The organism is Butyrivibrio sp. AC2005 (assembly GCF_000424145.1).
GTDB lineage: Bacteria > Bacillota > Clostridia > Lachnospirales > Lachnospiraceae > Butyrivibrio.
Map to the genome: position 1 here is coordinate 1 of NZ_AUJI01000034.1, position 57671 is coordinate 57671.

Consider the following 57671-nt stretch of genomic DNA (forward strand, 5'->3'; position numbering starts at 1 on the left):
TTTAATAGGAAATTTCGCCTTGGCGGCGAACCCTTGAATTAAAAGGCCCGGCAAGACCGGGCCACGCAAAGCGGAGGTATGTTGGTTTTGAATTACCAATCTACCTCATCAAAGAATTCATCATCTTCATGCATAAAGTAATCCATGTCGAGAAGGTCTTCATCATCCATCTCGCGGATTTCATTCGCCGACATGCCTTCCGGCGGGTTTTGGATGTATTTCTCTCTAAGCTTTGCTATTAGTTCTTTACTGGCCATGGCTGTTCCTCCTAGCATGATTTTATCATGCGCAGGAATACGAGGGAACACTACTGATTTTTGAGGATGGAGCTCTGCTTTTGGGACGGCATTTTCCCATTGCCTTTTCATATAAGTCTTCGAGAGAAACACGTTTGTGGTTAAAGCGCAATTCGAGAAATTTCATTGTGCTGCTGCACTTTGGACAACTCAATGGGTCATATCCGAATGCTGTCAGGATGCCTGAACGCCATTGAAGGAATGATTTAAAGAATGGTTTTTTGGAAGGGTGAATCAGCCGGTAAAGTTTTTTGTCTGATTCTCTATGGCGACCATATACACCATAGTAACGTATCATCTTAAAGTCTTTTTCAGGTATGTGCTGGATAAGACGCTTGATGAATTCCATTGAAGGTATGGTCTCAGTGACAAGGAGTTCGTCTTCATGCCTGTTGTAGTGGAAAGTAACAGTATCATGCTCTTTATCATAGGAGTCAATTCTTGAGAGACCGATTACAGGACGACCAAGGTAGCGACCTATATATTTTGATACTGTGCGTTTGTCAGCGAGAGTGGGTTTACCATAGACATAGAAGCCTTCTTTCTGATTTTTGTAGGAGAGAGCTTTTTCTTTTTTAAACAATGCTTTCTTATTGGGATCAGTAATACGATCTTCCATTAGATTCAGAAGAGCAGTCTGAAAAGCATGGCGCATATAGGGGTAACTGAAGAACTTTACTTTGCGCCAGAAGCCGGTGTCTCCAACACCACCTTCAGATATGAGGCAGTGGATATGAGGATTCCATTCCAAAGGACGACCAAATGTGTGAAGAACAAGGATGTAACCAGGTGTAAAGTTCTGACTCTTGTTGATTTTGTAGAACATCCGGTTAATAACACTGCTGGTAGCTTCAAAAAGACAGTTAAGAAGGTCGCGATCTTCGAGAAAGTAATGGCGTAATTCTTTTGATATGGTGAATACGCAGTGACGGTGCTGACAGTTTATGAGCTTAAATGACATAGCCTGAGCACGTTTTTGTGAATACATGGCACCACATGTAGGGCAGAATCTTGAATGACAACGAAAGGGAACAAATTTGAGAGTACCACAATCAGGGCAGCCGTACATAGCGCCGCCATAAGCAGGATCCCCGCAATTGATCATCTTATCGATGTTTTCCATTTCGGTCTTGCGGGGATGAAGAGTATATTGAATTTCTTCATAATGATCGCGGAACAGATCTTGTAGAGTATTTCGTTTCATAAAATCATTATGAATGAGTTGAGGCAAAAAACAACCCCACCCCTCATGATTGAGGGGCAGGGGAGTTGAGGTGCCGTAGGCACTTTTTTATGATATAGGAAATTTCTCCGAAATTCCTATATCATAAAAAGCGCTCCGCTATGGATGCGCACTCGCGCGATAGGAATATGTTGCCTTCAGCAACCGCGCTCGGCGCGAGAATGTCGCAAGCGACATTCTTTCTTGTATGGAACAATTATGACTTCAAATTATGAAAATAGATGAGGTTAAATATGAAGAATTATGACTTCGATGAAATAATAGACAGAAAAAACACATCATCGCTTAAGTACGATTTTGGACCGGAGAGAAAAAAGCGCGATGATCTCCTGCCACTCTGGGTGGCGGATATGGATTTCAGGCTTCCGCCTGAGATTATTGAAGATATAGAAAAACGAGTAAGGCATGGAATTTTCGGATATACAGATCCTAAGGATGACTACAGAACTGCTTTAAGAAACTGGTTTTTGCAAAGACATGGAGTTGTGATTAAAGACAATTGGAATGTAATTACTCCGGGGGTGGTATATGCGATTGCAACAGCAATAAGGGCATTAACCTACGAGGGAGATGCGGTTATAATTCAGCAGCCTGTCTATTATCCATTTGCTGAGACGATAAAGCTTAATGGAAGAAAACTTGTTAATAACCAGCTTATTTATAAGGATGGACGTTACGAGATCGATTTTGAGGATTTTGAAAATAAGATTGTATCGGAAAATGCAAAGCTATTTCTTCTATGCAGTCCTCATAATCCGGTAGGAAGAGTATGGACGAAGGAAGAACTGAAAAGGCTTGCGGATATCTGCAAGAAGCATGATGTGTATGTTTTTGCAGATGAAATTCATTCAGATTTTATCTATAGAGGAGTTAAACATACTTCTTATCTTGAACTCGGTGAGGAGTATACAGAAAAACTGATTATCGGAACTTCACCAAGCAAGACATTTAATATTGCAGGACTTCAGATTGCAAATATTATCATTCCGAATGAAGAAACAAGAAAGTCATTTCTGATTCATAATGAGGCAGCAGGCTATACTCAATGCAATGCAATTGGACTGGCTGCCACCATATCGGCATACACTAAGGGGGCAGAGTGGCTAGATGAGTTGATCGAATATCTTGAAGATAATGTTACTTTTTTAAGGGAGTTTCTGGCAGAAAAACTTCCTAAAGTACGTCTTATAGAACCCGAAGGAACATATCTCGTATGGCTGGATTTTTCGGATGTTACTGATAGTCATAAGGAGCTTGAAAAGTTGATTGTTGATAAAGCACATCTATGGCTTGATTCGGGAATTATTTTTGGAAAAGAGACTGCTCTTTTCGAAAGGATAAACATTGCGTGTCCAAGAAAAGTGATTGCACAGGCCATGGATCAGTTGTATGAAGCAATCAACAATTAAAGTGAAGCAGGCATGGTAATAGCTTGTAAGGGAGGAGATTATTATGGCAAAAGTTGGCGAGGAAAAGGAAGTTTCAAAAGAAGTATGGGACAAAATAAAAAAACAGGTTGAGAGCCTGAAATTCGGAACGGTAACAATTACTGTCCATGATGGCAGAATAACTCAGGTTGAGACTAGTTCAAAAGTAAGATTTTAATGACTAAAAAGAGGAGTGTTGAAATATGGATTGTAGTGGTTGCAATAAATGTACGGATGTAAATTGCAGTATAGAGACTAAATGTCAGCAGCTTGATAGAAACTTGCTGGATAAATGGGGAGCCATCAGTTTCCCTATTTATCAGACGGCGACCTTTGCCCACCCTGGACTTGGGGACAGCACCGGATTCGATTATACGAGAATGCAGAATCCAACGAGGCAGCAGCTTGAGTCTATAGTTGCCTACCTTGAGAACGGAAAAGATGCTATAGCTTTCTCGAGCGGTATGGCTGCGATTGCCACTATTATGGAGTTGTTTAAACCCGGAGATCATTTCATCATAGATGAAGATCTGTATGGCGGAAGTATACGTCTTTTCAACGAGATAAGCATAAAGAACGGCCTGGAGTATACAGCAGTAAGTCTTAGCAGTGAGGATATAAGGCCATATATAAAGGAAAACACAAAGGCAGTTTATCTTGAGACTCCAACAAATCCCATGATGAATGTGACAGATATTGCGAGGCTTACAGAGGTGACAAAGGAAAGAGGAATATTACTGATAGTGGATAATACTTTTTTGTCACCCTACTTTCAGAATCCTCTCAACCTTGGAGCAGATATAGTAATTCATTCCGGAACAAAATTCCTTGGTGGACACCACGATACCATAGGAGGCTTTGTTGTAGTTAAGGATGAGAAATTGGATGAGAGATTGAGATTTATCTACAAGACAACCGGTGCAGGGCTGTCGCCCTTCGACAGCTGGCTCATACTTCGAGGTATCAGGACATTGGCGGTTAGATTGGACAGAGCTCAGGATAATGCACTGGCACTTGCCAAATTTCTGAAGACTAACAAGCATGTGACAAAGGTTATATATCCGGGACTCCACGAACATCCCGGATATGAGATTATGAAAAAGCAGGCGAGAGGCTTTGGAGCAATGCTTACGTTTGAAGTAGACAGTGCAGAGTTTGCGCACTCAATTTTGAATAATGTTCAGCTTATCTATTTTGCTGAGAGTCTTGGAGGAACAGAGACTTTGATTACCTATCCGATTACTCAGACTCATGCGGATGTGCCAAAGGATCTCCTTGAAAAGAATGGAATTAATGACAGAGTGCTTAGGCTCTCTGTAGGTATCGAAGGGATAGCTGACCTTATCTGTGAGTTTAACCGCGTTTTTGCAATAGCAGAAAAAGAGGCATAAGGTAGAAGATTTTATTATACCCAGCCATAAGTAATAATTGATTTTCCGGAGTCGGTCTCTGTGCTAGAATTCATCTAACCTTAAAGATAACCGACCGGTCAACCGGAGGTTTACAAACACTTCATCTCATATGTGGAGTGCGTTGTAAGCCTCCGGTTTTCTTTTTCGAAAAAGGTAATTGTAGAGGGACATTGTTTTATAAAAAAGTGAGAACTATAGAAAATGATTATCAAGGCAGATTTTTTCAAGGGTTATGAAAACACAAAAGATCCGGAGATGGATTTTCGCAGAAGGGAAAGAGAAAAGGTCAGATTTTATAAATCAGGAAAGATAAGAACAGTTTATCTGAACGAGCAGACAACGTTCGAGACCATGTACGGTGAAATACCGGCGGAACTGATAACCTTCTACGAGGATGGGAATATAAAAAGAATCTTTCCCAGGTATGGAAAAATCGGAGCCTATTGGACCGAAAGAAACGAAGCTGAGATTACAGAGTTCATGAATTTGAAGGTGGGACAAAACACATACAGATGCAGGCCGCAATGTTTACATTTTTATCCTGACGGAAAGCTGAAAAGTATAACAATTTATAACAATGACAATCTGGTAATAAGGACGAAATATGGAGAGGTCAAAACTAATATAGGAGTTTCCTTCTATAGATCAGGGAAAGTTAGAAGTATAGAACCTGCTTTCAAAACTGAAATCGAATATAAGGGAAAGAAAATAAGACCCTTCAATTTTTTTGCAGATGGGATGCATGCGGATAACAACTCACTTGTCTTTGATGAGGAGGGCTACATCCTAAGTTACATATAAGGAATAAATGTACGACCAAACTTATATATATAAGTATGGAATGGCACATAAAAAGGGAGCAATGGAAATGGACAACAATACAAACACATTACAGGAATTAAACGATCCTCTGGAGCATATCTCGAATCAGCATCCCTGCTTTGGTAAAGGACCAAATCTTAATAAAGGAAGAATTCATCTTCCGGTAAGTCCTTCCTGCAATATACAGTGTGCTTTTTGTAACAGGACAAGGAATAAGGAAGAAAAAAGGCCGGGTGTAACTTCGGAAATACTTACTCCAAATGAGGCAGCAAAAATACTTGATAAGGCTTTGGAACTTTGTCCGCAGATAACTGTAGCCGGAATTGCAGGTCCGGGAGATACGCTGGCATCGGATTATGCGATTGAGACTTTTAGACTCATAAAAGAAAAACATCCGGAGCTTATAAATTGCCTGAGTACAAACGGACTATTGCTGGAGGAAAGAGCAGAGGAGCTTATAGAGGCAGGTGTAAAGACTGTAACGGTTACAGTTAATGCCGTTGATCCTGAGGTGTTAAAGCATATATGTCTCTGGATAGTGAAGGATGGAATAACTTACACAGGTGTGGAAGGGGCAAGAATTCTTATTGAGGCGCAGCTACGAGGCATTAAAAAGATAAAAGAACTCGGAGCAATGGTAAAGGTTAACACAGTTCTTTGCCCTGGAATAAATGATGACCATGTTGAAGAGGTTGCCAAAACCGTGTCTGAGCTTGGAGCAGATTTCATGAACATTATCCCGCTAATACCTACACATAAGCTGTCACATTTGCAGGAACCGGATTGTATGATGCTCCATGAGGCCAGAACCAAGGCAGAAAAATATATAAGGGTTTTCAGACATTGCCAGAGATGTAGAGCAGATGCGGCAGGCATTCCCGGCAAGGTTGAGATATCAGATCAGCTATATGACATAAAGAAGCTTAACGTTAACAATACATTTTCACATGGATAAGGGGACATAGATGAAATACAGGATAGCGCTGGCAACATACAGCGGGGAGACAATAGATCTCCATTTTGGGAGATGTACAAGGTTCCAGGTGGCAGAAGTTACAGACAATATCTCTTGGGATTACATAGATGAAATAGATACAGGTATTGCCTGCATAGGAGAGTGTGATCATGAGAATATCTCAAGGGTAGCTGAACAATTAAGTTCCTGCAAATATGTTCTGGCATCGAGAATTGGCCCCGGAGCAGCAAGAATCCTCTTGAATAACGGAGTTAAGGCTCTCGAAATAGAGAATGAGATTGAGAATGCAATAGAAAAGCTCATGGCGTATGACAAAGTGCGTAGTGCCTGATACGAAAGGATAGCAGATGAGTTATAAGGTGGCAGTAACAAGTAGTGATGGAAAGCAGGTTGATCTGCATTTTGGAGAAGCTGACAAATTTCTGATTTATACGGTATCGGATGACGAGAGTATTACCTTTTCAGAAACAAGAATATATGACGAGAGTAAGAAATCAGACGGAGAATTACATGAGGTAACGGCAGGTAATTGTGCAGGATCCGGCACAGGATGCAGAGGTGGTAATGATAAAAAAATCGAGCTGATAAAGGACTGCAGGGTAGTTCTTTCCGGGAAGATAGGTTTTGGTATTGCCAAGAGACTGGAGCTTAACAGGATCAGGCATTTTGAAATAGATGGTGACATTGAAAAGAATCTTAGGGCTATTACTGATTATCTGGGTAAGCAGGACAGGCATGAGAGCCTTAGGAGAAGTAAGGAAGGTAGCACGCTTTAATAGCATAAAAAATACGGAGGAGAGATGAAAAAATGGCAGAAGTAAGGCAAATTGCAATCTATGGAAAGGGTGGAATCGGAAAGTCTACAACAACACAGAATCTTACAGCAGGTCTTGTTGAAAAGGGGCAAAAAGTAATGGTTGTTGGATGTGATCCAAAAGCAGACTCGACAAGATTACTGTTGGGTGGCCTGGCACAGAGAACAGTTCTGGATACCCTGAGAGAAGAGGGAGATGATGTGGATCTTGACAGCATCCTGAAAGAAGGATTTGGAGGAACAAGATGTGTTGAGTCCGGAGGACCGGAACCGGGAGTTGGCTGTGCAGGACGTGGAATTATTACTTCCATAGGGCTTCTTGAACAGCTTGGAGCTTACACGGAAGACTTAGACTATGTATTTTATGACGTACTCGGCGATGTAGTTTGTGGTGGTTTTGCGATGCCTATCCGTGAAGGAAAGGCACAGGAAATTTATATTGTAGCAAGTGGAGAGATGATGGCGCTGTATGCAGCAAACAATATTTCAAAAGGTATTGCAAGATATGCAAAGACCGGTGGAGTGAGACTTGGAGGCATTATCTGTAACAGCAGAAATGTAGACAGAGAGCTTGATCTGTTAAGAGCCTTTTCAAAAGAGCTTGGAACAAAACTCATATATTTTGTTCCTCGTGACAATGTAGTTCAGCATGCAGAAATCAATAAGAAGACTGTAATTGAATATAAACCTGAATCTAATCAGGCGCAGGAGTACAGAAATCTTGCAGAAGCAGTTATGAACAATACAGATTTGGTAATACCAACTCCCATGACACAGGAGAAGCTTGAGGAAATCCTTTCGGAATTCGGACTTATGGCTGACGACTATCAGATCTAAGAAAGACCTATGGAGATTGACTATGCTGAAAATAGATGGGCTTAAGAAAAGCTTTGGAGATAATCGGGTTTTAAAAGGGGTATCTCTCGAAGTTGATAAGGGGGATGTAATCGTTATTTTGGGGCCTTCAGGTTCCGGTAAGACAACGCTTCTCCGCTGCCTTGATTTTCTGGAGTATGCAGATGAGGGGAAAATGGAATTCGATGATATAAACGTAAACCTTAATCACATATCCAGAAAAGATATAAAGAAAATAAGAAATAAGCTTACCTTTGTTTTCCAAAATTATAATCTGTTTGCCAATAAGACTGCACTCGAGAATGTCACTGAGGGACTTATTTATGGAAGAAAAGTACCAAAGCAGGAGGCTATAGAGATTGGGAAGCAGATGCTGGATAAGGTAGGACTTAGTGAGAGATATAACTACTATCCCAGTCAGCTCTCAGGGGGGCAGCAGCAGAGAATCGGGATAGCGAGAGCAATGGCTCTAAAACCGGATGTAATTCTTTTTGATGAACCTACTTCTGCTCTTGATCCTGAACTGATAGGTGAAGTGTTAAGCGTAATGAAAAAGCTGGCAAAAGAAGGAACAACGATGGTTGTTGTAACGCATGAGATGAACTTTGCGCAGGATGTTGCTAATAAGATTATTTTCATGGATGGCGGAGTTGTTCTGGAAGAGGGAACACCAAAGGAGATATTTACCTGTCCTAAGGAGGAGAGAACCAAGCAGTTCCTTAAGAGGATACTGCCTGAAGATGATTATGTAATTTGACTTTGGCTGATTATAGCCAATTGAGCGGAGGAGCAATGAGTATAAATTTAAACATATCAGCAGTAGAGATGAGAGATAAAAGACTAGGCGCTATTACTTCTTATCATGGTGATGCGCAGACTCTTCTTGAATTGTCTGAGGATAAAAAAGTACCTGTCACAACAAGATCCTATAGTCAGTGTAGTGCCTGTTCTGAAGGATGCGCAGCTACTCTTACATACTATGTGAGAGGAGCAGCAATAGTAGCACATGCACCTATCGGGTGTGATGCACAGATTGCAAGTCAGAACTATGCCGCAAAAGCAGCATCAATTAACAGACACATTGAAGAAATCCATGCAATCAAATTTTTGAGTACGAATATCAAGGAAAAAGACACGATTTATGGTGGCCTGGAGAAGCTTAGGAATGCTATTCAGGAAGCTTATGACAGATTTAATCCGGAGGTTATTTTCGTAACATCATCCTGTGCATCCGGAATTGTAGGAGACGATATAGAAAGTGTTGCAGATGAGAAGGAAAGTGAACTGGGAATACCGATTGTACCAATATTTTGTGAAGGCTTTAAGTCAAGAGTATGGACTACAGGCTTTGATGCTGCATATCACGGAATCTTAAGAAAAATCGTAAAGGATCCCAAGAAGAAACAGGAGAATCTTGTGAATATTTTCAATTTCCAGGGGATTCCGAGCTTTAACGATCTTCTTGGAAAACTGGGACTTATCCCGAATTATCTCATCCCTATGGCTACGGTAAAACAGCTCGAGGAGATGTCGGAAGCAGCGATATCGGTTCATATGTGTGAAACGCTTGGAACATATGTATCCGCAGTATTAGAAGAAAAGTACGGCGTACCAGAGGTAAAGGCACCTGCACCTTTTGGTATTAAGTGGACAGATGAATGGTTAAGGGCTGTGGCAAAAGCTACAGGTAAGAGTGATCTGGTAGAGAATCTGATTGAGAGTGAGCATAAGAAGATTGAGAAGGAACTTGCGGAAGTAAGGGAAAAACTTAAAGGAAAGAAAGTATATGTATATGCAGGTGATTCTTTTGCACATAGTATAGGTAATCTTGTGCAGGATCTTGGAATGACACTGGTTGGAATGACGACTCTGCACCATGATCAGAAGGTTGATAATGAAAATAAGGAAAGATTAAATACACTGAAAAATCTTATTGATGAGAGAGGTAATATTCCTGAGTTTTCTGTATGTAATCAGCAACCTTATGAAGTTATAAAGATTTTAAGGAGGCTAAAACCTGACTTTATGATTGCAAGACATCAGGGACTAACACCTCTTGGAACTAAACTTGGAATACCAACAATAAACGAGGGAGATGTAAATGCAAGTGTTGGCTATGAAGGCCTGGTGAATTTGGGAAAGAGAATTATTGAGGCAGGAAGAACATCTAAATTTGAGCAGAACATAGCAAAGCATGCAAAGTTTCCATACAGCAAATGGTGGCTGGATGAGGAACCGGATCCATTCTATTTTGAAAGGGAGAATAAAGCGAAATGAGTGTATTTATAGAACAACCAAGATTTTCCTGTGCTCTTGCAGCACAGCAGACAGTGCTTGCAATACCGGGTGCTGTTCCTGTAATACATGCGGGACCGGGATGCTCTGCCAAAGCACATAGATCTATAGCAACAGAGGCAGGCTACCAGGGAGAAGGCTTTTGCGGAGGTAATGCTGTTTCATCAAGCAACACTGGTGAAAAAGAAGTTGTTTTCGGTGGTGAAGGAAGACTTAGAGAAACAATAGACGGAGCACTTAAGGTCCTGGATGCAGATTTATACGTAGTTCTTTCAGGGTGCACTGCAGGAATTGTAGGAGATGACAGTGTACATGTGGCAGAAGAATTCAGACGAAAAGGATATCCGGTGATTGGAACGGAGACAGCCGGTTTCAAGGGGAATAACTACGCAGGACATGAAATTATTGTAAAGGGGATAATAAATAAATTTCTGGAGGAGGAAATAGAACCTCAGGTCAGGAAAGGTCTTGTGAATGTCTTTTCCGTAGTGCCATATCAGGATCCCTACTGGAGGGGAGATCTTCATGAGATAAAGGCACTTTTGGAAAAGTTGGGACTTGAAGTGAACATTCTTTTTGGCTACGAATCCAAGGGAGTTGCAGAGTGGAAGGATATTCCAAATGCGGAGTTTAACCTCATTATTTCTCCTTGGGTAGGAAAAAGTGTAGGCGAATTATTACAAAGAAAGTTCGGAACCCCTTTTCTTCACTATCCTGTTTTCCCTGTTGGCGCAATAGAAACAAGTAAGTTTATCAGAGAGGTTGGTGAGTTTGCCAAAATACCAAAAGAAGTATATGAGGGAGTGATTGAAAAGGAGGAAGATGTTTTTTATCAGTATCTTATTTCCTTAGCTGACTTTATAGCAGAGTTTAGAAATAGTCTGCCCCATGAGTTTTTTGCGGTAGGAGACAGCCTGTATACTCTTGGTGCCGCAAGGTTTCTTACAGAGGAGCTCGGTTTTATTCCTAAGGGAATTTATGCAATAGATGATGTCCAGAATAAAAAAGCAAAGCAGCTTGATGAACTTGTAGCTTCTCTTGGAGATGAATATAAGGATGTATTTGTACAGGAGTCTGACGGTGGTCTTATTGTAGCTGACATTAAGGATAAGCTTGATAAAGACAAGAAGACTCTGTTACTTGGAAGTATTTGGGAGAGGGATATTGCAGATGAATATAAGTTCCCTCATGTATACCTGAGTTACCCTGTTTATGCGCATGTTGTAGTAAACAAATCCTATTTTGGATATAAGGGGGGACTTAATCTATTGGAGGATGTATATGATTCCGTTTTCAAGAAGGGAATTGTTACAAGAACAACAATAAGTGTTTGAGAAAAAGGAGGAGAAAAATTATGAAGAACAGAATTGTTGCAGGAATTATCACAGGAACACTTACATTATCTACGGTGCTTGCCGGTTGCGGAGCACAGAGTGCAGGAGCTGCTAATAATGAAGCAGTAAGTGCTGATTCTGATAGCGCAGAGGATTCTAGTGTAGAGGATGCAGGAGCAGAGGAGGAAGTAACAGAAGCTGATGATAAGGCAGAGACAGAGGGCCAGGGTGATGTAAGAAAGATACAGATCGCCTTTGCACAGGCCGGAGTTCCATTCAGCTATGTTGACGAGGATGGAAACTATACAGGTTATGATATCGAAGTTTTAAGAAAGGCCGACGAGCTTATTCCGGAATATGAATTCGAGTTTGTTCCAAGTGAGAGTGGTGAGGCCAGAACCGGAGCGCTGGAAGGCAAGTATCAGATAGCAATAACAAACAGCTTTTGGACACAGGAAAGAGCAGATAACTATATTCTTCCGGAGCAGTTTCTGGGAGCATCGATTACAGCTCTTATTGTAAGAAAGGAAGACGCGGATGTTACTACATTCGAGCAGGTATCTGATAAGGGATATAAGCTGGCACCTATCCAGGCAGGAGATGGAATGCTCTATGTTGTTCAGGAATACAATGATAATCATCCGGATCAGCAGGTAGAGATAACCATAGTTGATAAGATAGATTCTGCAACAAATTACAGCTATCTTGCAGAGGGTAGATATGATGCCCATATAGGTGTTTATTCAAGTTATGAGAAGACCATCGCTAATGAGGATGGTGAGCTTCACGAAGCATATGGCGATATTCTTACAGCATCACCTTATATCGCAGTTAAGACATATACACTGATCAACAAGCAGGAAACAGACCTTGCGGAGAAGCTTGAAGCTGCATTAAAGACTCTTTATGAAGATGGAACTTATGCTGAAATTTCAACTCAGTTCTATGGAGAGGATGTATTTGCATATCTTCCTGAGAATGAGGATGCGGACAGAGTATATGTAAATGAGAAAAAAGACTAATAGATGGTAAGGGATAAAAAATGATTGGCTTCAACATAACAAGGTTTTTTGATACGTTTCAAAAATTAATAAAGTATATTCCACCAACACTGATGATACTTTTATTTTCTCTTTTGTTTGCATTTATACTTACACCATTGTTGGTGTGGATGAAGCTTGGAAAAAACAGGATATTACGGAAATTTTCCAACGGCTTTACGACAGTTATGCGATGCACTCCGGTTTTGGTTATGCTGTTTCTGGTCTATTACGGACTTCCAAAGCTCTTTAGTGTGTTTGGCATTGACCTTAATAAATTAAGCAGATTTGTATTTGTGGTGATTACTTTTTCAATCCTATATGCAGGTTTGTTTTCTGAAATTGCAAGGAGTGCATATGAAGCTATTCCTCATGGACAGGAAGAGGCTGCTCTTTCTGTAGGTCTTTCAAAATTCTGTACCATTAGGAGAATCATTTTCCCGCAGGCGCTGGTAATTGCAATTCCCAATTTGGGTAATGCAATTATCGCGCTACTTAAGAATTCATCGTTGGCATTTACTATAGGCTTTATGGAACTTATGGGGGGAACAGAACAGATATTAGCACTGAGATTCGGAACTTTTCCTCTCGAAGCATATACGGCACTTGCACTTATTTATTGGGGCATATGCATTTTGCTGGAGAGAGTTTTTAAGTGGTGTGAAGAAATTACTGAAAGAAAGATGAAAAGGAGCTATATGTCATGAACCTGCAGTTTATGTCTAGAACGTTTATTGCTTGCCTTAAAGGTATACCGACAACTTTGATTATTGTTTCATTGACAATCCTTATTTCAACTCCTTTGGCAATACTGGTCGGAATAGCAAGATATAAAAAGATAAAGGTGCTTCATCAGATTCTTAGTGTTTACACTTCTTTTATAAGAGGTACACCGAGCATTCTTCAGATATATCTTGTATATAATACGGTTCCGAGTATGCTTGCTATTTTCTTAAAAAACATAGGGAGTGAAGTAAACGTATTTGACCTTAATCCAATTATTTATGCTCTTATTGTTTTTGTTCTAAACATCACTGCGACTTTTTCAGAAATAGTAAGATCGGCTCTTATGACGGTTGATAAGGGACAATATGAGGCGGCACAGACAGTAGGGCTTTCCAGACTCAGAACATATCAGAGGATTATATTTCCACAAGCTATAGTTTCAGCCATTCCTAACATATGCACGCTTATAGTGGGACTTATAAAAATGACATCTCTTGCTTTTGCCATGACCGTTCAGGACATTATGGCTATAGCAAAGATTGAGGCCGGAAACAGCTATAACTATATTGAAGCTTATATTGATGTATTCATTATTTATTTTGTTCTTTGTATTTTAATTGAGGCAATTTTCAAGCGAATTGAAGTAAGAACAAAAAGATTTAAATTCCAGACAGCTACTTGATTTAGGAGGAAGACATGTCAAATGAAAACAGTCCCTGTACAGTCAGGGAAAACACGCTTATAGCGAGGGGAAGTGGTGCTTTTGATGAGACAGGCAGTATAAGTGTTCCTATATACAGAAGTGCAACTTATACACATAACACCCTGGAACACAGAAAGGATGCTTTCTACTATTCAAGATGTAATACTCCTACCAGAAGAGCGTTGGAAAAACAGGTGGCAGCTCTTGAACATGGTAAGGATGCTCTTGCAGTGACCATTGGTCTTGCGGCTATGGATATAGTAATAAGACTCTTTGAACCCGGAGATCGTGTGATTGTATCAAGTGACCTTTACGGTGGAAGCTACAGATTGTTCAGCGAAGTATATAAAAAGTATGGTATTGATTTTGATTACGTGGATACCTGGGATATAGATAGTGTGAAGAGGGCTGTTACAGAAAAGACGAAGGGCTTTTTTGTTGAGACTCCGTCAAATCCGATGCTAAGAATAAGCGACATCAGGGCAATTTCCAAAATAGCAAAAGAGAACAATGCACTTCTTATTGTGGATAATACATTTCTTTCGCCTCTTTTTCAAAAGCCGATAGATTTAGGAGCAGACATTGTAATACATAGTGCGACAAAATTCCTCGCAGGACATAACGATGTTCTTGCGGGGATTATTGTAACTGCTACTGAAGAACTTAGGGAAAAGCTTTATTTCTATGTGATGTCAGTAGGAAATGCTCTGTCACCGGATGATTCCTGGCTTACGCTAAGGGGAATAGAAACATTATCGGTAAGATTGGAGAGACAACAGAAAAATGCATGTTCATTGGTGGTTTTTTTAAAAACGATTCCTTCGGTTAAAAAAGTATATTATCCGGGTGATAAAAATCATCCGGATCATGAACTTGCGAAGACACAGCAAAGCGGTTTTGGAAGTATGATTTCTTTTGAAATAAAGGATGCAGATAAGGCATCTGAATATTTTGAAAAATTCAAGATTATATACCAGGCCGGAAGTCTGGGAGGGGTTCAGTCACTAATAAATATTCCAAATGCATCTCTGCAATGTCCCATTCCGGAAGAACAAAGGGCACATACCGGTGTCTCGGATGCTATTTTCAGATTATCGGTTGGAATTGAAGATATTGATGACTTGAAAGAGGATTTGGCACAGGCTCTTAAATAATTACCTGAGAATTACTATTGGAGGAGAGATATATGGCGAAAATTTTTTATCCCGATTTTTTTAATGATGTGTTTGGACCAATAATGCAACCGGGATCTTCAGGAGGCTTTGCGGGGCCTACAAGGATTGGAAATGTCGCATCACATCTTATTGATGAGAAAATAAATAGAGTAACCTTTTCTTTTCAGAAAAGTGATATTGGAAAGTTTCAGTCCTTGGGGAATTTTATGACAGATAGAGGGTATCTGGGTGGAACCCTTGGATTTGCCACAGATGACCCAAGGCTCTTTGATGCGCATAAGCTAGCCAGAGAAGAGGGGCTTTCCTATGAATTCAGACTTGAAGATCACGATTATGGCTACGAGAGAGGGGTGAAAATAAACGTAGAGGGAAAAGACAGAAGAGGAGAGCTTATCGGTGCTTCCGTCGGAGGCGGAATGATAAGGATATATGAGGCTGGCGGATACTATCTCAACTGGCAGGCGGATACCTATGGGGTATTGATAAAGGATGCAACCGATTCGGAGCGTGCAGAGTTTTCAGAGCTTCTTAAGAAAAATTATGGTGAAAGTGTTGTAGATATAAGAACGGTCAGTGTGAAAAATGAGAGAGTAGGCCTTTTTGCAGAGATCGACAGGGATATATCAGAGGATAAAAGCATTTTTGAGGATAAGCAGGAGGATGTACTTTTCCTTCCTGCAGTACTTCCGGTTGTTACTAAAAAGACAAAGAAAGCGCAGCTTTTTTCGACTGTAGAGGAGTGGAGAAATTATGCTGCCTACAAAAATATCTCCTTCCTTCAGGCTGCAATCGATTATGAGAAGAGTTCATCAGGTTGGACAGAGGAGGAGATTTGGGACTATTTCAGAAAAATAAGAGACATTTTTGATAAGCAGATACATAGTCTTGAGGACAGGAATTATGATGCTGAGGATACGCCAACACTGCCAATTTATGGAAAAAAATGGAAGGAATATCTGGATAAGGGAAATGTGATTTCGGATGGACTTACAAGACATATTCTGACACATGCTTATGCGACGAATGCTAAGATTCCCGGAGTTATAATAGTTCCCGGCCCCATGGGGACAGGAGGAGGATATTTGTATTCAGCTCTTGATGCGGTGAGAGAGGACAGGGGGTATAGCAGGGAAAAGGAACTGGAAGCACTTGTTATAGCTGCAGCCCTGGGGGCTCTTGCTTATACTCATACGAATGCGTCGGGTGACAGAGGATGTATTGGCGAATCAGGAGTGTGCAATGCCATGGCAGCGGGTGCAATAGCATATATGGTTACACCGGAGAATCCTATAGTAGAGGTTGGAGTTGCAGTGGAAAGAGCAGCCTCTATGGCACTGCAGGCAAGCATGGGGCTTGTATGTGATCCTATTCCCGGAGGGCTTGAATTTCCCTGCATAACCCGTACTCTTCGTGCGGCAGTAACAGCACCGATGTATGCGGAGATGGCAATAATAGGAATTGATCCCTTGATTCCTTACCATGAATGCCTTCAGGCCATGGAGCGCCATTACAATTTGGTTCCCCATAAGCTGTTGTGTGGAAGCGATTGCGGAACCTGCACGACACCTGCTGCTTTGAAGTGCAAGAGATTTCTGACGGATCTTATGGCAGAAAATTTAGCCGGTTGATCCTCAGACTTGTATGAAATCTTACAATAAATGATATGCAGCAATGGGATAATTTAGCCATATGGCCGATTAACAGTATGATTAGTACTGTTAATCAGCCATTTTTTTGCTATAATGAAGAAACAATTAAGCTCTCAGGAAGAATTTCTGAGAGCTAATATTGGAAATCAATGTATATATACATAGTAGGTGAATGGCAATAATGAAAGAAATAACGTATGAAGAACTTTTAAAGATGCCAAAAGATTCCTTTGAGCTGGTTGATATCAGGGATGAAGGTCTTGTTCTCTATGGAATGATACCGGGGGCTGTGAATATCAGTCTTGAAGAGCTTGAATTTGTTGAGGCAAATATATTTAAGAGCGTCGAAAATGTAAATCTTTCAACTATAGTGGCATATAAAAAGGATGGAGTAAGACATAGCTTTTTGGATGAGTATTAAGGATTATCGAATTTTAGCATTATAAATTATGTAGATTTCAACTATCGGGTATAGTACAATTTTACATAAAATATTGATATACCTCGGTTTATGAAGTGAAAACAGGATGGAGCCCGGGGAGGGTGGTGCTTATGGAAAGAAAATCTATTCTGATCAAAGATACAACAAGGCAAGAGCGTGAACAAATAGTTAAGAACTCCCTTGATTGTGGAGGCGGATGTGAGAACTGCTCATCATGCTGGCTTGGTGGTGGAAGTCCGTGGGATATATATCAGGACTACATTGACGGCAAGAAAGAAATCCGCGAAATAAACATGGAGTACATGGAAAAATATCGCCAGGACAGACAGATTCATTGAGAGGATTTATGGCTTATGGGAAGTGCACCTGAGATAAATAATTCTACAATTGAAGAGCGAAGAGCATATATAAAAGAGCGTTTTCCATGCATTGCTGACTGCGATATGTGTGGACTTTGCAAGGTGTTTCGTGGAAAAGATGCTGAGACGGCTTATGCTGATTACATTGATGGAAACAGAGATTTTACGGAAGTGTCAGCTGACTATAAGTAAAAGAAGGGGAAAGAACGCTGCTTATCTGGCAGAGAACCACGATTTTTCAAATATATTTGGAGACAGCTCTCCAATTGGAAAGCTCTATGAACTTGACGGGAAAGTTCTGCTGATAGGTGTGGATTATGACAAGAATACCTCCATTCATCTGGCAGATGTTCGTGCTGACTATCCGGGAAAGCATAACTGCATAGAACATAGTGCGGTTATGGAAAATGGAGAGCGTGTTTGGAAGGCATATGAAACGCTTTATGTTGATGGAGAGGATTTCGTAGATATAGGAGCTGCCTTTGAGGCGGCACATAATGTAAACAAATGCACGCTCGGAGAGGCTGGACTAAAGCTTATGAAACAGCGTGAATTAGTAGACTTTGCCGTTGAATGGATTGAGAAAAACAGAAAGTAGTTTTTAAGCACTAAGGTATTTGCACCTCAAAGAAGTTTAAAATGACTCTTTCTATATTCTATAAGTCCTTCATCTTTCATGTGTGAGAGTTCTTTAGACATGTTGGTTCTTTCAAGGTTAAGGTAATCAGCCAATTGTTGTCTGTTGAAGGGAATATCAAATTCTTTTGAGCCTGTCTGGAGTGCAATGGAATTGAGATATGACAAAAGACGCCCACGGCAGCTCTTCGGAGAAGTGTGAAAACTACGTCCGGAGAGGATAAGGTTTTTCTGCGATGAAATAATGAGTATGTTTTTTAAGAGCTTTTCCTTCCAAGAAGAGCTCTTTTTGCTGTCATTAAGGAGATTTCTGATATTGCAAAAGAGAATGCTGCAGTCTTCATTTGCCCTGACATCAACCAGAAGAACCTCGCCAAGAAGAGCATAGGTTTCGGCGAAGTACTGGTTTTTTCCTACATGACTTAAGACAGTGCAGTTGCCCCATACGTCGTTACTTTCTATAGTAACGCTGCCTGAGAGCACCATTCCTATATTGGAAGTTTGATCCCCGGCATGGAGAATTACATCATCTTTTCTATATTTCTTTTCCCTGGCATCAAGTGATTCAAGGCATGAGGACAGCTCTCTCGATGTCATTCCCAGGAACAGTCTGCTTTTTTCTAATACACTAATTTCCATAATTTTCAAAATGTGGTTTAAACAACATACTTGTTATAGACAGTATATTATACTGACATCATCAGAACAAGAACAAAGGCAAAAAAGAGAGGTCTAAAGATGGTCAGAAAAATAATAAAGATTGATGAAGAAAAGTGCAATGGATGTGGCATATGTGCAAATGCATGCCATGAAGGGGCCATTGATATTGTAAATGGAAAGGCAAAACTGGTAAGAGAAAATTTTTGTGATGGATTTGGAGATTGTCTGCCGGGATGTCCTATGGGAGCAATATCTTTTGAAGAGAGAGAAGCGCCTGCTTATGATGAAGCTGCAGTAAAGGCAGCTCAAGAGAAGAAAGGAATGGTAAACGATATGCATCAGTGCGAGAACAGGATGATGAAAGAAATGGAGCAGCATGTCGCAGGACATGGATGTCCGGGTTCAAGATTTATGACACTTAAGAGTAACGGTCAGGAGGACAATAATCCCGGACAGGATATGATTGGGGGAATGAGTTCACACCCTTCAAGACTGATGCAATGGCCTTGCCAGATAAAGCTTTTGCCAACACAGGCAGATTTTTATAACGGCGCCAAGCTCCTTATTGCAGCTGACTGTACAGCATACGCCTACGCGAACATGCATGAGGAATTCATGAAGGGTAAAGTCACAATGATTGGATGTCCCAAGCTTGACGAAGGCGATTATACCGAGAAGCTTACGGAGATTATTTCAAACAATGATATTGCCAGTGTGACAATTGTAAGGATGGAGGTTCCCTGCTGCGGAGGCCTACAGAGGGCAGCTGAGAATGCAATAAAAAACAGTGGAAAATTCTTACCCTGGCAGGTTGTAACCATCTCCCGCAACGGAGAGGTAATTGATTAAATTTCCCAGTAAGCGGATATTTCATAGCTTTTACGAGAAGTAAGTTTATACTGAATGTAGTGAGAAAAGATAAGGAGGCATATCATGGCAGCACTTAATGAAAGAAAAGTAGCAGTAGTAGGTTGTGGATTTGTTGGTTCGGCATCGGCATTTGCGCTTATGGAGAGCGGGCTTTTTTCCGAGATGGTGCTGATAGATGTGAATAAAGAGAAGGCTGAAGGTGAAGCTCTTGATATCAGTCACGGACTTCCTTTTGCTAAACCGATGCAGATATATGCAGGTAATTATAAGGATGCCGGGGATGCGGCAGTTGTGGTTGTTACTGCAGGGGCAGGGCAGAAGCCCGGAGAGACAAGACTCGATCTTGTAAAAAAGAACGTAGGCATCTTTAAATCTATTATCCCTGAGATTGCAAAATATAACAAAAAAGGAATTCTGCTTATCGTGGCTAATCCTGTTGATATACTTACATATACTGCAGCTAAGCTCAGCGGCTTTTCGGAGAATAGAGTGTTTGGCTCCGGAACAGTGCTCGATACGGCAAGGTTTAAGTATCTTTTGGGCGAGCACCTTAGTGTGGACAGCCGCTCTGTACATGCTTTTATTATTGGTGAGCATGGAGACAGTGAGATTGCAGCATGGAGCAGTGCTAATGTTTCTGGCATTCCTATCCATGATTTCTGCGAGATGAGAGGACATTTTGAACATGAAAAGGCAATGAAAGAAATTGCTGAAAATGTTAAGAATAGTGCATATGAGATCATTGAGAAAAAGGGCGCTACATATTACGGTATAGCTATGAGTGTAAGGCGTATCTGTGAGGCCATCATTCGTGATGAAAAGTCAATCCTTCCGATTTCCAGTATCCAGCATGGTGAGAATGGTATTGACGGAGTAGCTCTTAGCATGCCGGCTATTGTCGGAAGAGACGGAGTTGAGGGTGCTGTGCCTATCAGGCTAAGTGAACAGGAAAAGGCTGCTCTCATGAAGTCTGCAGAAACATTGAAGGCTGTACTGGATGAATCTCTTTGAGTAGTAGAGAAATTTTACACATTTAGAAATTTTCAAAGACTACAAATAATGGTATTGTTTAACTATTATTTGTAGTCTTTTAATTTTGTTTGAGAGGATTTTTATGTGCTGCAGGTACTACTATGCTGACAAAACTGCATATGCTGTGGAAAAAGAATTGGAACTGCCGGAGAGAATGCTGACACTTCCTGCTGGTGATGTTGTGCCGGGGATGTCAGCAGGGGCACTTGTTTTTGGAAAAGAGAAGGCAGATATAACAGTCAGCGACCTTTATTGGGGACTTAGAACCAGGGACAAAAAGCTGGTGATAAATGCCAGGGCGGAATCTGTTCTGGAAAAGCCGATGTTTTCTGAAAGTATAAGGTCAAGGCGATGCATTCTTCCGGCATTGGGATTCTATGAGTGGGATAGTGACAAGACTAAATACACATTTACAAGAAAAGATGGTAGTCCATTATACCTTGCAGGCTTATATGACATGAGCGATAACAGGGACAGCTTCGTGATACTTACTACAGAAGCTAACAGCTCAATGAGTCCTGTTCATGACAGGATGCCTGTGATCATAGATGGAAATAATGTCAGGGAGTATCTGCGTGAGAGTAATGCAGCACTTGACATGATCAGGGAAAAAATGCCTGAGCTTGAAAGAAAATGTGATTATGAACAGCTAAGTCTGTTCTGACAGAGAACCACAATTTCCCAACAAGCATTCGGGATATTACCTTTGGGAGGACATGAAAAATGGCACGGGAACAAAAAGGATTTGTATATAAAGAGTTTGAAAAATGGATTGACGAACACAGAAATGAGATATTGGATAAGCTTCGCGGACTTGTTGCAATAAAGAGTGTATCGGCTCCGGATGATTCAACATATCCATTTGGAAAAGGAGTGAACGACGTCCTTGAGAAGATGCTTGAACTGGGGAAGGAAAATCTTCTGGAGACAGAAAACTATGAGAGCTATTTGGGAAGTATAGAATGGCATGTAGGCGGAGATGAGACGAACACGATAGGAATTTGGGCTCATCTGGATGTGGTTCCGGAGGGAAGTTCTGATGAATGGAAATATCCGCCCTATGAGATGACAGAGGATAATGGCTGGCTTTATGGAAGAGGTGTCGCTGATAATAAAAATGCAGCTGTAGGTGCGCTGTATATTCTGAAAGGACTTCGTGAATCAGGCTATGTTCCGAAACACAACCTGAAACTGTATTTGGGAACTAATGAAGAAGTCGGAATGAAAGATATTTCTTTTTACAGAGAAAAATATAGTACACCTTTTGTTTCCATTGTTCCCGATTCGGGTTTCCCGGGAAGCAGCGGTGAGTTTGGAAGGCTGGAGTTTGACCTGATTTCACAAAATAAACTGAGTAACAGATTTTTGGAATTACAGGGCGGCACAGTTTCTAACGTAGTTCCCGGTGAGAGCAGTGCTGACATAAGGATTCTTAATGAGGATGAAAAAGCAGCTGTAAAGGGAGTTCTTGAAAAAACAGATAATATAAGCATTTCATGGACTAATGATGTTGCGCATATTGTGGCCACAGGAAAACAGAGTCATGCAGCGATTCCGCAGATGGGAGTAAATGCAAACAAGATCCTTACAGATGCTATCTTACAGCTGCCATTCTTAGATCAGAATGACAGAAATATTTTTGAATTTATATCAAATGTAAATAAGGATGTTTTCGGAACCTTCCTTGGAATAGACGGTGAGGATGAGATATCAGGGCAAACTGTCTCCGGTGGAAATGTTCTGTCTCTGTCAGATGGATATATTCATCTCGTTAATGATTGTCGTTTTAACGTATCAGACACATCAGCCAGGTTAACTGAGAATATCAGAAAGATAGCTTCTGAGAATGGTTTTAATGCAGAATTTAATTCTGTAAAGGAGCCGTCTTTTGTGAATCAAGACAGTCCTATACTTGGTATTTTGAAGAATGCATATCAGGACTATACAGGTGAAGAGGCGACGTTCCCTATCGGTAAGGGCGGAACCTATGCTGGTAAATTACCAAACGCTATAGCAACAGGAATCTGTAAGAGGAAATACACGGATTTCCCGGAGGGTATAAAGCCGGGGCATGGCAGTGTACATCAGCCTGATGAGTGCATGCCGGTTGAGGGGTATTTCGAAGGAATAAAGCTACTTGCTTTTCTTCTGACAGAGCTGGATAAAGCATTATAAAAGGCATCATAAAAAGGCGCGCTACTAATATAGCACTGACCGGGCAGTATACATTCATTTGTGAATAGTATGCTGCCTGTTTTATTTCTATAACTTTTGTAGAAACTACTAAAAGGTGATTGCTGCAGCGCAGATTTTGCAAAGAGTAATTGAGAAGATGGTATTGTAATAGTGCATTCCATCATATTATTGGTGGGGATTATCTGCTGTATAATTAGAAAAATTAAATAGCGGCAGTTTATTTTAAATAAAGAAGGCTGCTGCAAATACGAATATTCAAAATTGCGGTAGGAATTATTAAGATGAAAAATCTGCTGCAAACACAATCATTCATATTTGCAGCAGGAGCTTTTGAGATAAATCATCTGCTGCAAAAGAGAAAGATCCAAAAAGCGATAGAAAATTGATGTGAAAAGTGACTGTCGTAATTTGAGAAAATGAAAATTGAGGAAGAAGATGATGGTCAAAATGGTCTGCCGCAAAATGTATTACATGAAATAACAGCAAAAATCCCACTGGATTTACAAAGAACAGCAGAAATCTCACTAAATCTACAAAGAATATAGCATAATTGCACTTATAAAGTCTTGATCAATTTTAATCCATAAAAAGTAAATTGATAAATAGAGTTTGAATAAAATTTCCACTTGTTTTCTTCTCTCATGAATAATAAAATCTTTAGAAAGAAATTTTAAGGAATGGGAGAGGAACATGGCACAGAGAACAGATATTCACAAGGTACTAATAATCGGCTCAGGCCCCATTGTTATTGGACAGGCTTGCGAATTTGACTATTCGGGAACACAGGCTTGTAAGGCCCTTAGGAGTCTTGGCTATGAAATCGTCCTGGTTAATTCCAATCCGGCTACTATCATGACAGATCCGGAGATGGCTGACAGGACTTATATTGAACCCTTAAATGTGGACCGCGTAGCGGCTGTAATTGAAAAAGAAAGACCGGATGCCCTTTTGCCCAATTTGGGAGGACAATCTGGTCTTAATTTGTGTTCAGAGCTTTATAAGGCAGGCGTTCTTGATAAGTATAATGTCAAGGTTATAGGTGTCCAGGTTGATGCCATAGAGCGCGGTGAGGACAGAACAGAGTTCAAGAAGACCATGGATATGCTGGGCATAGAGATGGCAAGATCAAAGGCCTGCTACAGCATTGAAGAGGCCCTGGCAGAAGCTGATGAGCTTGGATATCCTGTTGTATTGCGCCCTGCATATACTATGGGCGGCGCAGGTGGCGGCCTTGTTTACAACAAAGAAGAACTGCAGACAGTTTGTGCAAGAGGTCTAGCTGCATCAATTATCCATCAGGTTCTTGTTGAGGAGTCAATCCTTGGCTGGGAGGAGCTCGAGCTTGAGGTTGTAAGGGATAAGGACAACAATATGATCACGGTCTGCTTCATAGAGAATGTTGATCCTGTCGGAGTCCACACAGGTGATTCCTTCTGTACTGCACCTATGCTCACAATAGATGAGGAACTTCAGAAGGAGCTTCAGCGTCAGGCATATAAGATTGTAGAGCATATCGGAGTTATCGGTGGCACAAACGTGCAGTTTGCACATGACCCTAAGACAGGCAGAATAGTTGTAATTGAGATCAATCCCAGAACCTCAAGATCATCTGCACTTGCAAGTAAGGCAACAGGTTTCCCGATTGCCCTTGTATCAGCAAAGCTTGCAACCGGTTTGACTCTGGCTGAGCTTCCTGACTCCAAGTTCGGAACTCTGGATAAGTATGTTCCAAACGGAGACTATGTGGTCGTGAAGTTTGCGCGCTGGGCGTTCGAGAAATTCCGCGGTGTTGAGGATAAGCTTGGAACACAGATGAGAGCTGTTGGTGAAGTTATGTCCATCGGTAAGAATTTCAAGGAAGCTTTCCAGAAGGCTATCAGGTCTCTTGAGAAGGGCAGATACGGACTTGGAAATGTACAAAAATATGAGGAGATGGACAAAGAGGAAATTCTTCATCTTTTAAAGGATGCTTCTTCAGAGAGATATTTCCTTATTTATGAGGCCTTCAAAAAGGGAGTTACTGTTGACGAGATTTTTGATATCACAAAGGTTAAGCACTATTTCCTTAATGAAATAAAGGAGCTTGTTGAGGAAGAGGCAGCAATTGTGAAGGAGTTTTCAGGAAAGGTTCCTTCAAAGGAAGTACTCGTAAAGGCAAAGGAGGACGGCTTTGCAGACCGTTATCTTTCAGGACTTCTTAATGTATCTGAGGATGATATCAGAAATACAAGAGAAGAATACGGTCTCCTTGAGAGCTGGGACGGCGTTCATGTATATGGAACAGAAGGAGCAGCATATTACTACTCTACTTACAAGACTGATGTACAGCTTGAGAACCCCAAGGATATGTCTTCTACTAACAAAAAGATAATGATCCTCGGAGGCGGTCCCAACAGAATCGGACAGGGTATTGAGTTTGACTACTGCTGCGTACATGCAGCACTTGCTCTGAAAAAGCTGGGCTTTGAGACAATAATCGTAAACTGCAATCCAGAGACAGTATCAACTGACTACGACACCTCAGATACACTTTACTTCGAACCACTTACTCTTGAGGATGTTCTTCAGATTTATAAAAAGGAAAAGCCCGTAGGCGTTATCGCTCAGTTCGGTGGACAGACACCTCTTAACCTTGCGGCAAAGCTTAAGGAAGAGGGTGTAAATATTCTTGGAACAACACCTGAGGTGATTGATCTTGCAGAGGACAGAGACCAGTTCCGTATGATGATGGAAAAACTGGATATTCCCATGGCTGAGTCAGGAATGGCTTCAGATGTCGAGGAAGCAAAGGCTATCGCAGCAAGAATCGGATATCCTGTAATGGTTCGTCCTTCCTTCGTACTTGGCGGAAGAGGAATGGAGATTGTCCGCGATGAAGAGAGCATGGAGGGATACATGAGGGCAGCAGTCGGTGTTACACCTGACAGACCTATCCTTATAGACAGATTCCTTCACAACGCTCTTGAGTGTGAGGCAGATGCGATCAGTGACGGTGAGAGAGCTTTTGTTCCTGCGGTGATGGAGCATATCGAGCTCGCAGGTATTCACTCAGGTGACTCGGCCTGCATTATTCCTTCAAAGCATATCTCTGAAAAGCACTTAAAGACAATCGAGGAGTACACCAGAAAAATTGCGGTGGAAATGAATGTTGTGGGACTTATGAATATGCAGTATGCAATCGAGGATGATACGGTTTATGTACTTGAGGCAAATCCCAGAGCTTCACGTACAGTGCCGCTTGTATCCAAGGTTTGCGGTATCAGTATGGTTCCTGTTGCAACAGATATTATCACAGCACAGCTTACAGGAAGACCGTCACCTGTGCAGGCACTTATAGATGCTAAGAAGAATACTGAGCCTGAATACTATGGCGTAAAGGAAGCTGTATTCCCCTTCAATATGTTCCCGGAGGTTGATCCTGTACTTGGACCTGAAATGCGTTCAACAGGTGAGGTACTTGGACTTGCAAAGACTCCCGGTGAAGCCTTCTTCAAGGCAGAGGAGGCAGCAAATGCAGCACTTCCGTTAGAGGGTGCGGTTCTCATTTCTCTTAACGATGAGGACAAGCCGCACGCAGCAGAGCTGGCAGAGGCTTTCTCAAAAGAGGGATTCAAAATCTATGCTACTGGTAAGACCTGTGAGAAGATAAACGGAGCCGGAATCGAGGCATCCAGAATCCTAAAGATCTTTGAGGGTGGAAGACCTAATGTTGAGGATTATATTAAAAACGGAGATATTCAGCTCGTTATAAACACACCCATCGGAAAGGGAGCAAAGTACGACGATGCATACCTTCGCCGTGCAGCTATTAAAGCCCGCATCCCCTACATAACCACTGTTGCTGCGGCTAAGGCAGCAGCCCAGGGAATTAGTGAAGTGAAGAAGGACGGCTGCGGAAACATCAAGTCGCTGCAGGAGTACCATAGTTAAGGACTTCAAATGTTGAATGCCCCTACTAAAGCCTTCCCCCTCAGGGGGAAGCTGACGGATGAGGGTGATAGCATATATTTATATGCAACTACAAGTTTTGCATATTTTACACTAATAAGGCGTTAGCGGATAATGGTATCGTAAGATACAAAATCTGTTAACGCTTTTTCTTTATGAGGTACGATTTATGGCAAACATTCTTGCATTTGGGGATTCAAACACATGGGGACTTATTCCGGGAACAAAGGAACGCTATCCCTGGGGTATAAGATGGACAAGTCTTGTTCAGGAAAAACTGCATGATGGAAGGATTATCGAGGATGGCCTTTGCGGAAGGACGACAGTTTTTGATGACCAGCTTCGCCCCTTCAGAAAGGGTGCGGAGATTCTGCCTCTGAGTATTGAGAGTAATTATCCGCTGGATGCGGCGATCATTATGCTTGGTACAAACGACTGCAAAACGGTTTTCAATGCCAGCTCCCATATCATAGGAAAAGGGTTGGAGCTGTGCCTTGATGAACTGGAAAAATACATTGCTCCGGACAAAATTTTGGTAGTTTCACCCATTAAACTTGGTGATGAAGTTTATCTGCCTGAAAAGGATCCGGAATTTGATACGGCTTCTGTAAATACCAGCAAGAGATTAAAGTCAGAGTACGAGCAGATAGCAAGACGCCGCGGTAATCAGTTTCTTGCTGCCTCAGATTTTGCAGATCCCAGTTCCGTTGACGATGAGCATTTGGATGAGAGGGGACATAAGAACCTCTCTGAGGCAATAGTAAATAAGCTTGAAGAAATGAAGATAGCATAAAGTTAACTTTAGCGATTGCGTTAGGAAAAGAATGTCGTGAGTGGCATTCTTTTTTGATTTTATAAGATGTTTTTCGTCATGGATGGGTGGTATGATATAAGCATGAAAATAGATATACAGAAGATTACGGATGGCGAAGAGAGTCTTGTGATACGCTACAAGGAACCGAATCCCACCGTGAAAAAAATAATAGAAATAATAGACGGAGCCGATAATAAACTGTGGGGGAGAACTGATTCCGGAAGTATGAGCGTGGAGCTTTCGCAGGTTCTATATTTAGAGACGGTTGATGATAAGGTTTTTGCTTACACTCCGGATAAGGTACTTAAAATTGATGGTTCCCTGCATTCATTCTTGAACAGTGTGGATGATGATAACTTCTTTAGGTGCAGCAAATCCATGGTTATAAATATTGGAAAGGTGAGGGGCTTGAAAAGCCTTTCCTCCAATCGAATAGATGCAACCATGGAGAGCGGCGAACATATCATGATTTCAAGGCGCTATGCTGTGGAATTCAGAAGACTGCTAAGGGGGGATAAGTAAATGAAGGATAAAAACAGAGTAACCTTGTGGGAGCTATATCTTACAAAAGAAATCGGAATCGAATTCAAGTCCTGCCTGTATTTTTTCTCAATACTGTTTTTTTATTGTGTTTATCGAATGATCGGTGGAAGCTTTGTTGCAGATATCCTGCATATGACAGAGATGATCCTGACCTGTTACGTAATAGGTTATCTCCAGGTATATGTTTTCTGGAATTTCGATGAAGCCGAAGCACTAGGCTTAAAAGAGTGCGCGGGTATGCTGATATGCACGTTGATATATATAGTAACTTCATACCTGTTTTTCTGGTTTGAGAAAAATATATTGGCAACTGTTTTGTTTGCGGCATACATTCTTCTTGTATATGTCTGTGTATTTTTAATCTACAAATCAAAGCGAAGAATTGATGACAAACGACTAAACGAGGATCTTCGACTTTTCCAGTCAGAGCATAAAAAGTGAATCATAGAGGTAAATAAGTGCACCTTGCGGGAACAGATATTGTTCCCGCTTTTTTGTTTTGTTATTTATAAGGTAGAAGATAGCAAAGCCTTCCCCCTGGGGGCGCTAATCGTCCGGGGACGATTGCTTAGCGCGGACCGAAGCGGAGCGTAGACAGGTGGCACGTAGTGCCGGATGAGGGGACATACAGAAGGAGAGAGACTATGAAAAATGTAGTGGAAATCAGAAATTTAACAAAGACCTATGGAAAAAACAGAGGAGTCACAAACGTATCCCTAAGTATCGGGCAGGGTGATATTTTTGGGTTCCTCGGACCGAACGGAGCAGGCAAATCTACGACTATACGATCCATGCTTGGCTTTTTGAAAATAAACAGTGGAAGCATAAAAATATTGGGAATGGACAGCGTAAAGGACCATGCGAAAATTCTTGAGAATGTGGGATACATGCCCTCCGAGAGCTGGTTTTATTCCTCAATGAAGGTAAAGGATGTAATCAAATACGCTGCCGATGTGAGAGGAATTGACTGCACAGGCGAAGCAGAAAAACTATGCGAGAGACTAAAGGTTGACAGGGATAAGAGAATAAAGGAACTATCTTACGGCAATAGAAAAAAGGTCAGCATAGTATGTGCCATGCAGCATAAACCCAGGCTTTTCATTTTTGATGAGCCTACGGGCGGGCTTGATCCTCTTATGCAGAGAACCTTCTTTGATCTGATTGAAGAATATGTAAATGAGGGAGCAACCTGCCTGTTATCAACACATGTGTTGTCGGAGGTTAACAAATATTGCAGGCACGGAGCAATAATGCGGGAGGGTGAGCTCACAATGCTTGATTCGGTTTTGATAGATGATGACACGTTCCTCAGATTTTACGAAGAATAAATATGCCTTCCCCTTGGGGGATTAACAAAATCGAGAAAGGAAACATTATGAAAACAATTCTAGTAAGAGAGATAAAACTAAACTTCAAAAACTTTTTAATCTGGTCCATATCAGTAGGTCTCATGGGGCTATCCTGCATACTCCTTTACCAAAGCATGGAGGGTGACATGAAGGACATGGCAGACATGTTCTCCAATATGGGAGCATTCTCAGATGCCTTCGGAATGAGCACGCTAAGCATCGCCACCTTAACAGGATATTTTGCAACTGAGGTAGGGACGGTTCACAGCCTTGGAAGTGCCATGTTTGCCGCTATTCTCTCGATTGATATTCTGTCAAAGGAAGAGGATAAGCACACAGGAGAATTCTTATTTTCGCTGCCTGTTTCCAGAAGCAGGATTGTGGCAGCCAAAGGAATATGTATAACAATTTTACTTGTCCTGTTTACATTGATCTGCGCACTTTTTTACATAGCAGGATTCATATACTTAAAAGAAGAATTACCTGCCACGGAGTTTACCCTGTTTATGACAAGACAGCTCTTGATGAATCTTGAAATTGCAGCAATGTGCTTTGGAATCTCTGCTATCTCAGGGAAAAGCAGAATGGGAATGGGACTTGGAATTGCGCTTATGTTTTATGTATATGACCTTATTGGACGAGTGGTACCTGATCTGAAGGATTACCTTTTCATAGGCCCCTATTCATACGCAAATGCTTCTGAAATTTTCTCGGGAATTGAAGCCGGCATAAGTGCCTTTATAATGGCTGCTGTAGTTATGATTATTGCCGTACTGTTCGCATTTGCTTTTTATGAAAAAAGAGATTTGGCCAGCTAAAGCGGATATTCAGATATTATTAAATTTTAAGATTCTTCTCACGTGAGTTTTATTTTTGTTTTTTATAATCATCTATATACTGTTTATTCTTTCTTTTAAGTGAGGGGAGATTATATCTATGAAAAATCACGTGATTAAATATTTATGCGTACAGATGGTTGTATTAAGCATGGTTACAGGGCTCTGCGGATTCAAGGCTTCTGCATATGCCTCGACAAAGGAAGCAACCAAAAAAGAAATCGATCTTGACAACACGACAGCCTATGCATTTGATGAAGAGGGCATAACGCTATATCTTCCGCCTGAGTATCTCGATACGAAGGGCATTATCGAATACTCTGCTACGGATCTGACCTCCGGTGATGGACTTTACCTGATAGAGGCCACTTATCGCGGAATGACCCCGGAGAATGTTGAGAAACTGATGGAAAATCCAACAGAGGAAGGGACTGCCAAATATAGAAACAGCACGGCGATGCTTTTCGGAATTATTGGAATTGATAAAAACAGAAACGCTTCAGATATTGTCAGCATCGTAAATGCGCAGTTACTCGAGTATGGTGCGGATGAAGATAGTCTTCTAAAGGAAAGTGACATAACAGAGGTTACTACCTATGAGGACTGTACCTACTATAAAGCAAAATTACCTGAAGAAAATAATTACGATAATCTTGAACCTGAATTCCAGGAGGAATTTGATCTGCTACTTTCATATGCAGATTCTATAATTGAAAATGCAGATTACCATGAAGCTTTGGGAATGTTCCCGGGAGTAGTCGGATCCAAGGTTTCGTTTGAGACAACAGATATTGACGGTAATCCGATAACCAGTGATGAGATTTTTGCTAAGAACGATATTACAATGGTCAATGTATGGGCTACCTGGTGCGGCTGGTGTGTTAAGGAGCTTCCTGAACTTGAGGAGATTAACAACAAACTTGCAAAGAAAAACTGTGCAATTGTAGGTCTATTGGGCGATGGAATGAATGATGGTGCAATAGAAGATGCTAAAGCCTTACTCGATGATGCAGGATGCACATATACATGCATTATGCCTTTTGATGGATGGCAGGATCAATTCAATATGGACAATGGATGGCCGACATCATTCCTTGTTGATTCTACAGGTACTATCGTTGCAGCTCCGATAGTAGGAGCACAGGTTAAAAAATATGAGGAGGCAATAGAAAAAGCTTTAGCAGGAAAAACTGATGAATCCTATAACGATCCCGGCTACAACTCAGTAAAGAACAATGAAGGTGCGTATAGGATTTTCGTAGTTGATAATGACTCTAAACCGGTTGAAGGTACAATGATTCAGTTCTGCTCTGACGATACCTGCAACATGGGTGCAACTGATAAGGATGGTATTGCAACTTTTGAAAAGCCTGAGGGCGTATATGAGGTTCATGTGTTGAAGGCACCTAAGGGGTATAAGGCTAATGATGATGTTTATCTTACGATCAATGAATATTCTGATCTGACTATAGTCCTTGAAAAAGAGTAATAGCTGCTCTTTTAGGCATTGAATTTGTTCCTTTTTTGTAGCTGATTTGATATAATTAGTGTAAGAAAATAGAGACGAAAAAAAGATTATCTATAAGAAGAGATGTAGTAATAAATCTAATTTTTAGGAGGTAACTGACATGGCTATTATAGATAAGATTTTCGGGGAACACAAAGGCGTGTATAATTCCCCTTCAGAGGATGAACTCCAGATGGAGCAGACCGGCACTAAGGAAAAAAAGCCGAAGGCTGAGATATCCGAACAGGATACGGTTAAGTTCACGGAGCATGACAGATTTTGGGAGGGAATGAAGTAGACCATTACAATCGTTAGATATTTTATGATTATGTAAAATCATTGGTTTAGTTAGCTTGCTTTTATTACGTTGACACTGCACTGCGATAGTGTTATGATTTTACAAAATTTATATTAAAGATAGAGGTTGCGTATTCTATCAGTACGAATTCTGATGCGACAGGCGCATGAGATGGATTCGGAAAGGACAATACGCCGAAGGATGAGTTTTCCTGACGAACTCAGACCTGGGCATACAGTGAATAATTGTATGACTGTCATCGCAAGATGGGGAGCTATCAGTTTTTATTGATCAATGATGATTCTGCGAAGCTAACTCTCCGGGCGATGAGTTAGCTTTCGTTATGTATGAATAGTTAAAGGAGACATTTTATGGCAGTTTTTAAGGGAGCGGGAGTTGCGATTGCAACACCATTTTATGAAGATGGATCAGTCAATTATGACGAGTTTAAGAGACTGATTGATTTCCAAATCGACAATGGAACAGATGCCATTATCGTATGCGGAACCACAGGTGAGAGTGCTACTATGACAGAAGAGGAGCACATGGAGGTTTCCAGGTTCTGTATCGAATATGTAAATAAGCGTGTTCCTGTAATTGCGGGAGCAGGTTCTAACTGCACAAAGACAGCAGTTGATCTCTCCATAGACGCAGCTAAGGCAGGTGCTGACGGAATTCTTTCAGTTACTCCTTATTACAACAAGGCAACTCAGGATGGTCTTTTACAGCATTTCACAGCTGTTGCCAAGTCAGTGGATATTCCGATTATTCTTTACAATGTTCCCAGCCGCACAGGCTGCAACATTCAGGCTGCAACTGCAGCTAAGCTTTGCAAGGAAGTTGATAACATTGTAGGTATCAAGGATGCTACAGGTAATCTTGCCCAGACTACCAAGATGATGCAACTCGCTGAGGGTGCTGTGGATCTTTATTCAGGAGAGGATGGACTTGTTGTTCCGATTATGTCACTTGGCGGACTTGGTGTTATTTCGGTTCTTTCAAACGTAGCACCTAAGGAGACTCACGAGATGTGCCAGAAGGCACTAGATGGTGATTTTGCCGGAGCTACCGAGATACAGCTTAGAGCGCTTCCTCTTATTGATGCACTTTTCTCAGAGGTTAATCCTATTCCTGTTAAGGCAGCACTTGAGATGATCGGCTTCAAGGCAGGCCCGCTTCGTCTTCCTCTTACAACAATGACTGATGCGAACAAAGAAGTACTTGAGAGAGAACTTAAGAAGTTTTTAGGTAAATAAGGGCACAAGGAGGATACGTATGATTAAAGCTATTATGCACGGCTGCAATGGCCGTATGGGACACGTTATTGTTGACCTTGCTTCCAAAGATGAGAATATTGAGATTGTTGCAGGTGTTGATGCATTTGGCGAGAACACCTATAAGTTCCCGGTTTTTGATTCTATAGAAAAATGCGATGTTGATGCAGATGTTGTAATAGATTTTTCAAATGCATCAGCAGTAGATAAGCTTCTTGATGTTTGTACAGATAAGAATTTACCGGTGGTTTTATGTACTACAGGTCTTTCTGATGAACAGCTCTCCAAGGTAAAGAGTACTTCTGAGAAGGTAGCAGTTCTTAAATCTGCAAACATGTCAGTTGGAATTAATATGCTCATGAAGGTTCTTAAGGAGATTTCTCCTACACTTGATGCAGCAGGTTTTGATATCGAGATAGTTGAAAAGCATCATAATCAGAAGCTTGATGCTCCCAGTGGAACAGCACTTGCACTTGCTGACAGCGTTAACGAATCACTTTCTGAGAAGTGTGAGTATGTTTATGACAGAAGCGCAAGGCGAGAGAAGAGACCTAGAAAGGAAATCGGTATTTCTGCAGTTCGCGGTGGAACAATAGTTGGAGATCACGACGTGATTTTTGCAGGAACTGATGAAGTTATCACTCTTTCACACAGAGCATATTCAAGATCTGTTTTTGCAAAGGGTGCTATAGAAGCAGCTAAATTCCTCGCCGGTAAGGGTGCAGGAATGTACGATATGAGTGATGTAATCTAAAGAAATATGTATTTAAAAGCGGTTATGTAATAATGCAGAACCGCTTTTTCAATACATCTTAACGGATGTGAAGAGGGATATATGAGATTCAGACCTTGCATAGATATTCATAACGGACAGGTAAAACAGATAGTTGGCAGCAGTCTTAAGGATATGGGAGATCAGGCTACGGAGAACTTTGTGTCTGATCAGGATGCTGCCTTTTTTGCACACATGTATAAGGAAAAGGGGCTTCACGGCGGACATATTATTGTGCTTAATTCGGCTGACAGCGCATACTATGAAGCATCGGTTAATCAGGCCTTGTCTGCTCTGCGCAAGACTCCCGGATACTTACAGGTAGGCGGCGGAATAACAGCTGAGAATGCCTGGCAGTATCTTGAAGCAGGTGCATCCCATGTTATAGTTACAAGCTATGTTTTCAAGGATGGGAAGGTGAACTATGACAATCTTCATAAGCTTGTGAATGAGGTTGGTAAAGAGCATCTGGTGCTTGATTTGTCCTGTCGGAAGGGGAGTAAGTTGAATATTGGTACCGTATCGGATGATACCTTGGCATGTGGAGATGGTGCTGATGAAAAGTACTATATAGTTACCGACAGATGGCAGAAGATGACTTCTGTGGAGGTTAATTCTGATTCACTTGATGAGCTTTCAGCCTACTGCGATGAATTCCTTATCCACGCGGTTGATGTCGAAGGAAAGCAGTCTGGAATCGAATCAGATCTTGCAACGCTGCTTGGCAGTTGGGGCAAGATTCCAATAACTTATGCGGGTGGAGTTCATTCCTTTGATGATCTCGACTTACTTCGCAGCTGTGCTGATGGTAAGCTTGACGTGACTATTGGAAGCGCCTTGGATATATTCGGTGGGAATATGTCATTTGAAAAACTATTGGAATATTTAAAGAGTCAAGATTGATATAGTCTATTAAAACAGATTCCCCGGGATTGTATGTGTTCAGATCCAATCGATTATACGCGAAGCGTAACGAGATTGGAGATGAATACATACAATCCTGGGGAATCGTACGTATTAGAAAAATTTTACGGGCTTTTATAATGTGAACTTTGCTACGAAATCCTGAAGCTCCTGAGCATTCTGTGCGAGTCTGTCGGATGCTTCTGCAACCTCATGGGTTGATGCAGTCTGTTGCTCTGATGCAGCAGATACGTTCTGGGTCTCATCAGCAACGCTGACACTCATCTGTTCAATCTTCTGAATGTTGTCAGCAATAGTAGTGGTTCCACCGGAGAGCTGATCTACGATTTCACTCATGCGGGCACTCTGTTCAGATACTGAATGAACCTTATTAACGATTTCGTTGAAGGTATTACCTGCCTCATTAACAACCTGTGAACCTTCAATAACGCTCTGAGCACCTTCACGCATGGATTCAACTGCTTCTTCGGAACTCTTTGAAATATCTTCGATAAGTACTGTAATGTTGTTTGCAGCTTCATTTGACTGATCTGCTAGTTTGCTGATTTCACTTGCAACAACTGCGAAGCCTTTACCCATTTCACCGGCTCTTGCAGCCTCGATACTTGCATTAAGTGACAGGAGGTTGGTCTGGCTGGCGATTTCTGCGATAGTATCAACGAAGGAATCGATGTTCTTAAGCTTGTCACCAAGACCTTCTACCATTGTAGCTGTGTTTTCAACAGAATCTTTTATGGTTTCCATCATTGTGGTTGCGCGTGTCATGTCTGCTGCACCCTTGGTGGCTGCTTCATTTGTTGCGTTAATCATATCGGTGGAAGCAACGATTGCATGCTGGAATTCTGCCATGTTGCTTACAAATGCCTGAGTCTCATCACTTGCTCCTGAAACTGCTGTGATCTGACCGCTGCAGGAATTAGCAACGTTTGTACAGGAGTTAGCTACCATTTCACTGGCTTGAGCGGACTGTGAAGCACTTGCTGAAAGCTCTTCTGATGCAGATGCCACATAAGCGGTTGTATCTGAAATCTTGCCCATTAGTTCTCGTATATTATGGTGGAGAGTATTGAGGGCTTCGGATATAAGTCCAATCTCATTTTTGCTCTTTGCAAGAGGACGAATCTTACGCATGGATTCGTTGTCGCTGAAATCGCTGTTGGACATCTTTTCCATTTCGTCTGCGATGAGAATAATGGGGCCTGTGATTCTCTTACCAATGTAGAATGCTACGATAAGACCGATAATACACATTACAACAAGCACGATAATAGATTTAAGAATGCTATTGGTAAGTGCTGTGTTAGCATGCTCAGCATACTCAGCTTCAAGAGCATCAATGTGGTCTACCCATACACCGGTACCCATAACCCAGTCAAAAGGCTTGTAGTAAGCTGTATAGTTGATCTTGGGAAGGGGCTCAGTTTCATTTGGCTTTGCGAACATAAGCTCTGTGTATCCACCACCATCCTGCATACCGTTTTTGATCATTTCCTGAATGAACTTGGTACCATTGGGGTCTACAGAATCCCATCGGGACTGTCCTTCGGTATCACGACCTAGCAGAACAACGTTTATACCTGAAGAAGTATCTACCCAGAAATAGCCGGAGCCATCGTTATATTTCAATTCTCTTATGATGTCAGCAGCTTCCTTCATGGCTTCTTCTTTTGACATAAGACCTGCTTCGTACCTGGAATTCATGATTTCACATACACTCATGGCTTCCTGAGTCTCATTTTTTAGCTCAGTCTTTATATCCTCAAGGAGTCTTCCTCTATACTGTGCGGTCTGTTCTTTTGTTGTTGCGATTGTGCTATTAATTGTGAAAAGTTCTACGATTAAGCCTGTAAGAACAACAGCGCCTCCTATTGCGATTAGTAATGAATACAATAGAGACATATTTCTGGTAGGTCTGCCCATTTGTTATCCCTCCTCTATGACGGGTATGGCTTTTTGATTGTACACATCCTAAATATAGCATTGGGGGTATGGAATAACAATTAATAGAGTATTAAAATTTAGTAAAGAGTTAGTGGTAAAGCGGAGAATAATAGTATTACAGAGTCATATTCGGAATCCTGCGGATTCCTCATTGTGGCGTATCCGCCACATAATCAAGAAAGCAAAGGTATCCCAATGTGTGAACACAGGGATATCTTTGCTTTCTTGATTGCATGACTCTGTACGTACTCAAAAAACCCATCCGTTACCGGATGGGTTCTTGATTAATCATTTGTACATTTGCTGATTCTATATATTAAGAATAAGGCACATTGTAGTCTTGATTAAATGTTGCCGCTAATTAAAGCTTGTTTACGTTAACGGCCTGGGGTCCCTTTTCGCCCTGGATTACGTCATAATCAACTGCAGCGCCTTCGTCGAGAGACTTGAAGCCCTCCATGTTGAGTCCTGAATAATGTACGAATACATCATTGCCTGCCTCATCAGAAATGAAGCCGTAACCCTTCTGGTTGTTGAACCACTTAACTGTACCCTTGTTCATAGCTTACCTCCACTAAAAAATAAAAAATAGTTCTTATCGTCAAACGAGTACATCTATTGACGATATGTTGTATTAAAACAACATAATTAGGATATCACAGAGAGTGCTAAAAGTAAAGGAATTATTAAAATATTCGCGAAAAAAATCACAATTTATCTGTGCTTATGTCGAATCTCTTTACTTTAACTGTTTAGTGTGTTAAAATATGCAAGCAGTGAAGTAAATTAACGAAATTATGTAAACATTAATAATATTACGTTTTGACAAAACTGCTTTTTGCTTTTATTATTAGGGAACTGCAAAAGACGTTTTAGTTTACGGAGGGTAACATGAATAAAAAAATTCGTACAGAAGCGGTGGATCATTTATTCGAGGCCATTCTGTCACTTGAGGATAAGGAAGAATGTTATAGTTTTTTTGAAGATCTTTGCACAGTTAATGAGCTTATGTCACTTTCTCAGAGGTTTGAAGTGGCAGCAATGCTGAGAAAACATAAGACTTATCTTGAGATTGCAGAGAAGACAGGAGCTTCAACAGCCACAATCAGCAGAGTTAATCGTTCTTTGAACTATGGTGATGATGGTTACGCACTGGTATTTTCAAAGATGAAGGAAACCTCAAACTCATAATAATCTTTACACGGGAAACGCGGACCTGGTTCCGCGTTTTTTGTTGCAATAAAGGAAAAATACATATAAACTGTTCTAAATTTGTTCATTATTTTAACGAGGGGATGAAAAAGTGAGGGGACAAAAAAAGGCGGGCATAATTCTACTTGCTCTGGAATTTATAATTATTTTTCTTATTTGTGGTGCGAGGATAAAGCATAACAGCGACGATAGCATTACATTTTCTTCAGATCAGTTAAACTACGCAGCAGACACTAATGAAAATACAGGCGATGGCAGGGCTTCCACAGGTGCACAAATACTTGGAGGTCTGGACCAGGGTATGAACAGAAGGCTGGTAACACCTGAGTGCCACCTTTATCCCGGAGTCTATCAGGCGGATATTTCATATAATACGAATATTCCCGCAGGCTCTACTGTGGGGGCAGTTTTGGCGGCATATGATAAGGAAGATGCCAAAAGAATCAGATCAGAATCTGTTCTGCTTACGGGGAAGGGTACAGCTGCTCATTTTTATATCTATGTCAGTGATGAGTGCGATGCGGTACTAAGACTTGTCATGGATGATGGAGTAACTTCGGACATCACTGCCGACAGGATTATTGTCACAAGACAGGCTGCTAAATCAGTGCTCCCGGCCTTACTTGGACTGATGTGCCTGTTTCTTATAGTAGATTTTTCATTATTTTTTATAGTAAATAGAAAAAAGGATACTGATAAAAATAAAAAGCATATTCTTGCAGTGATATTTATGGCAGTGGCGCTGGTATCTTCAATTCCGTTATTTTCCGGTAGCCTTTTAAAGGGCTATGATATGCGATTCCACTTTTACAGGGTATATGCTCTGGCAGAAGGCTTAAGGAGCGGGCAGTTTCCTGTCTATGTGTATCCTGAGTATTCAAATAATTACGGCTACGCTGTGGGGATTTTTTATCCGGATCTGTTTTTATATATTCCTGCAATGCTTTATCTTATCGGAGTCAGGCTTGAGACTGCCTACATGCTGCTGATGGGGGCAATTAATATTGCAACGGTGCTTGTATCGTATTATTCATTTAATAGGATTACTAAGGAAAAAAACAGTGCAATAGTGGGAACCGTAATTTACAGCATGGCATTGCCAAGGCTGGTTGCGCTTTATACAAGAGGCGCTCTTGGGGCAGCAATTGCTTATGTTTTCGCTCCTCTTTTGGCGCTGGGACTGATGGAAATGATAAGCGGCGATGATGATGAAGAACGTTACTCATGGGTACATGTTGCGATAGGAATGAGCGGTATACTTGCTTCTCATCTGCTTGGAAGTATTATGGCGTTTGGATTTGCGGTTCTTTTTGCTGTTCTTAATATAAAGAAGGTAATCAGGAAAAACGTTCTTTTTAATATTGCAAAGTCAGTTGTGGCAACGGCGCTTTTTTCAGCGTATTTTCTTGTGCCGTTCATATCGGGAATGCTGGGGATCGATATCAATTCCAAAGCAAATGCCACAAATATTGCCGATTATGCGGCGTTCCCGGCACAGCTTTTTTCGGGAAGATTCAATATGACAGGGGATGTCAACGCGGATATTGCGGGAATGCTTGGCGATATGCCTATGACTCTTGGCCTGGCAGGGCTGGGAGCAGGGATGCTCATCATAGTATTTATTATGAATGGAAATATTTCCATAAAAAACAGGATGACCGGCTCTATATCATTGGTTTTTGCAGTTTCCTTATGGATGTCATCCACAATTTTCCCTTACAGGTGGATGAGCTTTCATATGAAGAAGGCATATGATTTTGTATCAAGGTTTCAGTTTGCGTACAGATTCCTGGCGGTGGCAGTGCTTGCAGGCGCAATTATTGTGAGCTTTGCCTGCAAAAACATGACAGTAAAGAAGGATATGAAAAAGATACTGATGTTTATTACCGTGTTTGCCTTCATGTATCAGGGAATTGACGCGTTAAATGCTTACTCGAATGAGATGACTCCCTTTGAGTTTTCGGATTCATATAGGAATCTTGATGTCAGTGCTTTATACACAAAGGAATATCTGCCGAAAGGCTTTGATACGGATGATTTATCAGGTGATATAGCCTGTGAGGATCTGATTGAAAGCGGTGGATACTTTAATGTCACAGGAATCCGCGGAATATCTATGCAGGCAGATGTATACAATCCTTCCGATGAGGACATAAACGTTACTCTGCCAAGGGCATATTATAAGGGATATGCTGTGAAAACAGAAGAGGGTAGCCTGAAGGTAAAGGCTTCGAAGAAAGGAAAAGTGGTTGTGACTATTCCGGCAGGCTTTGACGGAACAGTAAGCTTAAGCTACAAGCCGTTTATATCATGGATGGTTGCTAATGTAATATCGTTACTTGCGGTTATTATACTGACGGCCTTGTATATAAACAAAAAGCTTGTGAGATTGGATATTCGCGACAGGATAGAAGAGAAACAAGCTGCATGATATTGATTTAAATAAAGAAGCCCGCTATACATGTATTTGAGATTTTAAAGCGATTATAGCTTTGCTAACGAGCGCGAAATATCAAATGCATGTATGGCGGGCGTTCTAGTTTTTAGGGATTAGGATTAATTTGCTGCAGCACGTTCCTTTGCAGTCTCAGCAGAAGTCTTCTCAGCTGTCATCTGACATTGACCCTGGAATACAGCATTTTCATCGATGACGAGTGTCTTTGCGGACAAATCTCCGATGAGCTTACCGGTGTCGCTGATCTCTACCTTACCCGTGCTTGCGTTTACATTACCGTTGATTTCGCCTGCAAGAAAGAGGTTTGTTACAGATACGGCTCCGTTTATTTTCCCTTCCTGACCAACTATGAGCGAACCGTTTACGGATACATTTCCATTGATGGTTCCATCCACACGAGTGCTCTCCTTGGCAGTGAAGGGGCCGTCCAGTATAGCTCCTGCTGCGATGAAAGAAGTGATCGGTTCAGCAGCTATGTCCACACCGTTCTCTGACTTGTTGTTAAAAAGTGCCATTGTTTGTTGCCTCCTTTATCCGTTTATCTCAATAAGATCCTCTGGATTTATAAATGCTCCCTCTTTCTTTAGCTGGAATCCCAACTTGGTGTTGTCACTACCGACAACGAAGAGCGTTGCTCCCTTCAAAACGGTGTCGCCTTCATGAACAAGGCTTTCACCTGCGTTTCTGTATATGGAAATATAACCATTACCATGGTCAATTGTTACTGAATTGCCGTATTTTACATCACCTGCCACGGTGGTTACCGTACCGGATCCGGCAGCTGTAATGGTTGAACCCTCTTCTGTAGTGAGGATAAGGATTGGATCAAATGCTGAGGTATCAACTGCTGTAGCTTCAGCATTTTCCTCACCGCCATTATCACCATCCGCTTCAGCTGTAACAGCATTGCCATCGCCATCGATGAGACCTTCTATTGCAATTTCGCTGGAAGCAGGATCGTCAAAGCTTGCAATCATGGCAGCTGTGCCGGTTATGGGCAGCTGTGTGGGAATGCTCTGCTGCTCAGCCTCGGCAGCTGTCTGAGCTTCAGCCTCTACCTTCTGATTCAAGGCCTGACTCAGCTGTGTTACTTCATTTTGGAGTTCTGAATTTGCCTGTGTAAGAGCCTTGTTCTCATCGTCAAGTTCGGCAATCTTCAAATCCTGTTGAATAGAGTACTTTTTTAATGATGAAACTGTGATTCCCGAATGGACAAGAAAGCATACCAATGCAAGAAAAATCCCGAATATAGTAAATGCAAGAACCTGAGTAGCCACATGCCCGAGATGAAAGCCCCCGCTGCTACCGTCCGAATCACCGGATATAATCATGAATGTGTAGTGGCGTTTATGCCTGTGTTTTTTTGGTTTATTTAAATCTGCCATAAAAAACCCCCATTAAAATTCAACTAATATTACCATAAATTATGTAAAAATCCAATATCTAGTTGTTGATTAATTACAAACCGCAAAATCTGCTATTTTGATAAAGGAATCCACAAAATATGCCAAACGTTTACAATGAATCTAAAAGATAATATAATATGAAAGATTATGACATGTAGTGCATGTCCATATAGAAATACAAATTTTTAAAAGTGAGGTTACATTATGGCATTATTAGAACAGTGGCGCGGTATGGCTTATTCAGAAAAGGCTGATAAGGCACAGCTGCAGAAACTTTGGACTGATTATTTTCAGAAGGAAAAGGACATCTATGCAGAACTTCTTAAGAATCCCGATGAAGTTGTAAAGGGAACAGTTAAGGAGCTTGCTGACAAATATAACATTGATATCATGACAATGACAGGCTTCCTTGATGGAATCAATGATTCACTTAAGGAGCAGAATCCTATCGAGGAGATGGAAGAGGATACTGAGGTTCAGCTTGGATTTGACAAGGAACTTCTTTACAAGAACATGGTAGCAGCAGGTGCTGACTGGCTCTATGGTCTTACTGAGTGGAATGATATCTTCTCAGAGGAGAAGCAGAAAGAGCTTTACAAGGAGCAGAAGGCTTCTCAGACAGTACGTAAGGAGAACAAGGTATATCCTAACGATCCCTGTCCGTGTGGAAGTGGCAAGAAGTATAAGAAGTGCCACGGTAAAGGAAAGTTCTAAGTGAACTAACCCTCATCCGTCCGCTGATGCGGACACCTTCCCCCTGAGGGGGAAGGCATTTTTTATTTTTTTGGCCTTCCCCCTTTGGGGGAAGGTGCCCGAAGGGCGGATGAGGGTAAAAATATAATAACTGTGCCCGGTTGGCACGGAAAAGGAGAAAAATCATGACAAAAGAAGAATTCAAAGAAGTGTACCGCCATTCATTGGCACACATCCTTGCAAAAGCCGTAATCGAGATTTATGGTAAGGAGACACAGTACGCAATTGGTCCGCAGGTGGCAGACGGTTGCTACTATGATTTCGTTTTGCCAAAGGCTGTGACAGAGGATGATTTCAAGGCCATCGAGGATAAGATGCGTGAGATCATCAAGAGAAGAGAGGACTGGACAAGAAAAGAGGTTTCAAAGGAAGAAGCCCTCGAGATCTTTAAAGATCAGAAGTTTAAGACAGAGCTTATAAATGATCTTCCTGACGGAGAAACTATCACTACTTATAACACAGGTGATGATTTCATCGATCTCTGCCGTGGACCTCACGTTGAGAACTCTCAGGAGCTGATGAATGTTTCATATAAAATCAAGGCAGTATCAGGTGCTTACTGGAGAGGCGATGAGAAGAGAGATTCCATGACAAGAATCTATCTCTATGCTTTCCCGAGCAAGGATGAGCTTAAGGCTCACCTCAAGATGATCCAGGAAGCTTTGGAGCGTGATCACAAGAAGATCGGTGCTCAGCTTGATCTTTTCATGTTTGACGAGACAGCTCCCGGAATGCCTTACTGGCTTCCCAGAGGCTGGAGAATGTACCAGAAGCTCCTCAAGTTCTCAAGAGATATTCAGGAGAGACATGGTTATACAGAGATCGCAGCTCCTCTGATTGATAACAAGAAGCTGTGGCTTATCAGTGGACACTGGGCTCATTACATCAACAACATGTTCATCGTACCAGGAATCGCAGGTCATGTTCAGGCTGACACAACTATTCCTGATGTAGCAGAGAGCATGGATGAGGATGCAGCTAAGACTCCTGTTAAGATCGAGAGAGGCTCTGTTATCTACAACAGAGAGGCCCTTGATACAATGGGTGCTAAGCCTATGAACTGCCCTAATGCTATGATGACCTATAAGAGAACTGTTCATTCCTACAAAGAGCTTCCTATCCGCTACAGCGAGTATGATGTTCTTCACAGAAAAGAGAAATCCGGTCAGATGAACGGACTTTTCCGTGTTCAGGAGTTCAGACAGGACGATGACCATACATTCGTTATGGAGTCACAGATCCAGGATGAGATTGCAGATATCATCTCAATCGCAGACGAGATCTACAAGACATTCGGTGTTACATACAGAGCAGAGTTCTCAACCCGTCCCGATGATTTCATGGGTGATATCGAGGTTTGGAACAGAGCAGAGGCCGCTATTAAGAGCATTCTTGATAAGAAATATGGCGAAGGTGGCTATGAGATCAACGAGGGCGACGGCGCTTTCTATGGTCCTAAGATCGACCTTCAGATCAAGGACGCACTTGGAAGAGAGTGGCAGTGCGGTACAGTACAGCTTGACTACCAGCTTCCTCACAACTTCGGCCTTACATATCAGGCTCAGGACGGAAGCCTTGAGATGCCTGTTGTTATCCACAGAGCTATCTATGGCTCACTTGAGAGATTCATCGGTATCATCATCGAGAACTTCAAGGGTGCGTTCCCGTTCTGGCTCAGCCCTTATCAGGTAGGTATCGTTCCTATCCGTGTTGAGCACAACGAGTATGCTAAGAAGGTTGCTGACCTTCTCTTCGAGAACGGCATCGATGTTGAGGCTGATTACTCCGACAACAACATGAAGGAGAAGATCAAGAAGTTCAAGAACTACAAGGATCCTTATATCATCGTTCTTGGTGATAAGGAGGCAGCAGAGAACACTGTTTCAATCAATGTTCGTGGTTCTAACAAGCAGATTCAGAATGTACCTCTTGATAAGTTTGTCGAGATGTGCAAGAAGATGAATGCAGAGCACACACTTGAGCTGATCGATAGCATTGATTAAATATTTGGCAGACGGATGAGGGGAATAATGGAACTCCTTAACTATTCAAAAAAAGCATGGGACAAAATGCAGATTGTCTGCGGAATTCTTTTATATCTTCTTTCAGCAGGTATGATAGTCTATGCAGTTTATCTGTGCTTTAGTCCTGACATATGGTACGACGAGCTTTACAGCATACAGTTTGCGTTAAAGCCGGTATCGGAAATGATTAAATTAACAGCGGCGGATGTACACCCGCCGCTGTATTATGTTATCGTGCATTTCATGATAGAGGCATGTGGCACATCAGCAGGGAATATGCCTGTTATCTATGCAAAAATTGTAAGTGTCATTCCACTGGTAATTCTATTGTTGTACGGATTAACTATCATTAGAAAACGCTATGGAATTCTCACAGGCGGACTCTTTTCATGTGTTGTGATCGCCATGCCCCAGATGGCTGATTATTCCGTTGAAATAAGAATGTATAGCTGGGTTATGCTTTTTGTGACAGCACTTTGTATTCATGCGGAGCCTTTTCTTCAGACTGACAAGGATAAGCAGGTACGCGGCTTAAAGTGGGGAAAGGCATTACCTGTTTTTCTCTATGGTCTTTTTGCATGCTACACACAGTATTATGCGGCAGTTTCAGTGGCTGCGATTTATCTTTTGCTGATTGTGTGGTCTGTTAGAAAAAATATCTATCAGCTAGGAATTCTTCTTATCAGTGCAAATTTAACAGCGGTGTGCTATGTTCCATGGATTGGGGTAGTGCTATCGCAGGCGCGGTCTGTGTCATCTAATTACTGGATACAATCACTCAGCCTCAGAAGCTTCGGCGGAATAATTAAGTTCCTGATGAAGCCCGGATTCTTCAATGAAAAGCTGGCAACAATTCTTGCGGTAGTAATGTTTGTACTTGTTGTAATTGTTGTCTTGGCAAATTTCAGGGATGTGTATATGTGGCTGTGTTTTATGCCTGTAATAGGAATCATAGCCTTTGGCTTTGCTGCATCAATGCTTCTCAGACCTGTTTTTACATACAGATATATGATTCCGGGTATGGGTGCGATGTGGTTTGGAGTGCTTCTTGGTGCAAGAAAGCTTCTGCAGAATAAAAGCAAATTGATGATTGCCGGCTTTTTGCTTACAGTACTTATGATTGTTTTCTGTATAAGAGATTTTTGGGCTTTTCGTGGAAATGAGTTATACAAACGTGTTAATATGGTGGAAACGGAAAAATTCTGGAATGAAATAAATGATTCAAATTCCGGGGAAAATACAATACTCATTTGTAATTTTGACCAGGTGTCTGCGCTGACTCTGTACTATGCAAATGGAATGAGAGATGTGACAGGTGATGCAGGAAAAGAACCCCCTGTAACTGTTTATTTATATGGCGCCATGACTGACGCAGTTTTGGAGAATACATTTCCGGGAATACTAACCATCAGCGAATACTGGGAGGTTCAGGAGCTTATAGACAGTGGGGCCAGAGTCCTGTTTCTTGGAAGCTTTAATTCAAGGGAGGATATCCTGAAGGATTGGAAGGAATCTCCTGCTAAAATCGGAAACAGGAATATAGGAAGCTATCTGCATGAGAGATACTGGTTTGACGTATTTGAGTTATCCAGATAAATATTTAAAGGAGTAGATGGATTGCGTATAAAGAGACTGATTTCAATAGTATGTGTGCTTGGTTTGTTTACAGTAGCTGAATATAGAACGCAGGTCATCGCATCAGTTGGAGCAAATGCGGCTCTTGAGGAAATAATAAAAGGTGGGAGCGACGGGGAAAATTCGGAAATGAGTGAGAGCACACCCGAGGGAATGTCAAAGCTACCCGAATCACTCACCTGCTCCTTTGTGGTGCCGGAAGGCTTTAAAACATCCGGAGATCCCGGGGTGTATGTAAATGAATTTTATCCACTGGAGTCAGCGAACGTTACTTATGCCGTAACTAAAATTCCTGAGAAAAAGGTCCTGACAAATGCCCAGAGGACAGCAGGCGAGACGGAAGACGATAATGTAGAATACAGGTATGATGAGCTTACAGCGGATATGTACGAGAGTGCTCAGAAGGCAAACTATGAGAGCCTCTACGGCGAGAATATCGGATTTACTCTCGAAGCCTTTGAAAGTCAGGAATATGACGGTTTTCCGGGATATATGATAAGGACATCTTTTACTCCTGAGAATTCACAGACAATCCATCAGGTTACAGTAATAGTCCTGTCAAAAAATAAGGTTTATACGATTGTATATTCAAGAGCAGAGGATGATGATTTTGAAGATGCAATTGCAGAAAGTATTTCAACTATTCATGTAATTTCCAAAAATTGAAGAAATATGATACAATTAAGTCGCGCGTGTCTTGAGGATGAACAAGACTATGCGCGGCTATTTTTGTGTTCAGCGTTTGAATCAAAGCTGATATGCAGGAAAAAATATTGGAAAAAGGGAACGGTATGAAAGGAGACAGATTTTTATGAACACATCAAAGGGGAACAAATTTTCAACAGTACTAAAAGCATTTGGGATATTGCTGGCATTTATGGCTTTGCTGAATCTGATAGTGATGGTGATAGGCGGAGCACAGACCATTTTGGCAGTAGCAAATGGGGTTGTAGCTAATGATCAGATAGAGCTGACAAACTATTTTATTAGTACTATGGCAGTTGCACAGTTTATTGCTGAGATAATCTGTATAGTAGTTTTGGGATTCTGGTATTACAAGGCATTTGTAAAGAAGGCTAAGAGTCAGGGAACTTATGAGTCAGGCTTTAAGAAAATTGCAAGCATTAAAGATATAGCATTTATTGTGTCGATGACACTTACATTCTATTTTCTGGATTCTGTAATCGCGAGCGTAGTTATGACTCTTGTTCCTGGAAGCGGAGAACTCTTTGGAACTTTGATGAACTCTATTACAAGTGGCAATGTGATTGCTGGAATGCTGACAGTTATGCTTCTTGGTCCTATAGCTGAAGAGCTTGCATTCAGAGGAGTTATGCTTCAGACAACAAAGAAGGGCTTTGGAATAGTTGGATGTATTGTTGTGACAGCAATAATGTTTGGAATCATGCATATGAATCCGGTTCAGAGCATATATGCAATTCCGATAGGTGCAGCACTGGCTTTTATTGCTTACAAATATAATTCACTAGTTCCTGCCATGATCGCACATGTTTTGAATAACAGTTTATCTGTTATCCTCTCAAAGTTGGTAAGTGAATTAAATGAAGTAGTATGTGTGGTTATGATTGTAGTATTTGGTGCTTTATCAATTTTCCTGTACAAGCAGCTCCCTGCAAGACAGGAGAAGACTACAGAACAGGATTCAAGAATTTCTGCATAAAAATATAAAAAACGTCAGGATACATAATGTCTGCGATATGTACCCTGACGTTTTTTGTTTAAATACTTTTATAAATTTCGCAGTAGTTACTTCTTGACTGCAGGAGTGCAAGAGCACGATTTCTTATGGCAGGCACCGGCTGAAGGACAACCGATACAGCCGCCCTGCTTCTTCTTTTTTATAATGTAGCGAATATCGAAGATTAATATCGCTGCAATTATCAAAATTATTATTACGTTTGTCATTTGAATCACTTCCTAAAAAACAATTTGAGAATCGTTCTCATTTGCTATGAGTATAGTACCGACCAAATGAAAAGTCAAGCGATTATGTTAGCAATGGCAAACATGATCAAATAATATCCTTTATTCTGGAATAGCTTTCTTCTGTAGGAATTCTGTGGATGGCGGTATCTGTAAAGACATTGGCCTTAAGCAGATCCTGTTTGTCCGGATGGTTTTGCCCCTCATCAAAAACCGCTATCATTCTGTCGATCATCTCATCATCATATTTTCCGCGCATGGCTTCATAGCGGTCGCGGATAATAAGCGGCATACTTCCCTGGCAGAAGAATGAACCAAGAAATACGTTATCCGAAGCAAGCCAGACCTTGCCTATGGATTCCATGGATCTATAGTAGGCAGGATCATTTCCCATACCACAGGTTCCAAAAAAGGCGACATTTTTTCCATGAAGAGAGGTGATCAGATCGATGATTTCAAGAGAGCAGGTGCCTCTGTTGACCCAGTAACCTATGAAATAGGTTTCGGCATCATGCCTGCCGTTCCAGCTTCTGATGTTGATTTCTTCCTTGGAATCAGAAGGGAGGGCATAGAAAATCTCATCCGCTATTTTCTTTGTATTTCCTGTTTCACTTGCATAAACAACTAAATACTTCAGCATGCGTCCCTCTGGTTCCAATAATGACTGTCAGGACTTTTTCAGAAAGGTGTTGCCACACTTTGGACATCTTATTTCAATCCGGCCCTTACCACGCGGCACTCTGATTTTTTGACTGCAATTAGGGCATTTATAGATATGAAAAGCTTTATTCTGTGTCCAGGTGTCCTTAAAGTTTCTGAAGAAGTCCAGAAATTTATCAGTAAATTTTACAAAAATCTCATTCTCGCGATAACGGGCAGGAATATTCTTGGAAAACAGACGGAAATAGCTGTAAAACAGCATTACGACAGCTACATAATATAAAATCCCAAGCGGTGACGTGAAAGACAACACAAGTAGAATTACTGCAACCACAAGGCTGCACTTTGTAAGTCTGTCAGTTCCGTACGCTCCGTATCTTCCCTGAAAAAAGCGATAGAGAAAATTTTTCATTAAGTACGCTCCATGGTTCGCTTTTGGCATTATACAAAAGACGAACTGTTAACAACAGTGAACTCGCTGACAAACCCCCTCAATATAGGGAAAGTATAATTTTTATTAAGTGAAAATACAATTAATCCGATATAAATTTATCTTAAAAATCCATTAATGTCTTATAACGCAAACATCAACAAAAATAAAGAAAAGTGTTATAATGTGATGTATTTATTTTTTATTTGGAGGCATTTTATGCAAATTATCATAGTTGGCTGCGGAAATGTTGGTGCAGCACTAACTGAGCAGCTTTCGGGCGAAGGCCATGATGTTACGGTTATTGAGGAAAAACGTGATGTCATTCAGAGTCTTGTTAACAATTTCGACGTTATGGGAATTGTGGGTAACGGTGCAAGTTATCTGGTAATGAAGGATGCAGGTATTGAGTATGCAGACCTTATGATTGCGGTTACCGGTAATGATGAGCTTAACCTCCTCTGCTGCCTTATTGCGAGGAAGGCCGGACATTGCAACACTATAGCAAGAGTCAAGAACCCGATCTACAAGAGAGAGATCAGCTTTATTAAGGAGGAGCTTGGACTTTCACTTGTTGTGAATCCCGAGGAGCTTTCAGCGGCTGAGGCTGCGAGATTACTTAAGTTCCCGGCTGCTACAAAGATAGAGACCTTTGCGAGAGGCCGTGCAGAGATTGTTCATATGACGGTTGACGAGGACAGCAGAATCTGCAACAAATCGCTTAAGACAATTCAGTCAGAAATCAGAAGTAAAGTGCTTATTGCTGTTGTAAACAGAGCGGATGAAGTTTTCATCCCCAACGGTGATTTTGTACTTAGAGCAAACGATGAACTTACAATTGTGGGTGCTTCCAGAAGCATAGCAGAGTTTTTCAGAAAAATAGGTCTTCCTACAGCAAGAGTTCACTCCGCTATGATAATCGGTGGTGGTGCCACATCCTACTATCTTGCACAGCAGCTGATTTCCTTCGGAATAGATGTGAAAATATTTGATAAGGATCTTGAGCGTTGCAAGACTCTCTCTGATCTGTTGCCGCAGGCACTTATTATAAATGCTGACGGAACAGACAAGGATGCACTCATGGAAGAGGGGCTTGTAGGAACAGAGTCTTTCGTTGCCATGACCAACCTTGATGAAGAGAACATAATGCTCTCAATGTATGTAAAAAGTATTAACCCCAAGGCAAAGCTTATCACCAAGGTGCACAGGGTTAACTATGGTGAAATAATTGATTCACTTCAGATAGGAAGTATTGTTTATCCCAAGAACGTAACTGCGCAGCGTATTGTACAGTACGTCCGCGGTATCAGCAATTCCATGGGAAGCAATAATATAGAAGCTTTGTATAAGATGAATGACGGAAAGGTTGAGGCGCTGGAATTTTTCGTTGATGAGAAGGCCCCTGTTATCGGAAAACCGCTGCAGGAGATGCATCTGAAAAAGGGAATCCTTGTTGCACTTATCAACCGCAAGGGTGAGATCATATCCCCTACCGGACAGAGTGTTATCGAGGCAGGTGATACGGTTGTTATCATCACCAGCCAGCTAGGACTTTTGGATATTTCGGATATCATTGCTTGAATTAACTCATATTTTTTTGCGAGGGGAATTCTATTTTTTAGGGAGTTATTTATGAACTATAAAATGATCCGTTTTCTGCTGTCACGAGTTTTACAGATTACGGGAATACTAATGCTGCTGCCGCTTATTGTTGCAGCCATATATAAAGAATGGTTTTGCGCAAAAATGTTTATCCTGGTGATTGTGGGATGCATGGTCATAGGATCGATCGGCGCACATTTTAAACCGAAAAACGTGGCAATCTATGCCAGAGAGGGATTTGTTGCCACAGCGCTTACATGGATTCTAATAAGTGCTGTCGGAGCTCTTCCATTTGTCCTCACAGGGGTTACGAAGAGTTACGTCGATGCTTTATTTGAAACTATATCAGGTCTTACAACCACAGGATCAACGATTCTGTCAGATGTCGAGATGTACTACAGTGTTCAGTTCTGGCGTACCTTTACTCACTGGATCGGTGGAATGGGAGTACTGGTTTTCATTCTTGCTATCATGCCGATGGCGGGCGGCTACAGCATGCATCTTATGAGAGCTGAGTCACCGGGACCTTCCGTTGGCAAAATCGTACCCAAGGTTCGCGAGACAGCGAAGATCCTGTATCTTATTTACATAGGAATTACGGTCAGCCAGGTAATACTGCTGCTTGTGACAGGCCTTAATCTCTTTGAAGCTTTAACTACTACCTTTGCTACAGTTGGTACCGGAGGATTCGGTATAACAAACGCCGGAGCCAATCAGTTTTCAACAGCTTCACAGATCGTTATTACGATTTTCATGATCATGTGTGGTATTAACTTCAGTGTGTACTATTACCTCATAACCATGAGACCCAAGGAAGCCTTCAAGAATGATGAGGTTAAACTTTATCTTGGATTGATGTTTGCATCAGCTATTCTTATTGCGCTGATGATACATACCGACGGAATTACGAAATCTCCGTTTATGGCGTTCCATCATTCACTGTTTACAGTGGCATCGATTATGACCACAACAGGTTTTGCAACCCTGGATTTCAATAAGTGGCCGCAGCTGTGTAAGACACTTCTTGCATGCCTTATGCTACTTGGAGCCTGCGCAGGTTCTACGGGAGGCGGATTTAAGCTGTCACGTCTCCTTATTCTTCTTAAGGCTATGAAAAATGAACTTATTTACATCGTTCATCCCAAGTCAGTTAAGAAGGTTTACATGGATGACCACTCAATTGACTCAACAGTTGTTAAGTCAGTGTCCGCTTACCTTAGCATGTATGTTGTAATTTTTATCTTTTCAATTCTTATCATCTCAATTGATGAGTTTGACTATGAGACGAACTTCACAGCTGTTGCAGCGACACTGAATAACATAGGTCCCGGTCTTAGTATGGTCGGTCCCACCGGTAACTTTGGTGCATATTCGGATCTGTCCAAACTGGTGCTGATGTTCGATATGCTTGCAGGACGACTGGAGCTCCTGCCTATGCTGATATTGTTCTCTCCCAGAACCTGGAGTAAGAGATAAAAAGTGCGGAGGAAATACGCATGGAAAAATACATTGTTTCAAAACGCATATGTGATAAACCGGTTGATATTCTGAGGGTTGATAGCAGGATTCTTGCGCACCTGAAGGAACAAAAGATTGAGACAATCAGGGATGTTATAAATAATCAGGACAAGATTCCACCCAAAGATCTGGATGTGATAAAAACTAAAATCAAGTATCTGGTATTGGCGATGGATAAACGCGGTTTGAAATAAACTGCCAGGAGGATATGACTTGAAAATCGAAGATATAATTGCCGTTGCAAAGGATGCCGGCGAGATTATGCTTGGTGCCAAAAGACCTAAAATTATGGAGAAGGCCGGGCATGCGAATTTCTGTACGGAGACGGATGAGAAGATACAGAAGTTTTTGATCGAGAGGCTGCAAAAGGTTCTGCCTGAGGCAGCTTTTCTTGGGGAAGAGGATGGTCATGACGTCTTTTCGGAGAAGATGAAAAGCGGCTACTGTTTCGTTATAGACCCCATTGACGGTACTTCAAATTTTATCTATGAATACAGACCTTCTGTGATTTCCATCGGATTACTGAAGGATGGAAAACCGTATATGGCGGTTGTCTACAATCCTTATGATGATATGATGTTTTCTGCTACAAAAGGGCAGGGAGCTTATATGAACGGTGAGAAGATTATGTCAGCCGATACGCCGCTGTCAGATTCCCTTGCAGTATTCGGAACAGCACCATATTATACTGAGCTCCAGGACAGGACCTTTGATATTGCCAAAAAGATCCTTCCTCTGTGTGTTGATCTCAGAAGATCAGGAACTGCTGCCTGGGATTTGTGCTGCGTAGCACTTGGAAGAGTAAATCTCTATTTTGAACTCAGAGTACAGCTTTGGGATTATGCGGCAGCAGCACTTATCGCTGAGGAGGCCGGCTGTATTGTAACTGATATAGAGGGAAATCCTCTTGGCTACGATGGCAAGACCTCAGCTTTGTGCAGAGCGAGAGGGGTTAAGGAAATACCGGAGTGCTTTAAGTGATAAAAATTAAATAAAGTGCTTTGTTGTTTTCTGAAGTTGGAAATACACTTTTGTAATGACATAGTAAAAGCCTTATGCCAATCAGATGAATCGGCATAGGGCTTTTTGTATATGAATGTGAGATTTTATTATATGTGTCTGAGTTATGGATGTTGCTTTGTTATCTATATACAGCAAATGACTGGGCGCCAAGAATAAGCTCATCACTGCTTAATTCGGCGGTGCCGATACCATAAATCAATTTGCCTGCTACTATGTCCATAATATTTCCTTCAAAATCAGAGGTGTTCACGCGGACTTCTTCGCCGCCCGGATTAACAGCCAGGAGCAGGTCACCTCTTCTGTAAACAAGAATTCGCTCGCCTTTTGCTGAATATACTTTTTGAAAATCGGCATCTGCCTGAAGGTCCTCGTACTCGTGTCTTAAGTTTATAAGACCCTTTACTGTATGATAAATGGAATCAGGATCATTTTCCGCGTCGCTTACGCTTGGAGCATCTGCTGAGGAATCCATTGAAATATAAAGATTTTCTGCCGGAGCATCGGAGAATCCAAAGTTCTTTTCATTCTTATCCCACTGCATGGGAGAGCGGGATCCTGTCCTCTGGAAACCACCTTCCTTAGTCCTGACATTTTCAAGATACTTCATGCCAATCTCATCACCATAATATAGGAAAGGCACACCGGGCATTGTGAAGAAAAATGCGTAGGCAAGCTTTATCTCAGAAATATTCAGAGCTTTTGTTACTCTGGGCGTATCGTGATTGCAGGTGATAAAGCTGATGTAACCGTATTTTTTGGAACCTTCATATCTGGGAAGATAATCAGCAAGGAACCTCTCCGGATCATCTCCGCCATCCTTTTTGAAGTAGCTGTGGTCACCACCCTCGGTTTCGCAGTCTCTTACAAGTACGTTGTAGCCATTACCGTGGTGATCAAGATAAAAGTCAGCATGGAAACCATATTTTAACGCACACTGAGGATTGCACCATTCTGAAATGAGTGCCGCATCAGGATAGTCCTTATCCATCATTTTTCTGATATCTGTCCAGACTGCACCGGTAGCGCTCTTTACATCATCATCCTCCTTAACAAGTGAATCAGCCATGTCAACGCGGAAACCATCGCAGCCCTTATCAAGCCAGAAGCGCATGATGTCTTTTAGAGCTTCTCTGGTTTCTATGCAGGAGGGGTGATCAGGGGCAAGCTGCCATTTTTCAGTCCTGTTTAAAACACCGTAATTCAGTGCAGGCTGACACTTGAAAAAGTTCAGCATATAGCAGCCCTCGCGTTCAGCTTCACCGCCGATGTAGGGATGGCCTGCAATTCCGCAGAAGGCACTATCGGTCCAGATGTATCGGTCTGAAAATTCATTCCTTTCAGGCTCGCAGCTCTTCTTAAACCATTCGTGTTCCTCGGAGGTGTGCCCCGGAACGAGGTCGAGTAGTATTTTTATATCCTTTTTATGGGCTTCATCAAAAAGACGCACCAAATCGTCATTGGTGCCGTATCTCTCAGCTACCTTCCTGTAATCACGTACATCGTAGCCCGCATCCTTGAAGGGTGAATCAAATAGTGGATTCAGCCAAATGGCATTACAGCCAAGGCTCTTTACATAATCAAGTTTCTCGATGATGCCCTCAATATCACCGATTCCATCACTGTTGGTGTCATTAAATGACTGTGGGTAAATCTCATAAAAAACTGCATCAGATAACCATGCCGGCATAATCTAGTCCTCCCTTTTTTCATTTAGTAAGTTATCTCCATTGTGTCAGGTTGTCTAGGAAATCGTTTTCCTATAGCATTATGGCACACTTTACTTAGGAAAAAAAGATAATTTTTTGACCTTTTGCGTCAGGCATCTTATAATTTTTTCATGAATACTAAAGAACAGAATATATTTTCTTCACTTCAAAAATTTCAATTTGTAAATGCGGATTGCTTAAAGATTATCTCGATAGTCTGCATGCTGATAGACCATATAGGAGCGGGGATTCTGCTTTATCTTATCAGAAGCAGTATTTATCCCTTTGGCATGAATTTTGACCAGTCTGCAGAGCTCTATCACTGGCTTCGGCATATTGGGAGACAGGCATTTCCTATTTATTGTTTTCTCATAGTTGAGGGACTTATTCATACCAGGAGTGTTCCTAAGTATCTGATGAATCTGGGGATTTTCGGTGTAATATCTGAGCCGTTTTTTGATATAGCGGTTAAGGTAAAAAATGAGGTCTTTTCGACGGATATTAAGACTTTGTATGCAGTAAACAAGGAGATTTTGTTAACACATAGAAATGTTTACTTTACGCTGCTTATAGGACTTTTTGTCATATGGGTAATGCAATATGTGGAGAGTAATCTTTTTACTGAAAATCCTGCGTCGCTACTTGGCATGAATGCTGATAATCCATTGCATGTGCTTATCTATACCATGCCGGTTGTTGCAGGTGCGGCTCTTGCCCAGGTGATAGACTCCGACTACAGATGGTGGGGCGTATGCCTCATAGCAATCTTTTTTGTTTTCAGGAGAACAAGGCTTTTGGCATGCATCGCCGGTTACTTATTTTTTATGAATATGGGAACTGAAGTCTGGTCACTCCCGGCATTTATTCTGATTGCTGCCTATAATGGAACGCAGGGAAGTATCAGTAAGAAATTCAAATATGCATTCTACGCATTCTATCCGGTACATCTGCTGGTTATATATCTGCTCAGGTGTTATCTGTATGTGGTGATGCAGTAAAAGTGCAGTTATCCGAAATTTACAGTTCTCGGACGAGGAGATGATTTTCAAAATTTAATAAAAATGGATATCGACTGTCCCGAACGAACGAGAGAGGAGATATCCATTTTTTTATAATTTTAGAAAATCACGACGCAGACGTAAACGTAAATTTCGGATAACTGCACTTATACGGGCGTTATTTATTCAAACCTTGCTACCGAAAGGAAAATTGCAAACAGAACAAGCAACACGAAAATCAGGAAGATAAATTCTATTATCTTCGCAAAAATGCTGAAGTGTTTGAAGTCGCCGCTGAAGAATAAAAATCTTACAAGGACGAGGAAAAAGATCAGCTCTGCTATGACTATTATTGCGTCAAAAATAATTGACATAAGGGCTATAGAAGCCATTACCGGAGGTATGAACATTTCTTGGAATTCCTCTAATACATAATCGAATATTTTATTATTTTGCCTAATTATGGATGATTATATTTTACCACCAAAGATATCTCAAATTAAATGTGTATACCGCATTTTTAAGCCATTTTTAATATCTACTTAATAGAATTGTCATTGTTATTATGATAGACTAAATCCGAATTATCATAAAGTTATGATGGTGTAGTATATGCTGTAAGTTTTTGGAGATGATCTTATGAAGAAAAAAGGCATGACTCTCACTATACAGCTGGTCATAATAGTGTCCGCTATCCTTCTCATTGGCGATATGCTGATGGGAATAATTCTCATGAAACAATCCCAAAATTCAATCAAAACAATTATAAACGGAAGAATGCTTGATATAGCCAATACCGCTGCTGCCATGCTTGATGGGGATATTATGGAAAAGCTGACGGCAGAGGATGAGGGGACGGAGGAATATGAGTCCCAGATGAGGAATCTAAAGGCTTTTCAGGACAGTATCGAGCTTAAATACATCTACTGTGTTAATGATGAGGGTAACAAGCATTTTACCTTTTCGATTGATCCGACTGTTCTTGATCCGGCGCCTTTTGGGGCAGATGTGGTCTATACGGATGCTCTTTATACAGCAAGCCTGGGTACGCCGGCTGTTGATGAGGTGCCCTATCAGGACGAGTGGGGAAGTTTTTACAGTGCCTACAGCCCCGTTTTTAATTCCAAGGGTGAGGTT

The 57671-nt window shown here is 41.4% G+C and carries 60 protein-coding genes and 1 riboswitch (1 of these 61 running past the window's edge); of the genes, 48 read left to right on the forward strand and 12 right to left on the reverse strand.

Annotated features, from left to right (window positions below; all coding sequences use genetic code 11):
- Positions 1-92 precede the first annotated feature (92 nt).
- Both G602_RS30955 and G602_RS26220 read right to left on the reverse strand, forming a co-directional pair.
- Complete coding sequence (locus G602_RS30955) at positions 93-257, reverse strand: hypothetical protein (protein WP_170832732.1); 165 nt, start codon at positions 255-257, stop codon at positions 93-95.
- 25 nt (positions 258-282) lie between these two features.
- The gene (locus G602_RS26220) at positions 283-1500 is read right to left on the reverse strand and encodes an IS91 family transposase (protein ID WP_044931794.1); all 1218 of its coding nucleotides are present in this window, start codon (positions 1498-1500) and stop codon (positions 283-285) included.
- A 272-nt stretch (positions 1501-1772) separates the two neighbouring features.
- Between G602_RS26220 and G602_RS0110865 the strand changes: the two genes are divergently transcribed.
- From G602_RS0110865 to G602_RS26240, 20 genes are all read left to right on the forward strand, one after another.
- Positions 1773-2948, forward strand: coding sequence for a MalY/PatB family protein (locus G602_RS0110865; protein WP_026659021.1), 1176 nt, complete (start codon positions 1773-1775; stop codon positions 2946-2948).
- A gap of 43 nt (positions 2949-2991) precedes the next feature.
- Positions 2992-3144 (forward strand): YezD family protein, encoded by a 153-nt coding sequence (locus G602_RS29850; RefSeq protein ID WP_196808652.1) that lies wholly within the window; start codon positions 2992-2994, stop codon positions 3142-3144.
- A 25-nt stretch (positions 3145-3169) separates the two neighbouring features.
- The gene (locus G602_RS0110875) at positions 3170-4357 is read left to right on the forward strand and encodes a trans-sulfuration enzyme family protein (RefSeq protein WP_081675976.1); all 1188 of its coding nucleotides are present in this window, start codon (positions 3170-3172) and stop codon (positions 4355-4357) included.
- A gap of 222 nt (positions 4358-4579) precedes the next feature.
- A complete protein-coding gene (locus G602_RS26225) occupies positions 4580-5179 on the forward strand; it encodes a hypothetical protein (RefSeq protein WP_049945178.1) in 600 nt (199 codons plus the stop codon).
- Between the two features lie 67 nt (positions 5180-5246).
- Positions 5247-6155: a radical SAM protein gene (locus G602_RS0110885; RefSeq protein WP_044931872.1), complete on the forward strand. Its 909-nt coding sequence runs from the start codon at positions 5247-5249 to the stop codon at positions 6153-6155.
- 10 nt (positions 6156-6165) lie between these two features.
- A complete protein-coding gene (locus G602_RS0110890) occupies positions 6166-6507 on the forward strand; it encodes a NifB/NifX family molybdenum-iron cluster-binding protein (protein WP_026659025.1) in 342 nt (113 codons plus the stop codon).
- A gap of 16 nt (positions 6508-6523) precedes the next feature.
- Positions 6524-6952: a NifB/NifX family molybdenum-iron cluster-binding protein gene (locus G602_RS0110895; protein WP_026659026.1), complete on the forward strand. Its 429-nt coding sequence runs from the start codon at positions 6524-6526 to the stop codon at positions 6950-6952.
- 32 nt (positions 6953-6984) lie between these two features.
- Entirely contained in the window at positions 6985-7827 is an 843-nt protein-coding gene (gene nifH / locus G602_RS0110900; protein ID WP_026659027.1) for a nitrogenase iron protein, read from the forward strand.
- 22 nt (positions 7828-7849) lie between these two features.
- Positions 7850-8602 carry an amino acid ABC transporter ATP-binding protein gene (locus tag G602_RS0110905; RefSeq protein WP_026659028.1) on the forward strand — a complete coding sequence of 251 codons (753 nt, stop codon included), beginning with the start codon at positions 7850-7852 and terminating at the stop codon, positions 8600-8602.
- A gap of 35 nt (positions 8603-8637) precedes the next feature.
- Positions 8638-10122: a nitrogenase component 1 gene (locus G602_RS0110910; RefSeq protein ID WP_026659029.1), complete on the forward strand. Its 1485-nt coding sequence runs from the start codon at positions 8638-8640 to the stop codon at positions 10120-10122.
- On the forward strand, positions 10119-11474 hold the full coding sequence (locus tag G602_RS0110915; protein WP_026659030.1) for a nitrogenase component 1: 1356 nt from the start codon (positions 10119-10121) through the stop codon (positions 11472-11474). The genes G602_RS0110910 and G602_RS0110915 overlap by 4 nt, the downstream gene beginning before the upstream one ends.
- A 20-nt stretch (positions 11475-11494) precedes the next feature.
- Complete coding sequence (locus G602_RS0110920) at positions 11495-12496, forward strand: transporter substrate-binding domain-containing protein (protein WP_026659032.1); 1002 nt, start codon at positions 11495-11497, stop codon at positions 12494-12496.
- Positions 12497-12516: 20 nt separating this feature from the next.
- Positions 12517-13221, forward strand: a complete 705-nt coding sequence (locus G602_RS26230; RefSeq protein ID WP_044931850.1) for an amino acid ABC transporter permease — start codon at positions 12517-12519, stop codon at positions 13219-13221.
- Positions 13218-13922: an amino acid ABC transporter permease gene (locus tag G602_RS0110930; protein ID WP_026659033.1), complete on the forward strand. Its 705-nt coding sequence runs from the start codon at positions 13218-13220 to the stop codon at positions 13920-13922. Before G602_RS26230 ends, G602_RS0110930 begins: the two co-directional genes overlap by 4 nt.
- A gap of 14 nt (positions 13923-13936) precedes the next feature.
- The gene (locus G602_RS0110935) at positions 13937-15097 is read left to right on the forward strand and encodes a trans-sulfuration enzyme family protein (RefSeq protein ID WP_044931852.1); all 1161 of its coding nucleotides are present in this window, start codon (positions 13937-13939) and stop codon (positions 15095-15097) included.
- A 32-nt stretch (positions 15098-15129) separates the two neighbouring features.
- On the forward strand, positions 15130-16746 hold the full coding sequence (locus tag G602_RS0110940) for an L-serine ammonia-lyase, iron-sulfur-dependent, subunit alpha (protein WP_026659035.1): 1617 nt from the start codon (positions 15130-15132) through the stop codon (positions 16744-16746).
- Positions 16747-16948: 202 nt separating this feature from the next.
- A complete protein-coding gene (locus tag G602_RS30960; RefSeq protein ID WP_026659036.1) occupies positions 16949-17188 on the forward strand; it encodes a rhodanese-like domain-containing protein in 240 nt (79 codons plus the stop codon).
- Between the two features lie 131 nt (positions 17189-17319).
- Positions 17320-17547, forward strand: a complete 228-nt coding sequence (locus G602_RS26235) for a hypothetical protein (RefSeq protein WP_044931857.1) — start codon at positions 17320-17322, stop codon at positions 17545-17547.
- Between the two features lie 15 nt (positions 17548-17562).
- Positions 17563-17760: a hypothetical protein gene (locus tag G602_RS0110955; RefSeq protein WP_026659037.1), complete on the forward strand. Its 198-nt coding sequence runs from the start codon at positions 17563-17565 to the stop codon at positions 17758-17760.
- Positions 17702-18166: an AAC(3) family N-acetyltransferase gene (locus G602_RS26240; RefSeq protein ID WP_242835582.1), complete on the forward strand. Its 465-nt coding sequence runs from the start codon at positions 17702-17704 to the stop codon at positions 18164-18166. Before G602_RS0110955 ends, G602_RS26240 begins: the two co-directional genes overlap by 59 nt.
- A gap of 26 nt (positions 18167-18192) precedes the next feature.
- Here G602_RS26240 and G602_RS0110965 read toward each other — a convergent pair whose 3' ends face one another.
- Complete coding sequence (locus G602_RS0110965) at positions 18193-18843, reverse strand: Crp/Fnr family transcriptional regulator (protein WP_026659038.1); 651 nt, start codon at positions 18841-18843, stop codon at positions 18193-18195.
- 99 nt (positions 18844-18942) lie between these two features.
- Between G602_RS0110965 and G602_RS0110970 the strand changes: the two genes are divergently transcribed.
- The 15 genes from G602_RS0110970 (at position 18943) to hisA (ending at position 35206) form a co-directional block, all read left to right on the forward strand.
- Complete coding sequence (locus G602_RS0110970; protein ID WP_026659039.1) at positions 18943-19713, forward strand: ATP-binding protein; 771 nt, start codon at positions 18943-18945, stop codon at positions 19711-19713.
- An 84-nt stretch (positions 19714-19797) separates the two neighbouring features.
- Positions 19798-20745, forward strand: coding sequence for an L-lactate dehydrogenase (locus G602_RS0110975; RefSeq protein ID WP_026659041.1), 948 nt, complete (start codon positions 19798-19800; stop codon positions 20743-20745).
- A 103-nt stretch (positions 20746-20848) separates the two neighbouring features.
- Complete coding sequence (locus G602_RS0110980; RefSeq protein WP_026659042.1) at positions 20849-21430, forward strand: SOS response-associated peptidase; 582 nt, start codon at positions 20849-20851, stop codon at positions 21428-21430.
- Between the two features lie 59 nt (positions 21431-21489).
- Positions 21490-22941: a Sapep family Mn(2+)-dependent dipeptidase gene (locus tag G602_RS0110985; protein WP_026659043.1), complete on the forward strand. Its 1452-nt coding sequence runs from the start codon at positions 21490-21492 to the stop codon at positions 22939-22941.
- A gap of 711 nt (positions 22942-23652) precedes the next feature.
- The gene (gene carB / locus G602_RS0111000; protein WP_026659044.1) at positions 23653-26892 is read left to right on the forward strand and encodes a carbamoyl-phosphate synthase large subunit; all 3240 of its coding nucleotides are present in this window, start codon (positions 23653-23655) and stop codon (positions 26890-26892) included.
- Positions 26893-27079: 187 nt separating this feature from the next.
- A complete protein-coding gene (locus tag G602_RS0111005) occupies positions 27080-27703 on the forward strand; it encodes a GDSL-type esterase/lipase family protein (RefSeq protein WP_026659045.1) in 624 nt (207 codons plus the stop codon).
- 102 nt (positions 27704-27805) lie between these two features.
- Positions 27806-28246, forward strand: a complete 441-nt coding sequence (locus G602_RS0111010) for a LytTR family DNA-binding domain-containing protein (protein WP_026659046.1) — start codon at positions 27806-27808, stop codon at positions 28244-28246.
- Positions 28247-28708, forward strand: a complete 462-nt coding sequence (locus G602_RS0111015) for a DUF3021 family protein (RefSeq protein ID WP_026659047.1) — start codon at positions 28247-28249, stop codon at positions 28706-28708.
- A gap of 203 nt (positions 28709-28911) precedes the next feature.
- On the forward strand, positions 28912-29595 hold the full coding sequence (locus tag G602_RS26245) for an ABC transporter ATP-binding protein (RefSeq protein ID WP_044931861.1): 684 nt from the start codon (positions 28912-28914) through the stop codon (positions 29593-29595).
- A gap of 47 nt (positions 29596-29642) precedes the next feature.
- Positions 29643-30434 carry an ABC transporter permease subunit gene (locus G602_RS0111025; protein ID WP_026659048.1) on the forward strand — a complete coding sequence of 264 codons (792 nt, stop codon included), beginning with the start codon at positions 29643-29645 and terminating at the stop codon, positions 30432-30434.
- A gap of 118 nt (positions 30435-30552) precedes the next feature.
- Complete coding sequence (locus G602_RS28885) at positions 30553-31941, forward strand: redoxin domain-containing protein (protein ID WP_049945180.1); 1389 nt, start codon at positions 30553-30555, stop codon at positions 31939-31941.
- Positions 31942-32080: 139 nt separating this feature from the next.
- Positions 32081-32257, forward strand: a complete 177-nt coding sequence (locus tag G602_RS30385; protein ID WP_155829816.1) for a hypothetical protein — start codon at positions 32081-32083, stop codon at positions 32255-32257.
- 112 nt (positions 32258-32369) lie between these two features.
- Positions 32370-32542: riboswitch (Lysine riboswitch) on the forward strand.
- A gap of 86 nt (positions 32543-32628) precedes the next feature.
- Entirely contained in the window at positions 32629-33513 is an 885-nt protein-coding gene (gene dapA / locus G602_RS0111040) for a 4-hydroxy-tetrahydrodipicolinate synthase (protein WP_026659050.1), read from the forward strand.
- Between the two features lie 19 nt (positions 33514-33532).
- The gene (gene dapB / locus G602_RS0111045; protein ID WP_026659051.1) at positions 33533-34285 is read left to right on the forward strand and encodes a 4-hydroxy-tetrahydrodipicolinate reductase; all 753 of its coding nucleotides are present in this window, start codon (positions 33533-33535) and stop codon (positions 34283-34285) included.
- An 81-nt stretch (positions 34286-34366) separates the two neighbouring features.
- Positions 34367-35206: a phosphoribosylformimino-5-aminoimidazole carboxamide ribotide isomerase gene (gene hisA, locus G602_RS0111050; protein WP_026659052.1), complete on the forward strand. Its 840-nt coding sequence runs from the start codon at positions 34367-34369 to the stop codon at positions 35204-35206.
- 135 nt (positions 35207-35341) lie between these two features.
- Here hisA and G602_RS0111055 read toward each other — a convergent pair whose 3' ends face one another.
- Both G602_RS0111055 and G602_RS0111060 read right to left on the reverse strand, forming a co-directional pair.
- Positions 35342-37147 carry a methyl-accepting chemotaxis protein gene (locus G602_RS0111055; protein WP_081675978.1) on the reverse strand — a complete coding sequence of 602 codons (1806 nt, stop codon included), beginning with the start codon at positions 37145-37147 and terminating at the stop codon, positions 35342-35344.
- Between the two features lie 382 nt (positions 37148-37529).
- The gene (locus G602_RS0111060; RefSeq protein WP_022761586.1) at positions 37530-37730 is read right to left on the reverse strand and encodes a cold-shock protein; all 201 of its coding nucleotides are present in this window, start codon (positions 37728-37730) and stop codon (positions 37530-37532) included.
- A 329-nt stretch (positions 37731-38059) separates the two neighbouring features.
- Between G602_RS0111060 and G602_RS0111065 the strand changes: the two genes are divergently transcribed.
- Both G602_RS0111065 and G602_RS0111070 read left to right on the forward strand, forming a co-directional pair.
- On the forward strand, positions 38060-38359 hold the full coding sequence (locus G602_RS0111065) for a YerC/YecD family TrpR-related protein (RefSeq protein ID WP_026659054.1): 300 nt from the start codon (positions 38060-38062) through the stop codon (positions 38357-38359).
- Positions 38360-38471: 112 nt separating this feature from the next.
- On the forward strand, positions 38472-40811 hold the full coding sequence (locus G602_RS0111070) for a hypothetical protein (protein WP_026659055.1): 2340 nt from the start codon (positions 38472-38474) through the stop codon (positions 40809-40811).
- A 125-nt stretch (positions 40812-40936) separates the two neighbouring features.
- On the opposite strand, the gene G602_RS26255 is transcribed toward G602_RS0111070, so the two are convergent.
- Entirely contained in the window at positions 40937-41350 is a 414-nt protein-coding gene (locus tag G602_RS26255; RefSeq protein ID WP_049945181.1) for a bactofilin family protein, read from the reverse strand.
- A 15-nt stretch (positions 41351-41365) separates the two neighbouring features.
- Positions 41366-42220 (reverse strand): murein hydrolase activator EnvC family protein, encoded by an 855-nt coding sequence (locus G602_RS0111080; RefSeq protein WP_026659056.1) that lies wholly within the window; start codon positions 42218-42220, stop codon positions 41366-41368.
- A 225-nt stretch (positions 42221-42445) separates the two neighbouring features.
- Between G602_RS0111080 and G602_RS0111085 the strand changes: the two genes are divergently transcribed.
- The 5 genes from G602_RS0111085 to G602_RS0111105 all read left to right on the forward strand — a co-directional run bounded on the left by G602_RS0111085 (position 42446) and on the right by G602_RS0111105 (position 48334).
- Positions 42446-42955 carry an SEC-C metal-binding domain-containing protein gene (locus tag G602_RS0111085; protein WP_026659057.1) on the forward strand — a complete coding sequence of 170 codons (510 nt, stop codon included), beginning with the start codon at positions 42446-42448 and terminating at the stop codon, positions 42953-42955.
- Between the two features lie 164 nt (positions 42956-43119).
- Positions 43120-44997 (forward strand): threonine--tRNA ligase, encoded by a 1878-nt coding sequence (locus G602_RS0111090; protein WP_026659059.1) that lies wholly within the window; start codon positions 43120-43122, stop codon positions 44995-44997.
- A 27-nt stretch (positions 44998-45024) separates the two neighbouring features.
- The gene (locus G602_RS0111095; RefSeq protein WP_026659060.1) at positions 45025-46614 is read left to right on the forward strand and encodes a glycosyltransferase family 39 protein; all 1590 of its coding nucleotides are present in this window, start codon (positions 45025-45027) and stop codon (positions 46612-46614) included.
- A gap of 21 nt (positions 46615-46635) precedes the next feature.
- A complete protein-coding gene (locus G602_RS0111100) occupies positions 46636-47319 on the forward strand; it encodes a hypothetical protein (protein WP_026659061.1) in 684 nt (227 codons plus the stop codon).
- Between the two features lie 145 nt (positions 47320-47464).
- Complete coding sequence (locus G602_RS0111105; protein ID WP_026659062.1) at positions 47465-48334, forward strand: CPBP family intramembrane glutamic endopeptidase; 870 nt, start codon at positions 47465-47467, stop codon at positions 48332-48334.
- Positions 48335-48420: 86 nt separating this feature from the next.
- Here the strand turns inward: G602_RS0111105 and G602_RS29855 are convergent, their stop codons facing one another.
- The 3 genes from G602_RS29855 to G602_RS0111120 all read right to left on the reverse strand — a co-directional run bounded on the left by G602_RS29855 (position 48421) and on the right by G602_RS0111120 (position 49669).
- Positions 48421-48579: a FeoB-associated Cys-rich membrane protein gene (locus G602_RS29855; protein ID WP_081675979.1), complete on the reverse strand. Its 159-nt coding sequence runs from the start codon at positions 48577-48579 to the stop codon at positions 48421-48423.
- A gap of 106 nt (positions 48580-48685) precedes the next feature.
- The gene (locus G602_RS26260) at positions 48686-49237 is read right to left on the reverse strand and encodes a flavodoxin family protein (RefSeq protein WP_044931863.1); all 552 of its coding nucleotides are present in this window, start codon (positions 49235-49237) and stop codon (positions 48686-48688) included.
- Positions 49238-49264: 27 nt separating this feature from the next.
- Positions 49265-49669 carry a hypothetical protein gene (locus G602_RS0111120; RefSeq protein ID WP_026659063.1) on the reverse strand — a complete coding sequence of 135 codons (405 nt, stop codon included), beginning with the start codon at positions 49667-49669 and terminating at the stop codon, positions 49265-49267.
- Between the two features lie 237 nt (positions 49670-49906).
- Between G602_RS0111120 and trkA the strand changes: the two genes are divergently transcribed.
- From trkA to G602_RS0111140, 4 genes are read left to right on the forward strand one after another with little or no spacing between them, the layout of a single operon-like run.
- The gene (gene trkA / locus G602_RS0111125; protein WP_026659064.1) at positions 49907-51268 is read left to right on the forward strand and encodes a Trk system potassium transporter TrkA; all 1362 of its coding nucleotides are present in this window, start codon (positions 49907-49909) and stop codon (positions 51266-51268) included.
- Between the two features lie 51 nt (positions 51269-51319).
- On the forward strand, positions 51320-52765 hold the full coding sequence (locus tag G602_RS0111130) for a TrkH family potassium uptake protein (RefSeq protein ID WP_026659065.1): 1446 nt from the start codon (positions 51320-51322) through the stop codon (positions 52763-52765).
- Between the two features lie 20 nt (positions 52766-52785).
- A complete protein-coding gene (locus tag G602_RS0111135; RefSeq protein ID WP_026659067.1) occupies positions 52786-53001 on the forward strand; it encodes a hypothetical protein in 216 nt (71 codons plus the stop codon).
- Between the two features lie 19 nt (positions 53002-53020).
- Positions 53021-53788, forward strand: a complete 768-nt coding sequence (locus G602_RS0111140; protein WP_242835584.1) for an inositol monophosphatase family protein — start codon at positions 53021-53023, stop codon at positions 53786-53788.
- Positions 53789-53948: 160 nt separating this feature from the next.
- Here G602_RS0111140 and G602_RS0111145 read toward each other — a convergent pair whose 3' ends face one another.
- Positions 53949-55517, reverse strand: a complete 1569-nt coding sequence (locus G602_RS0111145) for an alpha-amylase family glycosyl hydrolase (RefSeq protein WP_026659069.1) — start codon at positions 55515-55517, stop codon at positions 53949-53951.
- A 150-nt stretch (positions 55518-55667) separates the two neighbouring features.
- Between G602_RS0111145 and G602_RS0111150 the strand changes: the two genes are divergently transcribed.
- Positions 55668-56534, forward strand: coding sequence for a TraX family protein (locus G602_RS0111150; protein ID WP_155829818.1), 867 nt, complete (start codon positions 55668-55670; stop codon positions 56532-56534).
- A gap of 182 nt (positions 56535-56716) precedes the next feature.
- On the opposite strand, the gene G602_RS0111155 is transcribed toward G602_RS0111150, so the two are convergent.
- A complete protein-coding gene (locus G602_RS0111155; RefSeq protein ID WP_026659071.1) occupies positions 56717-56944 on the reverse strand; it encodes a hypothetical protein in 228 nt (75 codons plus the stop codon).
- A gap of 229 nt (positions 56945-57173) precedes the next feature.
- On the opposite strand from G602_RS0111155, the gene G602_RS28890 reads away from it, so the two are divergent.
- Positions 57174-57671, forward strand: the 5' end (the start) of a protein-coding gene (locus G602_RS28890) for a response regulator (protein WP_049945182.1). 2409 nt of this gene lie beyond the right edge of the window; the window shows 498 of its 2907 coding nt (coding positions 1-498); it begins with the start codon at positions 57174-57176; the stop codon falls past the right edge of the window.

Excerpts from the sequence above, each read along its gene's own strand:
- G602_RS0110905 (WP_026659028.1), top strand. The coding sequence starts at position 7,850 with ATGCTGAAAATAGATGGGCTTAAGAAAAGCTTTGGAGATAATCGGGTT.
- G602_RS0111065 (WP_026659054.1), top strand. The coding sequence starts at position 38,060 with ATGAATAAAAAAATTCGTACAGAAGCGGTGGATCATTTATTCGAGGCC.
- G602_RS26255 (WP_049945181.1), bottom strand. The coding sequence starts at position 41,350 with ATGGCACTTTTTAACAACAAGTCAGAGAACGGTGTGGACATAGCTGCT.
- G602_RS0110965 (WP_026659038.1), bottom strand. The coding sequence starts at position 18,843 with ATGGAAATTAGTGTATTAGAAAAAAGCAGACTGTTCCTGGGAATGACA.
- G602_RS0111005 (WP_026659045.1), top strand. The coding sequence starts at position 27,080 with ATGGCAAACATTCTTGCATTTGGGGATTCAAACACATGGGGACTTATT.
- nifH (WP_026659027.1), top strand. The coding sequence starts at position 6,985 with ATGGCAGAAGTAAGGCAAATTGCAATCTATGGAAAGGGTGGAATCGGA.
- G602_RS0110875 (WP_081675976.1), top strand. The coding sequence starts at position 3,170 with ATGGATTGTAGTGGTTGCAATAAATGTACGGATGTAAATTGCAGTATA.
- G602_RS0111145 (WP_026659069.1), bottom strand. The coding sequence starts at position 55,517 with ATGCCGGCATGGTTATCTGATGCAGTTTTTTATGAGATTTACCCACAG.
- G602_RS29850 (WP_196808652.1), top strand. The coding sequence starts at position 2,992 with ATGGCAAAAGTTGGCGAGGAAAAGGAAGTTTCAAAAGAAGTATGGGAC.
- G602_RS0111080 (WP_026659056.1), bottom strand. The coding sequence starts at position 42,220 with ATGGCAGATTTAAATAAACCAAAAAAACACAGGCATAAACGCCACTAC.
- G602_RS0110955 (WP_026659037.1), top strand. The coding sequence starts at position 17,563 with ATGGGAAGTGCACCTGAGATAAATAATTCTACAATTGAAGAGCGAAGA.
- G602_RS0111055 (WP_081675978.1), bottom strand. The coding sequence starts at position 37,147 with ATGGGCAGACCTACCAGAAATATGTCTCTATTGTATTCATTACTAATC.
- G602_RS26220 (WP_044931794.1), bottom strand. The coding sequence starts at position 1,500 with ATGAAACGAAATACTCTACAAGATCTGTTCCGCGATCATTATGAAGAA.
- G602_RS29855 (WP_081675979.1), bottom strand. The coding sequence starts at position 48,579 with ATGACAAACGTAATAATAATTTTGATAATTGCAGCGATATTAATCTTC.
- dapA (WP_026659050.1), top strand. The coding sequence starts at position 32,629 with ATGGCAGTTTTTAAGGGAGCGGGAGTTGCGATTGCAACACCATTTTAT.
- G602_RS0110985 (WP_026659043.1), top strand. The coding sequence starts at position 21,490 with ATGGCACGGGAACAAAAAGGATTTGTATATAAAGAGTTTGAAAAATGG.
- G602_RS0110970 (WP_026659039.1), top strand. The coding sequence starts at position 18,943 with ATGGTCAGAAAAATAATAAAGATTGATGAAGAAAAGTGCAATGGATGT.
- G602_RS30385 (WP_155829816.1), top strand. The coding sequence starts at position 32,081 with ATGGCTATTATAGATAAGATTTTCGGGGAACACAAAGGCGTGTATAAT.
- G602_RS0111135 (WP_026659067.1), top strand. The coding sequence starts at position 52,786 with ATGGAAAAATACATTGTTTCAAAACGCATATGTGATAAACCGGTTGAT.
- G602_RS26260 (WP_044931863.1), bottom strand. The coding sequence starts at position 49,237 with ATGCTGAAGTATTTAGTTGTTTATGCAAGTGAAACAGGAAATACAAAG.
- G602_RS28885 (WP_049945180.1), top strand. The coding sequence starts at position 30,553 with ATGAAAAATCACGTGATTAAATATTTATGCGTACAGATGGTTGTATTA.
- G602_RS0111155 (WP_026659071.1), bottom strand. The coding sequence starts at position 56,944 with ATGTTCATACCTCCGGTAATGGCTTCTATAGCCCTTATGTCAATTATT.
- G602_RS0111095 (WP_026659060.1), top strand. The coding sequence starts at position 45,025 with ATGGAACTCCTTAACTATTCAAAAAAAGCATGGGACAAAATGCAGATT.
- G602_RS0110920 (WP_026659032.1), top strand. The coding sequence starts at position 11,495 with ATGAAGAACAGAATTGTTGCAGGAATTATCACAGGAACACTTACATTA.
- G602_RS30955 (WP_170832732.1), bottom strand. The coding sequence starts at position 257 with ATGGCCAGTAAAGAACTAATAGCAAAGCTTAGAGAGAAATACATCCAA.
- G602_RS26240 (WP_242835582.1), top strand. The coding sequence starts at position 17,702 with ATGCTGATTACATTGATGGAAACAGAGATTTTACGGAAGTGTCAGCTG.
- G602_RS0110910 (WP_026659029.1), top strand. The coding sequence starts at position 8,638 with ATGAGTATAAATTTAAACATATCAGCAGTAGAGATGAGAGATAAAAGA.
- hisA (WP_026659052.1), top strand. The coding sequence starts at position 34,367 with ATGAGATTCAGACCTTGCATAGATATTCATAACGGACAGGTAAAACAG.
- G602_RS0111085 (WP_026659057.1), top strand. The coding sequence starts at position 42,446 with ATGGCATTATTAGAACAGTGGCGCGGTATGGCTTATTCAGAAAAGGCT.
- G602_RS0111105 (WP_026659062.1), top strand. The coding sequence starts at position 47,465 with ATGAACACATCAAAGGGGAACAAATTTTCAACAGTACTAAAAGCATTT.
- G602_RS0110975 (WP_026659041.1), top strand. The coding sequence starts at position 19,798 with ATGGCAGCACTTAATGAAAGAAAAGTAGCAGTAGTAGGTTGTGGATTT.
- G602_RS26235 (WP_044931857.1), top strand. The coding sequence starts at position 17,320 with ATGGAAAGAAAATCTATTCTGATCAAAGATACAACAAGGCAAGAGCGT.
- G602_RS0111015 (WP_026659047.1), top strand. The coding sequence starts at position 28,247 with ATGAAGGATAAAAACAGAGTAACCTTGTGGGAGCTATATCTTACAAAA.
- G602_RS0110930 (WP_026659033.1), top strand. The coding sequence starts at position 13,218 with ATGAACCTGCAGTTTATGTCTAGAACGTTTATTGCTTGCCTTAAAGGT.
- trkA (WP_026659064.1), top strand. The coding sequence starts at position 49,907 with ATGCAAATTATCATAGTTGGCTGCGGAAATGTTGGTGCAGCACTAACT.
- G602_RS0111120 (WP_026659063.1), bottom strand. The coding sequence starts at position 49,669 with ATGAAAAATTTTCTCTATCGCTTTTTTCAGGGAAGATACGGAGCGTAC.
- G602_RS0110935 (WP_044931852.1), top strand. The coding sequence starts at position 13,937 with ATGTCAAATGAAAACAGTCCCTGTACAGTCAGGGAAAACACGCTTATA.
- carB (WP_026659044.1), top strand. The coding sequence starts at position 23,653 with ATGGCACAGAGAACAGATATTCACAAGGTACTAATAATCGGCTCAGGC.
- G602_RS0111150 (WP_155829818.1), top strand. The coding sequence starts at position 55,668 with ATGAATACTAAAGAACAGAATATATTTTCTTCACTTCAAAAATTTCAA.
- G602_RS0110885 (WP_044931872.1), top strand. The coding sequence starts at position 5,247 with ATGGACAACAATACAAACACATTACAGGAATTAAACGATCCTCTGGAG.
- G602_RS0110980 (WP_026659042.1), top strand. The coding sequence starts at position 20,849 with ATGTGCTGCAGGTACTACTATGCTGACAAAACTGCATATGCTGTGGAA.
- dapB (WP_026659051.1), top strand. The coding sequence starts at position 33,533 with ATGATTAAAGCTATTATGCACGGCTGCAATGGCCGTATGGGACACGTT.
- G602_RS0111090 (WP_026659059.1), top strand. The coding sequence starts at position 43,120 with ATGACAAAAGAAGAATTCAAAGAAGTGTACCGCCATTCATTGGCACAC.
- G602_RS0110915 (WP_026659030.1), top strand. The coding sequence starts at position 10,119 with ATGAGTGTATTTATAGAACAACCAAGATTTTCCTGTGCTCTTGCAGCA.
- G602_RS26225 (WP_049945178.1), top strand. The coding sequence starts at position 4,580 with ATGATTATCAAGGCAGATTTTTTCAAGGGTTATGAAAACACAAAAGAT.
- G602_RS0110940 (WP_026659035.1), top strand. The coding sequence starts at position 15,130 with ATGGCGAAAATTTTTTATCCCGATTTTTTTAATGATGTGTTTGGACCA.
- G602_RS0111010 (WP_026659046.1), top strand. The coding sequence starts at position 27,806 with ATGAAAATAGATATACAGAAGATTACGGATGGCGAAGAGAGTCTTGTG.
- G602_RS26245 (WP_044931861.1), top strand. The coding sequence starts at position 28,912 with ATGAAAAATGTAGTGGAAATCAGAAATTTAACAAAGACCTATGGAAAA.
- G602_RS0110865 (WP_026659021.1), top strand. The coding sequence starts at position 1,773 with ATGAAGAATTATGACTTCGATGAAATAATAGACAGAAAAAACACATCA.
- G602_RS26230 (WP_044931850.1), top strand. The coding sequence starts at position 12,517 with ATGATTGGCTTCAACATAACAAGGTTTTTTGATACGTTTCAAAAATTA.
- G602_RS0111130 (WP_026659065.1), top strand. The coding sequence starts at position 51,320 with ATGAACTATAAAATGATCCGTTTTCTGCTGTCACGAGTTTTACAGATT.
- G602_RS0110890 (WP_026659025.1), top strand. The coding sequence starts at position 6,166 with ATGAAATACAGGATAGCGCTGGCAACATACAGCGGGGAGACAATAGAT.
- G602_RS0111025 (WP_026659048.1), top strand. The coding sequence starts at position 29,643 with ATGAAAACAATTCTAGTAAGAGAGATAAAACTAAACTTCAAAAACTTT.
- G602_RS30960 (WP_026659036.1), top strand. The coding sequence starts at position 16,949 with ATGAAAGAAATAACGTATGAAGAACTTTTAAAGATGCCAAAAGATTCC.
- G602_RS0111060 (WP_022761586.1), bottom strand. The coding sequence starts at position 37,730 with ATGAACAAGGGTACAGTTAAGTGGTTCAACAACCAGAAGGGTTACGGC.
- G602_RS0110895 (WP_026659026.1), top strand. The coding sequence starts at position 6,524 with ATGAGTTATAAGGTGGCAGTAACAAGTAGTGATGGAAAGCAGGTTGAT.